We start from the raw sequence: 56521 nt of genomic DNA, 5'->3' as shown, positions 1-56521 counted from the left end.
GCGCCTCCTGGTCGATGTCATCGGCCTGGAGTGGGAGCACGTCCACAACGAAGCCTGCCGCTGGGAACACGTGATGAGCGAGGCCGTCGAGCGCAAGCTGGTCAAGCTGCTCGACCACCCCACCACCTCGCCCTACGGCAACCCGATCCCGGGGCTGGACAAGCTCGGCGACGGTGATCCCGCCCCGCCCGCCGAAGCCGATCTCGTGCGGCTCGACGAGTTCGCCCGCATGGGTGGCGGCGAGGTCGAGATCCGCCGTATCGCCGAGCACGTCCAGCTGGACGAGAGGCTGATGACGGAGCTCAAGTCCGTCGGCATCGTGCCCGGCAGCCGGGTCAAGGTCGGCAAGGCGGCGCCCGGCGGGACCATAGAGGTCACCGGCGGGAGCAGCACCGCACTGGTTCCCGTGTCGGCGCTGCACGCCGTGCTGGCGCAGGCCAGGTGAGCGCCGCGTCCGACGCCGCGGAGACCTTCCAGGCCCTCCACGGCCGGGCCCCGGCGGGAGTCTGGTCCGCGCCCGGCCGGGTGAACCTGATCGGTGAGCACACCGACTACAACGACGGTTTCGTGCTGCCCTTCGCCCTCCCGCACCGGCTCGCCGCCGCCGCGGCCCCGCGCGAGGACGGTGTGCTGACCGTGGCCACCCTCGGCTCGGACGGCAAGGTTCAGGAATCCGGCCCGCTCACCATCGCCGATCTGCTGCCCGGCTCGGTCGAAGGGTGGGCCGCGTACCCGGCGGGGGTCGCGTGGGTCCTGCGTGACCAGGGCCTCGGCGGCGGCGCGGACGTGGCGATCGCGGGAAACGTGCCCTCGGGGGCCGGCCTGTCCTCCTCCCACGCGCTCGAATGCGCGGTCGCGCTCGCCCTCCTGGGGCTGGCGGACATCACTCCCGGGGCCGGCGCGGGTTCGCCGGGCCTGCACGAGGTCGCCCGCTGGGTGCAGCGTTCGGAGAACGACTTCGTCGGTGCCCCGACCGGTCTGCTCGACCAGACCGCTTCCCTGTGCTGCACGGAATCGAACGTGCTGTTCCTCGACGTCCGCTCCGGCGAACTGGAGCAGGTGCCGTTCCCGCTGGAGGAATCCGGCGTCCGGATCCTGATCATGGACACCCGCACGAAGCACTCGCACGCCGAGGGCGGCTACGGCGAACGCCGGGCGGGCTGCGAGCGCGCCGCGGAGCTGCTCGAGGTGAAGGCGCTGAGGGACATCGACGTCGACGGGCTGGACGCCGCCCTCGACAGGCTGCCGTCCGAACTCGTACCACTGGTGCGCCACGTGGTGACGGAGAACCAGCGCGTCCTCGATACCGTGGACCTGCTGCGGGCGGGCCGGATCACCGAGATCGGCCCCCACTTGGACGCCTCGCACGTCAGCATGCGCGACGACTACCGGATCTCCACCCGGGAACTCGACCTCGCCGTCGATTCGGCCCGCGAAGCCGGGGCGCTCGGCGCGCGGATGACCGGCGGCGGCTTCGGCGGTTCGGCGATCGCACTGGTCCGCGAGTCCGATGTGGACACTGTGGGCCGGGCGGTGAAGGCCGCGTACGAAGCGGCGGATCTGCGCCACCCCAGGCTGTTCACCGCGGTGCCGTCGCGCGGCGCCGGCCGCGACGAGCTCTAGCCCGGGGTCGGCCCCGTGACGCCCAGGCGTGCCGCGAAGGCCACTTTGGCGTGATTCGCGTGTCCAGGCGCGGGACACGCGTGCTTGGGGACGGAACACGCGTGTTCGAAGGGCGAACACGCCGAGGCCGGATTCCGCGGACCACACCCGCACCCCCGGGCGTGCCCTGTGCCCGGGGGCGAGGACACTGGGCCGCGACCGCATCCGCAGCAGAAAGGCGCGAACGTGACCGACGAACCGACCAAGACCCTGAAGCTGATGGTGACGGGCGGAGCCGGTTATGTGGGCAGTGTCTGCGCGGCCCGCCTCATCGAGGCCGGGCACGACGTCACCGTGGTCGACGACCTCTCCACCGGGCACGCCGACGCGGTGCACCCGGACGCCACCTTCGTCGAGGGTGACGCCGCCGAGGTCGCTCAGCGCCTTCTCGGCGACGGCTTCGACGGTGTCCTCCACTTCGCCGCCAAGTCGCTGGTCGGCGAGTCGATGACGGATCCGGCGAAGTACTGGGAAGGCAACGTTCTGACCTCGCTTCGCCTGCTGGAAGCGATGCGCGACCATGGTACGAAGCGGCTGGTGTTCTCTTCGACCGCGGCCACCTACGGCGAACCGGAGTCCTCCCCCATCCCGGAGACGGCGCCGACGCGGCCGACCAACACCTACGGCGCGACGAAGCTGGCCATCGACCACGCGATCACGTCGTTCTCGCGCGCCCACGGCATCGCCGCCGTCAGCCTGCGCTACTTCAACGTCGCCGGTGCCTACGGCTCCTTCGGCGAGCGGCACGCCACCGAAACCCATCTGATTCCCCTCGTGCTCCAGGTCGCCACCGGGGACCGCGAACGGATCCAGATCTTCGGTGACGACTATCCGACCGCCGACGGCACAGCCATCCGCGACTACATCCACGTGGTCGACCTCGCCGACGCGCACCTGCTGGCACTGCGCCACGCTGCCGACGGCGAGCACCGCGTCTACAACCTCGGCAGCGGCACCGGGTTCTCCGTGCTCGAGGTGATCGAGGCGTGCCGCCGCACCACCGGTCACGAGATCCCCGCCGTGGTCGCGCCGCGCCGGGCGGGCGACCCGTCGGTGCTGGTGGCCTCCAGCGAGCGGGCGGGTGACGAACTCGGCTGGAAGCCCGAGCGCACCGAACTCGACGGCATCGTGGCCGACGCTTGGGCGTTCACCCGGTCCCGCCAGACCGCTTGAGGCGGATCTCGGGAGTTTCTTCGGCCCGCTGCCGCAGGACCACCCGGGCCACTTCGGACGGCTCCACCATCGTGTTCAGAGCCCTGGTCAGCAACTTGGCCAGCCCGTGTTCGGGGTCGGTTTCGCCGGCCCTGACCAGGGCGATCCCGGCGGTCGCCAGGTCGCCGCGGACGTAGGCGGCGTGTGCCTTCAGCGCCAGCGCCTCGGCCGCTTCCGGCGCCGGGAGTTCCCGGGCCAGCGTGAGCCAAAGCTCCTCCGCCGTGCGGGCGAGTGGTGAATCCGCGGGCGCGGCGGTGAGCATGCAGGCGCCCCGGACCTCGACCAGGGAAAGTGCCCAGGCCAGCCGGACGGCCTGATCGTCGGTGACCGTCAGGTCGCCGGCGTCGGCGCGGGCGAGCGCGGCGTTCACCTCGTCGATTCCCGCCCCGACGAGATCTCCGCCTCGCCACGGCGGATCGGCCATCCTGGTGAGGAGATCGGCACGTCTGGCGAGCGTCTCCGGCGCGACGGGGTCGAAGAGATGCTCGAGCTCGTCCCGGCTCGCGTGCGTGACCTGCCCGGCGCCGGTGACGACCGCGGCGGCCACCGAGTCGCGCGGGTCCGGCAGAAGACCGCCACAGGTCCTTTCCCGGTAGCAGCCCCAGCAAACGTCGGCGGCGATACGCGGCGCCCACACCGAATGCTTCAGCGAGATGTCGTACTCGGCCAGCGAAGCTTCCAGGCGCCGGATGAACCGGCGTCGCGGTGGCCGTCCCGCCTTGTTCGCGACGCCGCCGCCGACCACCGCCACGGTGGCACCGGTGTGCCCGGTCACGGCGAGCCTGACCGCCAGGTCACGCGCCTGGTCGTGTTCCAGGCCCGGCGGTGGCAGGTCCACGCGCATGACGAGACCCTGCTGCTTGCGTCCCGGGCCGCGCAGGCCGAAGACGACGACGGAGTCCTCGGGGTGGAAGCCGAGGAGGTACGGGATCACGGCGAGCAGGTCCGCCGGATCCGTCAGATCGACCGTGGTCCTGCCGGTCGGGGTGGATGTGGTCATGCCCCCACCCTGCGGCGGGAATGGGGCCGCTGGGTGGGGGCGGGACACATCTGTGGACAGCCGGGACCGTTGTGGACAACCGCCGCGGGACGGGGGCGCGGGGACGCTGATCCTGTCGGCGGGGTGGTCTACAGTGCCCGGCCCCGCGGGGTTCAGCCGCAGTGTTCGAACGGGCTCTCGTAGGCGTTCGGCCCGACCGAGCCGCCCCACTTGACGCAGGTCGCGTCGGCCGTCTTCTTCACCGGTCCGGCGTAGTAGGTGAAGCTGCCGGAGTCGGTCACGCGAGCGGAACCCTGGACTTCGAGGAACGCCGACACCGGCGACGCGGTGCCGAGCGAGACCGCCTTCAGCGTGGTGACGCAGTTGGCCTTGGTCGAGGCGTTGTAGAGCAGGTAGGCCGTTCCCGCACCGTTCGCGAGCCCCTGCGAATCGACGACCGAGAATCCGCTGCCGCACACCTCGGTGGCCTCGTACGGGTTGCCGCCGCACGAGTTCTTGCTGGTGAAGTTGGTGTGGCCGTAGTACGGCACCGCGACACCGTTCAGCTTCGCCTTCTGCGCGACCCCGTTGAGCCGCTCTTCGAAGTGCAGGTGGGGGCCGGTCACGCCGCCGGTCGCCCCGGCCGTGCCGAGCTGCTTGCCGAGGCTGACGGACTGGCCGACCGAGACCGACTGGGTCGAGAGGTGGGCGTAACGGGTGGTCCAGCCACTGCCGTGGTCGATCTCGACCCAGCGCCCGTAGCTCGTGCTGCCTTCGTTGGCGACCCGGGTGACCTTGCCGCCCGCCGACGCCAGCACCGGCATCCCGGTGATCCCCGACTTCTGGAAGTCGACCGAGTTCGCCGGGCTGTGCCCGCTGAACGTCGCCGCCGTGACCGTGACGCCGCATTTGAAGGGGACCTGGAAGTTCGGGGCGGCCGACGCCTGCGTCGTACCGGCGAGGGTCAGGCCGAGCGCGGGCAGAACGGCGGCCGCGGCGAGCACAGCGAAACGGCGCAACCTGGACATGGAGACCTCCATCAGGTGGGGAAGCCGGACAGGTCGAAGCAAAGCCGGGAGAAATACATTTTCCGTACAAGTCCGAGGCCGGGTGGGTGTTTTTCCACCCGGAAACGCCGGATGCCACGTCCCGCGCGGGACGTGGCATCCGGAAGGGGGCTCGCTCAGCCGAAAGCGGCGCGCAGCGCGGGCTTGCCACCTGCCACCGGCAGCACCAGCGAGGTCCGGTTCAACTCCACCGAGACACCGGCTCCGGGCTTCGGCCGGAGCGTGTAGTCGTGGTCGCTGGAGGCCACCAGGAACTCGATCTTGTGCCCGGCCGCGAGCAGGTAGTCCTTCGCGACCAGCTCGACCTCGACCTTGTAGTTCTCACCGGGGGTGATCGGGTCGGTGCGGGCGGGGTCGCGCCGGTTCTGCGGGTCGGTCCAGCCGCGGGTGATCACCTTCGCCGTCCCGTCCGGAGCACGGTCGAGGAGCACCGCGGTCACGTTCGCGGCCGGCTTGTCGAAGGACAGCGACAGGTCGGTCTTCACGGTTCCGGAAAGGCGCACGGGCTGTTTCGCCGCGGTGGTCGAATACAGCAGCCGGTTGCCCGACGACGTCGCGGCGGCGAGCTGTTCGATCGTCTTGCTCGCGTCGTCGGCCAGCTTCTCGACGGCGGCCTTGCCCGGAACGGCGTTGCGCGTGTCGAGCTTGCCCTTCGAGGAGCCACCGGGCCACGGGTAGAGCTTCACGTCCTGGGTGCCGGGCAGTGGCCACTCCGGCTCGTCCACCCACGACTTGTCCTCACGCTGGATGGTGGCCTTCGGCTCGCGCTCGACGCCGTTGTCCACGTCGTAGAGGTAGTGCGACATCCACTTGTTCAGGGTGGCGAGCCAGACGTCGCGGCGGAGGCTGTACGGGTCGGCGTGCCCGGCCTGGTGCAGCCAGATCTTGTGCTCGACACCGTGCCGCTTGAGCAGTTCATACCAGCGGGTGCCCTGGTCGGTCTTGACGTTCCAGTCACCGAGGCCGTGCACCACGAGCACCGAAGCGCGCACCTTGTTCACGTCGTTGCGGTAGTTGCGCACGTCCCAGAACCGGCTGTAGTCACCGGTCACCCGGTCCTGGTCGACGGCGATGCTGTCGATCAGCGGGCGGCAGACGGCGCGGTCCTGGCGCGTGTAGACGTAATCCGCGAGCACGTCCGCGTCCTCGCCCTGAAAACCGCCGGCCGCGACGACGGCGCCGTCGTTGCGGTAGTAGTCGTACCAGCTGGAGATCGCCGCGATCGGGACGATCGTCTCCAGCCCTTCGACGCCCGTGCTCGCCACGGCGTTGGGCAGCGTCCCGTTGTAGGAGACGCCCATCATGCCGGTCTTGCCGGTGCTCCAGTCCGCGACGGCGGCCTTGCCCGCCGCGTCACGAGCCGTCGCGCGGCCGTTCAGCCAGTCCACGATGGACTTCGCGCCGATGGTCTCGTTGACGTCACCGGTACTCGGGCAGCCGGTGGACTGGCCGCTGCCGAGCGACTCCCCGTACACCACGGCGAAACCGCGGGCGGTGAAGTAATCCTGGTAGCGCCAGCCGATCGGCGCCGCGCTCGGGCCGACGGTCTTGGTCGCGATCCGCGGGCCCGCGGGGGCGCGCTTCGCGCCGGGCACGTACAGCTCGACGTCGACATTGTGGTTCGCGACGTCGTTGCCGCCCGCGTAATACGGGCTGGCCTGGTAGACGACCGGGACCTTCATGCCCTGCTGTGTCGCGCGGGGCCGCACCACCTCGGCGTGCACGAGGTCGTCCTTGCCATCGCCGTCGCTGTCGACCGGCGCGGTGACCCAGACGTTCTCCCGGATGACGTCCGCCGGGTCGAACACCGGCTGCGCCTGGCCGCCGGAGAAGACCGGCGTCGGTGGCGCGTCGGCCTGAGCCGGCAGGGCGGTCGCTGGAAGAACCAGGACGGCGGTGAACAAGGCGGCGAGCCTGGCGACTCTCACGTGACCCCCAAGGGCGGGCGGGCAAGACGCAGCTGAGGTTTCCGGCCACCCGAACAGGTGTCAAGAGACTAACGTCGGGGGCATGCCGAGCACCCTGGAAGCACCGATCGTCGCCGTCACCGTCTATCCGCACCACGCCCGGATCACGAGGCGGGCTTCGGCGGGCCTGGACGGGGAAACGCGCTTCGCCTTCGTGGGACTGCCGTGGAACCTGGACACCGATTCGGTCCGCGTCACCGGGACCGGCCCGGCGGTCATCGCCGGGGTCGACGTCGCCGTCGAGCGTCATCCCGCGCCCGCGGACGCTTCCCTGCGCGCGCTGACCGAACGGCGGCGGGCCGATCAGGCGGTGATCGACGAGGTCGCGGACGCTGTCGCCGCGGAGACCACGAAGGTCGATCTACTGACCGGAGTGGCGAAGCGGAGCGACGGCAGTTTCGCGAAGGCGCTCGCGGCGGGTACGGCGGAGCCGCACCGGGTCGCCGAAGTCACCGACGCGCTCGGCGCGCAGCTGGCCGAGGCGCTGGGGAAGCGCCGCGAACTCGGCATCCGCCTCGCCCGGCTCCGTGACGACCTCAAGGCGCTGGACCGGGAGATCGAGGCGAAACAAGGCATGTCCGAAGTGGACAGCGCGAAGGTCACGATCGAACTGGAGAGCCGGGAGAACGGCGCGGAGATCGGCCTCGAACTGTCCTATGTGGTCGCGAACGCGAGCTGGGAACCCGGCTACGACGTCCGCGTCCGCGGCGAAGACGTCGCGGTGACCTGGTACGGGCGGATCACCCAGCACACCGGTGAGGACTGGCCGGAATGCGAGCTGGCCCTGTCCACCGCGCGGCCGGCGAACACGGTGGAGGTACCGGAACTCGAACCGTGGTTCCTCGACCGCGTCCGGCCGGTCCAGCCGTTGATGACGCGCGCCCCGTACGGCAGCGCCTCGCCCGCGGGCGGTGGGATCCCCGAGTCGGTGGGCATGTCGGCACCCGCGCCGGCGATGGCGATGCGGACCGCGTCCGTCGAACAGGGCACCACCGCGGTCACCTACCGGCCGGGACGTCCGGTGGCGGTGCCGTCGGGGGCCCAGGGCCACCGCACGACGCTCGCGCAACTGGAGCTGACGGCGAAGCTGGGCTACGTCACCGCTCCGGCGGTGTCCCCGGAGGCGTACCTGCGGGCGACCGTGGTCAACACCTCGGAGCACACGCTGCGGCCGGGTAAGGCGTCGGTGTTCCACGAGACGGAGTTCGTCGGCACCACACGGTTGGACGTCTGGGCGCCGGGTGAGGAACTCGAACTCGCCCTCGGCGTGGACGACCGGATCCGGGTCGACCGGGAACTCACGCACCGCTCGGCGAGCAAGGCGACGCTGTCCGGCGTCCGCAAACGAGAGGCCGCCTACACCACGACGATCGTCAACCACAGCCCGCGCGAAGCCGTCGTGACCGTGCTGGATCAGGCGCCGGTCTCCCGGGACGACGCGATCACCGTCCGCGACCTGCGCACCGTGCCGGAGCCGGTGGAGCGGACCGAGCTGGGCGAGTTCACCTGGCGGCTGACGCTCGCTCCGGGCGCGAAAGGGGTCGTGACGCTCGGGTACCGGGTGGACGTCGCGAAGGGTGTCGAGCTGTCGGGGTGGCGAGAGTAGCCGCCCGGGAACGCCATGAACGGTCCGTTCCTTGCGAAATTTGCAAGGAACGGACCGTTCATGGCTCGTGCCGGACCGAGATCAGCCCTGCGAGATGTACGCCTCCAGCTGTTCCTGGCTCTTCTCCAGCTGTTCCATCCGGGTCTTCACGACGTCGCCGATGCTCACGATCCCCGCCAGCCTGCCGTCCACCACGACCGGGACGTGCCGGATGCGGCGTTCGGTCATCAGGACCGACAGCTGGTCGACCGAGTCTTCGGGGGTGCAGCTGGCGACCATCTTCGTCATGATCGCGGCCACCGATCCGTCGAGCAGCTGGGGTCCGCGCTCGTTGAGCCGCCGCACCACGTCCCGTTCGGAGACGATCCCGACGATCCCGCCCTCGTCGTCGACGACCACCAGGGCGCCGACGTTGTGCTCCGCGAGTCTCTCGAGCAGTTCGGTGACGTTCGTCTCCGGCGAGACGGTCGCGACGGCCGCCCCCTTGTTCCGCAACAGATCGGAAATCCGCATACGCGCTCCTCCCGGATGGGTGACCTGAGTCACTCCAGGTTATGGCTTCACCGCCCCGCGCGAAAGTCCGGAGCGTCCGGTTCCATCCCCAATCTGGTCGCGAGCGCGTCGTACGCCTGGATGATCCCGGTGCCGTACGGGTCGTCGCCGAGCGCGCCGAGGGTGCCCCGCCCGAGCTCCCACTGGGCCTTCGCGGACTCGTGATCACCGAGTTTGCGGTAATCCTCGGCGAGGTTCAGGTGCAGCGACGGGTAGAAGCCGCGCACCGCCAGCGTCGCGTGGTACTCCTTGGCGCGTTCGTCGGTGAGCGAATCGGCCGCCGCGAGCGCGCGAAGATCCCAGGCGAGTTCGTCGGCCGGGTCGTCGCAGACGTCGGCCATGTAGTGCGCGAGCGCGCACCGGTGCAACGGGTCGCCCTCCTCGCCGATCCGCTCCCACAGCGCCGCGAACCTCTCGCGCGCGCCGTCGCGATCACCGGAGATGTGCAACTGGAGGCCGGTGTTGATCTCGGCCATCACGTCGTCGGTCATTTGACGTCCGAGGCCGGGGCCGCCCAGGTGTTGCACGCCGACGTCGTCTTCCCGGAGAAGCCGGCCTTCGCCCATTTCAGCTGGTTACGGTGGCTGCCGTGGGTGTCGCTGTCGTCGGTGCGGCCGTAGTCGTCGAGGGCCGCGTTGGCCAGCGACCTGCTGATCGATCCGCGTCCGGCGGCGGCCGAAAGGGCGAGCGCGCCGAAGCAGTTCGCCTGCAGTTCGATGCGGCGGACCAGTTCCTTGTCGGCGGGCGAGTTCTCCTCCGGCGACGACATCTTCTCCGCGGCCGCCGACAGGATCCCGCTGGACCGCTGGACGTGGTGCCCGTATTCGTGGGCCATCGTCGCGAGGTGACGAGACCGTTCGAGGCCCGCGTCGCCCAGCATCCACTCGGTCGGCGCGTAGATCGTGGTGTCGCCGCCGCAGTAGTAGGCGACGGCCTCGTTCTCGCCCGGCGCCTTCCCGCAGGCGCTGGTCTCGGGCAGCGTCACCTGCACGGTCACCGTCAGCGCGGGCTCGTTCGCCTGGTCCAAGGCGGGCTTCCAGGCTTCGGCCAAGCACGTCACGAACGTCTTGTAGTAGGTCTCCAGCTTCGCGGGCTCGCGGCTGATCGCGGGCAGACGGCAGGTGACCGCGCCGAGCACGACCCCATCGGCCAGCAACGGGTTCGTCTCCAGTTCCCGCACCTCCGCGGGCGCGGGTTTCGCGTTCCCGGCCGGAGCCCTGGCCACTTCCGAGGCATACCCGCCGGACGCCGGGAGGGCCTGGCCGTCGATCTTCCGCGGCCCGCCCGCCATCGCCATCCCGGTGGTGGTCAATGCGGCGGCGACGAGCAGACCGACCACGGCGGTCCCTGTGTTGCGGGGGCTTTCGGGACGACTCGGCGAGGGCGCGAACGGTCTGGATATCTCGTCGGTGCCGGTCATGGTCGTCCCCCAAACGTGTGAGCCCACAGCATACGGAGTACCGGCAGGTCAGCGAAAACACCGCACCTGGTGGCGCCGGGACCGGGGCCACGGCGAGACTGTCGGCATGAGTGACGAGGACCCGTACCTGTGGCTGGAAGACGTGACCGGCGAAGAAGCGCTGGACTGGGTGCGAGCCCGCAACGCCGAAGCTCTGGAGGAGCTGGCGGGCGGCGAGCGGTTCGCCGGGATCCGTGACGAGGTCCGCGAGGTCCTCGACGCCGACGACCGGATTCCCTACATCCGGCGCCGCGGCGAGTACCTGTACAACTTCTGGCAGGACTCGGCCAACCCCCGCGGTCTCTGGCGCCGCACCACCCTGGAGCAGTACCGGCTCGACACGCCGGAGTGGGAGCTCCTGCTCGATGTCGACGCGCTGGCCGAAACCGACGGTGAGAACTGGGTGTGGCAGGGCGCGGCCGTCCTCCGGCCGGGTTATCAGCGCGCGCTGGTCGAACTGTCGCGGGGCGGCGCCGACGCGACCGTGGTCCGCGAGTTCGACGTCGACGAGCGCCGCTTCGTCGAAGACGGGTTCTTCGTGCCCGAGGCCAAGACCCGGATCGGCTGGATCGACCGCGACCGCGTCTACATCGGCACCGACTTCGGGGCCGGGTCGCTGACCAGTTCGGGTTATCCGAGGCTGGCGAAGGAATGGCGGCGCGGCACCCCGCTCGAAGAGGCGACGGTGGTCTTCGAGGGCAAGTCCGACGACGTTTCGGTGTCCGCCCACCACGACCCGACCGAGGGCTGGGAACGCGACTTCGTCTACCGCTCGATCGACTTCTACCGCACGGAACGGTATCTCCGGACGCCCGGCGGACTCGAACGCATCGAAGTCCCCGAAGACGCGCAGACGTCCTCGCACCGCGAGTGGTTGCTGATCCGGCTTCGCTCGGACTGGACCGTCGAAGGCACGACCTACCCCTCCGGAACCCTGCTCGCCTCCGGATTCGACGCTTTCATGGCGGGTGAGCGCACCTTCACGACCCTCTTCACCCCGGACGCGCACACGTCGCTGGAGTACTGGGCCTGGACGCACAACCACCTGTTGCTCTCCACGCTGTCCGACGTCCGGACGGAACTGCGAGTGCTCACGCCTTCCGACGGCTGGAGCTCCCAGCCGCTCGCCGGCGCCCCGGAACTGGGTTCCGCACAGATCACCGGCACGGACCCCGATGTCAGCGACGAATACCTGCTCGACTCCAGCGGCTACACCCAGCCGTCGACATTGAGCTACGGGCACGTCGGCGGCGAGGTCGAGGTCCTCAAACGCGCCCCCTCGTTCTTCGACAGCGAGGGCATGACGGTCTCGCAGTACTTCGCGACCTCCGAAGACGGCACGAAGATCCCGTACTTCGTCGTACGCCCCTCCGGCGCTGAAGACGGCCCGACGCTGCTGACCGGCTACGGCGGCTTCGAAGTCTCGCTGACCCCCGGCTACAGCGGCGTCATCGGCCGCGGCTGGCTCTCGCGCGGCGGCACCTACATCGTCGCGAACATCCGCGGCGGCGGCGAGTACGGGCCGGACTGGCACACCTCGGTGACCAAAGCCAAGCGGTACAAGGTGTACGAGGACTTTTCGGCCGTCGCCGCCGACCTCGTCGAACGCGGCATCAGCGAACCCGCCCGCCTCGGCATCCAGGGCGGCAGCAACGGCGGGCTGCTGATGGGTGTCATGCTGACGCGCTACCCGCATCTCTTCGGCGCGATCGTGAGCCAGGTGCCGCTACTGGACATGAAGCGGTATCACAAACTCCTCGCGGGCGCGTCGTGGATGGCCGAGTACGGCGACCCCGACGACCGGTGCGAATGGGACTTCATCGGGAAGTACTCGCCGTACCAGAACGTCCACGGTGACGGCGAGTACCCGCCGGTCCTGTTCCTCACCTCCACCCGGGACGACCGGGTGCATCCCGCCCACGCGCGCAAGATGGTCGCGCGGATGCGGGAGCAAGGACACGACGTGCGGTACCACGAGAACATCGAGGGCGGGCACGGCGCGGCGGCCGACAACGAGCAACTGGCGTTCAAATGGGCGCTGCTGCTCGAATTCCTGTGGGAGAAGCTCGCCTGACGTGTCAGGAAAGGGTCGTTCAGGACAGCTTTCGTCCTGAACGACCCTTTCCTGACACTCGGCTCACCCCGCCACCTTCGCCAGCACCACCCCTCCGACGATCAGCGCCATCGCCGCGAACCGCCCGAAGCTGAGCGGGTCCTTGTGGATCACGATGCCGAACACGATCGCGCCCACCGCGCCGATCCCGGTGAACACGGCGTACGCGGTCCCCACCGGAAGCGAGTCCATCGCCTTCGACAGCAGGTAGACCGCGGCGACGCCGAGCACGAAGCACAACACTGTCGGCCAGAGCCGGGTGAAGTTTTCCGTCGGCTTGATGCTCTGCGACCAGGCGACTTCGACGACTCCCGCCAGGAGCAGAATTCCCCAGCCCATTAGGCTTCCTTCGCGGCCGAGGCCAGTTTTTCGGCGTCCAGGAGCGCCTGTTCCCGCGAAGCGATCCGGTCGGGATCACGAGGGCTCAGCCGCGGGTCGACGAGAGCGTTCGTGAGTTCGGAATGCAGGAACGTGACGTCGTGGACGTCGTAGTGCCCGGCGAAGAAGTCACGCAGGTAGCGCTCGTGATGGTCGACCGGCTCCCGCGGCGTGCCCGGCAGGTACGTGCCACCACGCGCTCCCACGACTACGAAAGCCTTGCCCGCCAAGGACATCTTCGGGAACGTCACCTGGTCGATCCACAGTTTGAGCGTCGCGGGGATCGAGAAGTTGTACATCGGGGCCCCGATCAGCACGACGTCGGCGGCGAGCAGTTCGGCCAGCAGCGGCTCGATGATCGCCCACGCCTCGCGCTGCCCCGGCGTCTTCACCACCGAGGCGTAGCCGGCCGGGTCGGTGATCCCGTTCCGGAGGAGGGCGTCGCAGATCTCGGTCCAGGCCCGGCCGATCGGCGGCACCGGATCGGCGGCCACGTCGCGGTAGGTGTAGCCCGCGCCCGGGTTCGCGGCACGCCAGACTTCGGCGAAACGAGCACTCAGCTCGCGGGAGAACGACGCGCCGCGGGCACTGGAGTCGAGGTGGAGAAGGTGGCTCATCGGGGCCTCCCGGATCAGGAAGTGGACACGGCGTCCACTTGCTTCGCCAGGTACAAGTGGACGCCGTGTCCGGATATTCCCTAGGCTGCGGACATGCCGACGGAAGACCTGCTCGCGGACAACTCGGGACGGGAACGCTCGGACGCCGCCCGCAACCGCGCGAAGATCCTGACGGCCGCCGAAGAGCTCTTCGCGGCGCGCCCGGCCGCGGACGTCACCATGGAGGACATCGCCAAGGCGGCCGGGGTCGGCCGCGCCACGTTGTACCGCCGCTACCCGGACCGCTCGGCGATCGCCGTCGCCCTGCTGGACGAACACGAACGGGAACTCCAAGAGCGACTGCTCACCGGCCCTCCCCCGCTAGGCCCCGGCGCGCCGCCTGCCGACCGCCTGGCCGCCTTCTACGCGGCGATGATCGAGCTGCTCGCCCGGCACTCGCATCTCGTCCTCGGCACCGAGGTCGGGCACTCGCGGTTCACCACCGGCCCGTACCGGCTGTGGCACACCCACGTCCGTCTCCTCGCCGAGCAGGCGAACGCGAAGGATCCGGACGTGCTCGCCGACATCCTGCTGGCACCGCTGGCCGCGGACGTGTTCCTCTACCAAACGCGCGAGCTCGGCCTGAGCACCGAACGAATCACCGCCGCGCTGGCCGAGCAGGCACGGCGAGCGCTGACCTGATCAGCCGGCGAGCCGCTCCTGAGGGAAGACCACGACCGTCTTTGCCGCCCGCTGACCGCTCCCTGACCGACATCCGGCTCACCATCGCCGCTGGTGCTCGATGGAGCGCTACGGCAACCGCGCCTACCGCACGCGGACCGAGACCGCCTGATCGCTAGGATCCCCGGCGATGCAAGGTGAGGCGAAACTCGAACAGCGTGTCGTGGAGACGGCGGAGAAGCTGCTGTCCAAACGGAAATCGGTGACCGCGCTCGACATCCTGGGCGGTATCGGCTGGCTGCCGGAAAACGTCCTCAAAAGCTGGCAGCAGGGCCGGATCCCCGATCTGTGCGCGGCCTTGCCGGTGAGCGCGGAGAAACTGAACTTCGCCCTCGGCGCACTTCAAGGATGGGCGAAGGGAAAAGCCCTCGAAAGCTCGGAGATCGAGCATGTCGGCGCGACCCGCGACCGTGCGGTCCTCCGGGTGACCTCGGGCGAGCTGGCCGGCCTCGAACCGCTGTTCCGGACGCAGTGGCTCATGCCGGGACTGTCCGAAGCCAAGCGGGCGCAAGTCCTCGCCAGGCAACAAAAAGCACCGGATCTCGTCGTCTCCGTGGCGCTGAAGGACTGGACGTGCGCCGACTGTGACGGCACCGGCGATCTGCTGTTCATGGAGAACGAGAAGCCGCACTGCCTCGACTGCGCCGACCTCGGCCACCTGGTCTTCCTGCCCTCGGGCGACACCGCGCTGACCCGCCGGGCCAAGAAGGCGAGCCGGCTGTCCGCCGTCGTCGTCCGCTTCAACCGCTCGAGGAAACGCAGCGAGCGGCAAGGACTCCTGGTCGAGGACGCGGCGTTGCGCGCCGCCGAAGAACAGTGCCTCGCGGACGAGGACGTCCGGGAGCGACGCCGCGGACGGGACCGTGAGCGGCGTGCCGAGGAAGACGTCGAGTTCACCGCCCGATTCCACACGGCGATCACGGAGATGTTCCCCGGTTGCCCGCCGGAACGAGCACGCGCCATCGCCGAACACGCCGGCCGGCGCGGCAGCGGCCGGGTGGGCCGCTCCGCCGCCGGCCGGGAACTGGCCGAACGAGCGGTGCTCCTCGCCGTCGTCGCCTCGATCCGGCACCTGGACACCGAGTACGACGACCTCCTCATGGCAGGCGTGGAACGGCAGGCCGCCCGCGACCGCATCCACGCCACCATCGAAGCCGTGCTGGAGCGCTGGCGCGCCTGATCGCTGTCACGTTCCGGGCGCGGGGCTCGTCCAGTGGGCATGTTCACCGCATATCTCACTTCGGCCATCGTGACGATCGTGATCAACGCCGGGATCGCCGTCGCCGACTTCGCGCGGATCCCGTTCGTTCTCGAGAATTCCGCCGAGGTCAAGGTGCCTCAGTCCTGGATCCCGCCACTGGCCTCGCTGAAGGCCGCGGGCGCGGGCGGGCTGCTGCTCGGCCTCCTCGGGGTGCCGTACATCGGGACCGCGGCGGCCGCCGGACTCGTGCTGTTCTACGTCGGCGCCGTCATCACCCACGTGCGCGCCCGCGTCCTCTACAACATCGCCTTCCCCGGCGGATTCCTCGCGCTGGCGGTGGCGACCTTCGTTCTCGATCTCGCTCAGGCCGGGTAGGGACCGATAGTGTTTCGGCGACGACGTCCGTGACCACCGATCGCCTACTCCGCTCGTGCACGACCAGGTCTCGCGCGGTGGCGGCCATCGCGGACGGACCCCCGCACAACCGGGTTCGCCGGCGCCTGCTTCGGCGAACGACGTCAGCCATCCACCGAAGCAGGCATCGGGATCAGCTACAGCCGGATGTCGCTCCGCACCCTTCACAGGCGTAGCAGGAACCGGCGGGCCGCATCTTGGTGCCGCAGGTCATGCAGAGCGGCGCGTCGGAGGCGGTGCCGAGATTCAACTCCACCAGTTCCGCGGTCGAATGCGCCACCTTGGCGGGAGGCGCGGTCGATGAGTCCACAGTGGACCGAAGCGCGTCTAGGTCGACGTTCTCCGGTTCCGCGGCGGGAGTGGCGCCGTAGTTCGCCTCGACCTGCGCCGAACGCTCGTCGGCGGTGAAGATGCCGAGCTGCGAACGCTTCTCGTACGGCAGGTAGTCCAGCGCCAGCCTGCGGAACAGATAGTCCAGGACACTGGTGGCGATCCGGATGTCCGGGTCGTCGGTCATGCCGGCGGGCTCGAAGCGCAGGTTGGAGAACTTCGAAACGTAGAACTCCAGCGGGATCCCGTGCTGCAGGCCGACCGAAATCGACATCGAGAACGCGTCCATCACGCCCGAAAGGGTCGAGCCCTGCTTGCCGAGTTTCACGAAGATCTCGCCGAGCCCGTCGTCCGGGTACGAACCGGCGTGCAGGTAGCCTTCGGCGCCACCGACGGTGAACGACACCGTCTGGCTCGGGCGCTTCTTCGGCAGGCGCTTGCGGACCGGCCGGTATTCGACAACCTTTTCGGCCTCGGGGGCGGCCTTCTCCTTCTTGCCGGTGGACAACGGCTGGCCGACCTTGCAGTTGTCACGGTAGATCGCGAGCGCTTTGAGGCCGTACTTCCAGCCCTGGAAGTAGATCTCTTCGACCTCTTCGACGGTCGCCGACTCCGGCATGTTGACCGTCTTGGAGATCGCACCGGACAGGAACGGCTGCACCGCGGCCATCATCCGGACGTGCCCCATCGGCGCGATCGATCGCTCCCCCACCGCGCAGTCGAACACCTCGTAGTGCTCTTGGCGCAGGCCGGGGGCGTCGACGACGTGGCCGTGCTGGGCGATGTACTCGACGATCGCTTCGACCTGTTCGGCCTGGTAGCCGAGCGCGGACAAGGCGCGCGGAACGGTCTGGTTGACGATCTGCATCGAACCGCCGCCGACCAGCTTCTTGAACTTGACCAGCGAGAAGTCCGGCTCGATGCCGGTCGTGTCGCAGTCCATCATGAAGCCGATGGTGCCGGTGGGGGCGAGCACCGAGGCCTGCGCGTTGCGCCAGCCGCTGGTCTCGCCCAGTTCGATGCCGCGCTTCCATTCCTGGGTCGCGAGCGCGCGGACCGCGGCGTCGTTCGCGTGGTAGGTCCGCACCAGTTCGCTGGCGGCGGCGTGCTTGCGCATGACCCGCTGGTGCGCCTCGGCGTTGCGCGCGTAGCCCTCGTACGGCCCGACGACGGCGGCGAGTTCGGCGGAACGCCGGTACGAAACGCCTGTCATCAGCGAGGTGATCGCGGCGGCGAGCGCGCGGCCGCCGTCGGAGTCGTACGCGTGCCCGAGCGCCATCAGCAGCGCGCCGAGGTTCGCGTAGCCGATGCCCAGCTGACGGAACTTACGGGTGGTGTCGCCGATCGCCTCGGTCGGGAAGTCGGCGAAGCAGATCGAGATGTCCATGGCGGTGATGACCAGCTCGACGGCCTTCGCGAACAGCGGCGCGTCGAAACCGCCGTCCTCGGTGGCGAACTTGAGCAGGTTCAGCGACGCCAGGTTACAGCTGGAGTTGTCCAGGTGCATGTACTCCGAACACGGGTTGGACGCGGTGATCCGGCCCGATTCGGGGCAGGTGTGCCAGTCGTTGATCGTGTCGTCGTACTGCAGCCCCGGATCGGCGCACTCCCAGGCGGCCCGCGCGATGGTGCGGAACAGCTTCTTGGCGTCGACGCGGTCGATGACCTCACCGCTCGTCCGGGACCGCAGTCCGAAGTCGCCCTGGGTCTCGACGGCTTGCATGAACTCGTCCGAGACACGGACCGAGTTGTTCGCGTTCTGGTACTGCACAGAAGTAATGTCCGAACCGGAAAGGTCCATGTCGAACCCGGCGTCGCGGAGGACCTTGATCTTCTCCTCTTCGCGGGCCTTGGTCCGCACGAAATCCTCGACGTCCGGGTGGTCGACGTCGAGCACGACCATCTTCGCCGCGCGACGGGTGGCGCCACCGGATTTGATCGTGCCCGCGGAGGCGTCGGCGCCGCGCATGAAGGAAACCGGACCGGACGCGGTGCCGCCGGAGGACAGCAGCTCACGCGAAGAACGGATGCGGGAGAGGTTCAGCCCGGCACCGGAGCCGCCCTTGAAGATCAGGCCCTCTTCGCGGTACCAGTTGAGGATCGACTCCATGGTGTCGTCGACCGAAAGGATGAAGCAATTGTGGACCCGGAGGTTGCCGGACAGGTACTCCCCGGACTCCGTCTGGATGTCGTACACCGGCATCTCGCCGCGGCTTTCGATGTCGGCGATCTGCAACCACTTCGTCTCCAGTGCGGGACGACCTGGCTTTTCGAACGACGCTTCGAGCTTGGCGGCCTTGATCGGGTCGAGAAAACCGATGGCGTCGGCGAAGATCCGGCGGTCTCCCGCGTTCTGGATGCGGATCCCCCACAGGTCGTGCCGGTTGTCCCGCATCTCCGCCTTGCGACCGACTCGCGCGAAGATTCCGAACCTGGACAACAGGTGCTGGATTCCGCGGATCAGCTCTTCGCTGATCATGTCGAGTCCCACCAGCGTCGACCGCTCGCGTTCGGATACGTAGCCCTCGGCTTGGAAAATGCTGCGGAGGTACGCGGCGACCACGGGTAGCGGCGCGGTGTTCAGATCCTCAGGGACCGTCATGTCCCGGCCGCGAGCACGCAGGCCCCAGTCGCTGACGAAGGCTTCCAACTTGGTCCCGTAGAGGCGGGTGCGGCGACAGTCCAGTGCCGGGTCCTGCGTCTCGACCTTCCGCTCGTGCCGGTGGACATCGGGAAAGACCCGGTCGAGAGCACGCTGGACCCACGCGAGTTCGGCATCGGTGACCGTCATGGCCTCGATCGTCAGCGAACGGTTGGTCCCTTCGTACTGGCCGACGAAGCCATCCGTTTGCAACCAGCCCGCGAGCGCGGCTTCGGCCACATCCCGCTCGTTGATCTCGCTCTCGCCGAAGGCTTCGCGCCGGTGCCATTCGAGCGTGTCACCGGCCCGGAGTTGCCCGGCGGGCACGAAGGAACCGCCGTTCCCGGTCGAGCGCCAGACGAGGTGATCGGCGGTCACGTCGAGACGGTGACCGGACTTGGTCGTGAGGCGGAGAACCTCCTTGACTCCGTTCGCTTTGGTGGCGATCACCTTGGTGAGGCCGTGCGCGTCGTAGACTTTGGCGCCCACCGCGTTCAGTTCGACGATGCGCCCGATGGGGACCGCGCCGCCGGGAGTGTTGACCAGCGAGTCGTAGGGTTGACACGCCGAGACCTGCTGCTTCGACGTCGTGCCGACGTTGAACCACACCGGCGAGTTGAAGCTGAACACCTGGTGCAGCAGCATCCAGGTCAGCTCGTGCTCGAAGACCTCGGCGTCGGCGGGGCTCGCGAAGTAACCGTGTTCGCGGCCCGCGTCGACGTAGGAGCGGACGACGCGGTCGATCAGCTGCTTGAGGCTCTGCTCGCGCTGGGCCGAGCCGACGGCGCCCCGGAAGTACTTGCTGGTGACGATGTTCGTCGCGTTGACCGACCAGAAGTCGGGGAACTCGACACCGCGTTGCTCGAAGTTGACCGTGCCGTCGCGCCAGTTCGTCATCACGACGTCCCGGTTCTCCCAGATGACCTGGTCGTACGGGTGGACGCCCTCGGTGGTGAACACCCGGCGCACGGTGAGCCCGCCCGCCTGCTTCTTCCCACTCGTCCGCGCTGTGGCCGGGTTGCCTGTTCCCACGGTCTCGGTCATGGGTCTTTCCCTCACTCCCACGCGGGAGGCGGCTTCAGCCGTCTTTCGCGTCTTGATCGCTCTCGTCCGGTGTGGCAGCCATGGCCTCACGGAGGTCCGAGATCTCCTTCTCGAAGTCCTCGACCGAGGAGAAGGAGCGGTAGACACTGGCGAACCGCAGATAGGCGACGCCGTCGAGTTCGCGCAGGGGGCCCAGGATCGCCAGGCCGACCTCGTGACTCGGGATCTCCGCCAGCCCCGCCGACCGGATCGACTCCTCGACCCGCTGCGCGAGCTGCTGCAGGGCGTCGTCGTCGACCGGCCTGCCCTGACAGGCGCGGCGCACCCCCCGGACCACCTTGTCCCGGCTGAACTGCTCGGTGACCCCGGATCGTTTGACAACGGCGAGCACCATCGTCTCCGAGGTGGTGAAACGCCGGCCGCAAGCGGCGCACGAGCGTCTCCGCCGGATCGCTTGACCCTCATCCACCTCTCGGGAGTCGACGACCCGAGAGTCCGCATGCCGGCAGAACGGGCACCTCATCCGCCGATCACCTTCCCCTCCGCGCCGGCCGGTCCCGAGTGGACGTCCGCCCCCGCCGCCACGCAACGACGGAAAAGATCGACATGTGGATCGATCTGTGGACATCCGGTGGGTGGACACCGGCCAGCTGTGGACAACTGGTGCCGAGTCTACCCCAAGCTATGGACCAACTACAGCCATGTAACTACTACATATAGCGGTGGAGACTAGATCGCAGGTCGGACGCACGCAAGCGCGCCGGCCAGGTCGATCAGACACGAATGGGGAGTCCACCCACCACGGGTGAGAGGGGCGCTCAGGTTCACCTCCCACCCTCCGCGACCTCGGCCGCGACGGGGACCGTGAGGGGCAGCCCGGGAACGAGAACGGCGTTTTCCAGGGAGTTGAGCTCCTTGATCTTGGCCACGACCGCGCCGGTGTCGCTGCCTGGCGCGAAGCGCGCCGCGAGATCCGACAGTGTCTCCCCCGACGAAACGGACACCGTCGTGGTCCGTTCGGGCACCGCGGCACCCGGAACACCGGACACGAACAGACCCAATCCGGTGATGACCCCGGCGACGAGCAAGGCCATCCCGATGAGCGACGGCCACCTGAGCGGAAGGCGCCTCGGCACCGGGCAGGCCGGAGCGACGGTGGCGACACCGGGGCGGCGGCCGGCCACGACCCGCGCCCTGGTCGGCGGACGCAAAGGTTCGGCACGCCCGCCCCGAACCACCCGTACGGGCCTGGTCAACCCTGCCGGAACGGGCCCGGGGGAACTGGGCCGCACCAGTCCGCGATCGGCCAGAATCGACATAGGAACCTCCTCGCAAGTCCTGCTGCGCTCGGCGCCGGGCCGCGACCCGGCGATCAAGATCGAACAGACGTTCTATCGAACGCCCGTGCGAATGTGTACCACCTCCCACCGACAAAAATCGAGCGACACGGCGTGTCCATCGAACAGATGTTTGAAATCGTCGTCCCGGCGGGCTAACGTCGTTGACCAGGGCGTCTGCTGCGCGGACGCCGCCGGTGCCGTGGGCGGGAAGATCGTCCGCCACCGGCGAAGACACGCGAAGTCGGTCCGGGCAACCGGACGTACTGGGAGGCGACGCAGGAGATGAAGGAGCGAGACGGTGGCTAAGGAGAGCAAGGCGGGGAACGCGCCTAGGCGCTCGGGTAAGGTGCGCGCCTTGCCCGAGGTCTACGAGGTGGACGAGACCCTGACCGTGCGGCAGCAGCAGGTGCTCGACGTGATCAAGCTGTGGGTGAGCCGATTCGGCTACCCGCCGAGTGTGCGTGAGATCGGCGAGGCGGTCGGGCTGACCTCCACTTCGTCGGTGTCGCACCAGTTGCAGGCCCTGCAGCGCAAGGGTTATCTGCGACGCGACCCCAACCGTCCGCGTGCGGTGGGTGTGCTCGCCGCGACGGACGACAACCCGATGGGCATCGAGGTCGAGCAGCCGCAATCGGCCGCGAAGGCCGCGTACGTGCCGCTCGTCGGCCGGATTGCCGCCGGTGGGCCGGTGCTGGCGGAGCAGGCGATCGAAGACGTCTTCCCGTTGCCGCGGGAGATCGTCGGTGAGGGTGAGCTCTTCCTGCTCAGCGTCACCGGTGACTCGATGGTCGACGCCGCCATCACCGACGGCGACTGGGTCGTCGTGCGCCAGCAGCCCACGGCCGACCCCGGCGAGATCGTGGCCGCGATGATCGACGGCGAGGCGACGGTCAAGACGTTCAAGCGCAAGGACGGCCACATCTGGCTGATGCCGCACAACGAGGCGTACGAACCCATCCCGGGTGACGACGCCACGATCCTCGGCAAGGTCGTCGCCGTTCTTCGCCGGCTGTAGTCCAGAGCCGGAGCAAGCCGGGATCCCGGGTCCCAGAGACCCGGGTCAGGCTCGGCAGGCTTCGGTCAGGCTCGCCGTTTGCGAAGCCTGCCGACCAGGAGGAAGCCGCCGATCACGACGATCGCGGCGATCCCGACCTGCACGTAGGGGAAGTCGGACCCCTGGCCCGTGCCACCGGCCGCGGCCGTCCCACCCGATGTGCTGCCCTCGGATTCGGCCGCGTCCACGGCGAGTGCCGCCGCGCCCTTCACCGTACGGATCTGCTCTCCGACGCCCTCTCCGCCGGACAGCAGGGTTCCGTCCGGATCGAAGGCGAGCGCCTCCCCCTGTTTCTCGTTCGGCAGCGGCACCCGCACGGGCTCGCGCTGCAACGCGCTCTTGAGGTCGCCGTCAGAGACGGCGTAGAGATAAGCGTCGGTGTAGGTGCGCAACGCGACCACCGAGCCGTCGGCCATCGACGCCGCGCCGGTCACCGTCATCGAACCGATCGATCCGGCCGGCCCGCCCGGGGTCGAGGTCTCCTTGATCTGCAGCGAGCCCACGTTCTCCAGTGGAGTCGGACCGGGACTGGCGAGCGGCCCGGTCGGCCGGTACACCTTGGAGCCGCCGAAGAGGTCCTTGGTGATCAGGTACGGCGTGCCCGAACGGTCCATGATCAGCGCTTCGACGTCGTGCTGCCCGTCGGGATAGGTGAGCCGGTGCAGCGTCGCCTTGCCCTGCGGGGTCAGCGAGATCAACGCGACCGTGTCCCGCCGCTTGCGGTTGTCACCGGTGTCGGAAAGCCAGAAGGTGCCGTCGGCGGTACGGGCGAGATCCTCGGGGTCGTACGGGTCCGTCGCGGCCGAGATGACCTTCTGGACCTTGCAGTCGCGGCCGAGGACGAAGACCTGCGTCTTGGTGCCGCCGTCGTTGAGGGCGTACAGGTGCTCACCGTCGGAAACGAGGCCGGAAAGCTCGCTGAGCCGGGAATCGCTGTTCTTGCACACCGGCTGCGGAGCCGGGACTTCCCGTGCCACGGCGGGAGTCGTCCCGCCGATGAACGCCGCCAGCACGGCCATGGCCGCGACAATCCCCCGCACATCCACCTCCGTACCGTGAAACCCCTGAAGCCCCACACTACGGAGACGTCCGGGACGGCGCGCAGTTCGGCCGGAACGCCGAGAAGGGGTGGAATGTCGTGAAGACTACTTTCAGCGGCGCACCTTTGCGCACGCGGGAATACGTGAAGGCCCCCTTCAGTGCGTTGAACGCACTGAAGGGGGCCTTCACGTACTTTGGTTACAGAGCCGAGCCGTTCGTCTGGAAGTCGCTCAGCGCCGCGGCCAGTTCGGGCCTGCCGCGGACGACCAGGCGCGTACCGGTCTCGACGTGCTCTTCCTCCAGCACCTCGCCGTCGGCGTGGGCGCGGGAGACGAGTTCGCCTCGCGAGTACGGGATCAGCACCTCGACCACGAGCTCCGGCCTCGGCAGCCGCTCCGCGATCACGTCGGCCAGCTCCGTGATCCCAGTGCCGGTCCGCGCCGACACCTGCACCGAGCCCGCCATCTGGTGCCGCAACCGGGCCAACGACACCTCGTCGGCGGCGTCGGCCTTGTTGATCACCAGCAGCTCCGGCGGGAGCGGCTCGGAACGACGCTTCGTGATCTCGGCGAGCACTTCGCGCACCGCGTTGACCTGCTCTTCCGGCGTCGGGTCGGAACCGTCGACGACGTGGACGAGCAGGTCGGCGCTAGCCGCCTCCTCCAGCGTCGACCGGAACGCGTCCACCAGCTGGTGCGGCAGGTGCCGGACGAAACCGACGGTGTCGGTCAGCGTGTAGGTACGGCCGTCGGGGGTCTGTGCCCGCCGGGTCGTCGGATCCAGCGTGGCGAACAGCGCGTCCTCGACCAGCACTCCGGCGCCGGTCAGCGCGTTGAGCAGGCTCGACTTACCGGCGTTGGTGTAGCCGACGATCGCGACGCTCGGCACCTCGTTGGCCACCCGGCGACCGCGTTTGGTCTCACGGATGGTGTCCATCGCGGCGATCTCGCGGCGCAGCTTCGACACGCGCTTGCTGATCCGCCGCCGGTCGGTTTCGAGCTTCGTCTCACCGGGACCACGCAGACCGACACCACCGTTGGCGCCGCCCGCCCGGCCACCGGCCTGCCGGGACAGCGCCGCACCCCATCCGCGAAGCCGCGGGATCAGGTACTGCAGCTGGGCCAGCTCGACCTGCGCCTTGCCCTCCTTGGAGCGGGCGTGCTGCGCGAAGATGTCGAGGATCAGGGCGGTGCGGTCGATGACCTTCACCTTGACCTTCTCCTCCAGCTGGCGCAGCTGACCGGGCGAAAGCTCACCGTCGCAGATCACCGTGTCGGCACCGGTGGCCGCCACGATCTCGCGCAGTTCCTTGACCTTGCCCGAGCCGATGTAGGTGGCGGGATCCGGGCGGATCCGCCGCTGCACCAGGCCTTCCAGCACTTCGGATCCCGCCGTTTCGGCCAGCCGGGCGAGTTCGGCGAGCGAGGCCTCGGACTGGAGGGCGCTGCCCTCGGTCCACACACCGACCAGAACAACGCGCTCGAGGCGCAGCTGCCGGTATTCGACCTCGGTGACATCCGCGAGTTCGGTGGACAGGCCCGCTACCCGGCGGAGCGAGGCGCGGTCCTCGAGCTCCAGTTCGCCGGTCGAAGGGTCCCTGTCGTTCAGGTCCCGGTTTTCCAGATCTCTGTGTGTCAGTTCCGTCATCGTGCCTCCATGGTCCCACGTTTCGGCGTCGGGACCGAATTCATTACCTGCTGGGATACTTCGACAGGTAGATGGCCGTGCGTTTCGCGTCCGGGTCGACCGGCCGGGTGATGAAGTCGTCGACAAGCTCCATGAGCCGTGTTTCGAACTCCGCGATCTGCTCGTCCGGTACCTGGACGACCATGCGCGTCTGCTGCACCTCGTCGAATCCCACGTCGGCGATCTCGGCCAGGTAGGCCTCGAAGATCGCCTGATCGATCCCCCTGTCGCGGGAATCAAGATGCCAGGACAACCCGGTCGAGCGATAGGGAATTTCTTTCGCGCCGCGCGTGCCGCGTCTCGGCGGGAGCGCTTCGAGAAACCCCGTGTCAACGAGCTTGCGCACGTGGTGCAGCATCGTCGCCGGGTCGCGATCGAGCCGTTCGGCGAGTTCCTTGTTGGTCAGCGCCTCCGAGTACGTCAACCGGATGATGCGCAGCCTTATTCCGGAGGCCATGGCGGCGATCTCGGCCTCGGTGGCGGCACGTCGTGGAGTGGACACGGAGACAGCCTAGAGCCGAAAGTGATTGACAGTTTCCAATCACTCGGGCCAGGGTGGCGTCGTGCGCAGAGACTCCCTCTTCTTCCACGCGGACTTCCGCCGGCTCTGGGCGGGCGACACGGCCAGCCAGGTGGGCGCCTTCGCCGGTCACACCGTGATTCCCCTCCTCGCGGCCACCGTGCTGGCCGCGACGCCGCTCCAGATGGGCTTGCTGACCGCGGCCGAGACGATCGCGTTCCTGATCATCGGGCTGCCCGCGGGGGTGTGGGTGGACCGGATGCGGCGGCGGGCGCTGATGCTGCGGGCAGACTTCGTCCGCGCCGCACTGCTGCTCACCATTCCGCTCGCCTGGTGGGCGGGGGTCCTGTCGCTGACGCAGCTGATCGTGGTCGCCACGCTCGTCGGCGTCGCGACGGTGTTCTTCGACGTCGCTTACCAGTCGTATCTGCCGTCACTGGTCGGCCGGGAGCATCTGCTCGAAGGCAACGCGAAACTCCAGGCCAGCCAGTCGGTGGCGTTCCTGACCGGACCCGGCATCGGCGGCGGGCTGGTACAGCTCGCCGGCGCGGCCAACGCCGTGCTGATGACCGGGGTGGGCTTCCTGACCTCCGCGCTGTGCCTGCTGCGGATCCGCACGCCGGACCCGGTTCCGGAGCGGCACCAGGACGCGAAGCTGCTTCCCCAGATCGCCGAGGGATTGCGGTTCGTGTTCACCGATACCACGCTGCGTTCGATCGTCGCCTGCACGGCGACGGCCAACCTGTTCAACGGCGTCTTCGTCGCGGTGGAGATCCTGTTCCTGAACCGGGAACTGGGCCTGTCCCCCGCGGCCGTCGGTCTCGTGCTCGCGACCGGCGGGGTCGGCGGGATCACGGGCGCGATCTTCGCCAACGCCATCACCCGGCGGATCGGGCAGGCCCGGTCGATCTGGCTCGTGCCACTGGTGACGTGGCCGTTCTACCTGCTGTTGCCGCTGGCCGCGCCGGGCTGGCGGATCATCCTGTTCCCGGTGGCCACGATGGTCGCCGGGTTCGGGATCATCGTCTACAACGTCGCGCAGGTCTCGTACCGGCAGGCCGTCTGCCCGGACCGGTTGCTCGGCCGGATGAACGCGAGTGTGCGGTTCGTCGTCTGGGGGATGCTGCCCCTTGGCGGGCTGCTCGGCGGTGTCCTGGGTGAGGCGATCGGGATCCGGGCGACGCTGTGGGTCGCCGTGGCAGGAGAGACCACGGCGCTCCTGTGGGTGGTCTTCTCTCCGCTTCGGAAGCTCCGCGACCTTCCCAAAGAACCGATCGCGGTCGGCTAGGCGCCGAGGCCCGCCCACCAGTTTTCGTCGAGTTCGCCGCGGGCGACGATCTCCGCCGGTCCGGTCAGCGTGGATCCGCCGCGGCGGATCTCGACGACCACCTGGCCACCGGGGATGTCGACGCTGGCTTCACCGGTGTCGGTGCCCGCGAGGTGCAGGGCGGCGGCGACCGCGGCGACCGTGCCGGTGCCGCAGGACCGCGTCTCGCCGACGCCGCGCTCGTGGACGCGCATCTTCAGCGCGTCTTCGCCCAGCAGGTTGATGAACTCGAGGTTCACGCCGTCGGGGAACACGTCGGAATCGAAGTCGGGCTGGTCGCGCAGGTCGAGCACGTCGACGTCGTCCTCGACGACCGACACCAGGTGCGGGTTGCCGACGTTCACCGCGACGCCGGAGAACGGCTGCCCGGCGACCACCGTGACCGAGGTGCCGGTGATGGTCGCCGGTCCCATCTGCACGGTCACCGAGCCGTCCGCGTGCATCCGCACCGGCCGGTCGCCGGCGCGGGTGCCGATGACGAAATCGCGCTCGGTCACCAGCCCGGAATCGACCAGGTGGCGGACGAAGACCCGGACGCCGTTGCCGCACATCTCCGCGATGGACCCGTCGGCGTTGCGGTAATCCATGAACCATTCGCCACCGGACTCGACATCCAGCGCGGACGACCGCACGATCCGGAGCACACCGTCGGCGCCGAGACCGCGTTGACGGTCGCACAGCGCCGCCACTCGCGCCTTTGTCAGCTCGAGGCGGCCTTCGGGGTCGGGAAGCAGCACGAAATCGTTCTGTGTGCCGTGTCCCTTAAGGAATTCGATGCCGCCCATGGCTCCAAGGCTACTGGGCCGTCACCTCGAGGACGCGCTCGGCCAGCCGCTCCGAACCGCCGTCGAACCACTGGATGCGCTTGTCCCGCCGGAACCAGGAACGTTGCCTGCGCACGAACCTCCGGGTGGCCCGCGCGGTGGCCTCGGCGGCGGCCGCGAAGTCGCCGTCGCCGTCGATCGCGGCGATCACCTGCTGGTAGCCCAGCGCCCTCGAAGCGGTGAGCCCGTCACGAAGTCCCCGGCCCAGCAACGTCCGGACTTCGCCGACGAGCCCGGCTTCGAACATGATCTCCACGCGGCGGTCGACGCGGGCGTCGAGTTCGGCGGGTTCGCGGTCGACGCCGATCAGAACGGTGTCGTAGCGGGCGGGTCCGGGTTTCGGCAGGTTCGCCGAGAACGGTTCGCCGGTGATCTCGATGACCTCCAGCGCGCGCACGATCCGGCGGGTGTTGGTCGGCAGGATGGCCGCGGCGGCGACGGGGTCGAGTCCGGTGAGCCGGGCGTGCATCGCGGCGACCCCGATTTCGTCGGCTTCGGCGGTCAACCGCGCGCGCGCGTCCGGATCGGTGCCCGGGAACTTGAGGTCGTCGAGCACGGCTTGGACATAGAGGCCGGACCCGCCGGCGAGGATCGGCACGCGTCCGGCGACGAGCAGTTCTTCGACTCGGGCGCGCGCGTCGCGCTGGTACGCGGCGACGGACGCCGTCTCGGTGACGTCGAGGACGTCCAGCAGGTGGTGCGGCACGCCTCGCCGCTCCTCGATGCTCGCCTTGGCCGTCCCGATGTCCATCCCGCGGTACAGCTGCAGCGCGTCGGCGTTGACCACCTCACCCCCGAGGGTGAGGGCGAGTTCGACCGCCAGCGCGGTCTTCCCGGTCGCCGTGGGCCCGACGACCGCGACCGGCCGGATCACGCGTGCTCCCAGACCGCGACGTGGTAGGCGACGCCGAACGGCGCGGCCGAATAGAGGACCTCGGCGGTCCAGCCCTCGTCCGCCGCCAGCCCGGCGAGGACCTGCCAGGGCGCGCGGCCGCCCGCCCCGAGTTCGGCGGCGCGGGCCGGGTCGAGTGCGGCCAACGCGCCCGTGTCGGCCTTGGCCAGCGCGTCGCGGATGCCGTCGTCGAAACCTTCCGCCCGCTCGTCCTCGCCGCCGGGGGAACGCGAGCCGTGCCGGCTCGATCCGTCGCCGAGGACGAGCACCGCGGCGTGCTCCCCCAGCTCACGGGCCAGCTGTTCGCACTGGCCGGACGGGGCGGCGGGATCGACGAGGTGGACCCGGACGGACGACGCGCCGCCCCGCTCGCGCAGCCAGCCGGCCACGAGCGCGGGCAAGGGCAGTTCGGTTTCGAGCGCTGTCACCCGGCTGAGTGAGACTCCGAGGTCGACGCCGAATCCTCGGAAGGTGCCACTCGCGTGTTCCGGCACTTCGGGCGCGCCCGCGGCCGCGCCGATGACGACCCAGTCCGGCGAAGCACTGGTCAGCCGCCTCGCGGCTTCAAGGCAAGCTTCGCGCAGCTCGGCGCATTCGTCCGCCGCTCCGGCGGCCAGTTCGGGAATGAGCAGTGGGGGTTGCGGGAGGACGGCGACACGGCGGATCACGGCCGCCGACGTTACCTTCCCCGCCTGCGAGGACCGGCAACCGTCCGGCAACCGACCGACACGGAGGGTCCTCCGGAAGTAGGATCACTGCCCTCTGGTGGTTCATCCGGTTCCACGGTGGACGCTGAGCTGCTTGAATGCCGCAAGGGGTTGACGCCCCCGAAGCAAGACGGCAACGCATTACCCGGCCCCGCCGCTAGGCGGGGCGCCCGCGCCAGCGGGCGTACAGGCGATAAGGAGCCTGCGATGGCCCAGGAGAACACGTCCACCGGTACCCCGGCACCGCACCCGGTACCGCACGCGCTCGGTGGCGGGCATCCCGCACCCCCCGTGCCGCCCGCCGAGCCCAGCCCGTCCGCTTGGGGCAGGGTCGACGACGAAGGAACCGTGTACGTCAACACGCCCGACGGCGAACGGGCGGTCGGTGTCTGGCAGGCCGGGAGCCCGGACGAGGGTCTGCTCCACTACGCGCGCCGCTTCGACGACCTGCGCACCGAGGTCGAGCTGCTGGAGACGCGACTGGAGTCCGGCGCGGGCGACCCGAAGCACGCGCTGTCCACGGCCACGCAGCTGCGCGATGGTCTCGCCGAAGCCGCCGTCGTCGGCGACCTCGCCGCGCTGGGCGGCCGCATCGAGCAGGTCATCGCCCACGCCGAGAAGGCGCTGGCCGCGGCCAAGCAGGAACGTGAAGAGGCCCGCGCGGCCGCCGTACTCCGCAAGCAGGCCCTCGCCGACGAAGCCGAGAAGCTCGCCGCCGAGTCGACCCAGTGGAAGGCCGCCGGCGACCGGCTGCGCGCCATCCTGGACGAGTGGAAGACCGTCAAGGGCGTCGACCGCAAGACCGACGACGAGCTGTGGAAGCGGTTCTCCAAGGCCCGTGAGGCGTTCAACCGCCGCCGTGGCTCGCACTTCGCCGAGCTCGACAAGCAGCGCGCGGGAGCCAAGAACCGCAAGGAGGAGCTGATCGCCGAGGCCGAGTCGCTCTCGGAGTCCTCGGACTGGGGCGAGACGGCGGGTCGCTACAAGGACCTGATGACCGAGTGGAAGGCCGCCGGCCGCGCGCCCAAGGACAGCGACGAGGCGCTCTGGCAGCGTTTCCGCGCGGCGCAGGACAAGTTCTTCGCACGGCGGTCCGCGGTGTTCTCCGAGCGGGACGCCGAATTCGCGACCAACGCGCAGCGGAAGGAAGAGCTGCTCGTCGAGGCCGAGAAGATCGACCCCGCGGCGAACCTCGAAGCGGCGAAGCAGCACATGCGGCGCATCCAGGACCAGTGGGACGAGCTCGGCAAGGTCCCGCGCGAGCGCATCCGCGAGCTGGACGGCCGCCTGAAGGCCGTGCAGGACGCGATCAAGTCGGCCGAGGACAGCAAATGGCGGCGGACCGACCCCGAGGCGCAGGCCAGGGTGGCGCAGTTCCGCGAGCGGGTCGAGCAGTTCGAGTCGCAGGCGGCGAAGGCGCGTGCGGCCGGCGACGAGAGGCGCGCGAAGAAGGCGGACGACCAGGCCGCGCAGTGGCGTGAGTGGCTCGAGGCGGCGGAAGCGGCCATCGCGGACAGGTAGGTCTTCGGGGCTTTCGCGTGCAATGAACGGTCCGTTCCTTGCAAATTTCGCAAGGAACGGACCGTTCATTGCGTTCGCGGGCGGGACTCGCCTCACTCCACTGTGGAGGGGTGTATCGCTCGTCGGTGCGTATTCGAGCGCTCTCCGCGTCTTACCGTGCTCCACTTCGATCATGAACCAGACACTGATTTCCCCAGTACGCCGGGCGCTCGCCGTCCTGGCGATCAGTTGTGCTCTGGTGGCCGGACTCACCCCGGCCGCGGCGGCGACCGGTTCCCCGGCTCCGGTCCCCGCCTCTTCCGAAGCAGGCAAGAAGAAGGTCAAGCTCGACGCGTCGCTCAGCAAGAAACAGGTCAAGGTCAACAAAAGGTGACCCTCAAGGGGAACCTGCAAGTCGAGGGCGGCGCCCGTGCCGACGGGACCGACAGCCTCGAGGCGATCATCGTCCAGCAGCTTCAAGGAAGTGTCTGGGTGAACATCGCCGACACGACCTGCCGGCCCAATTCGACGTTCTCCCTGAAGCTGAGTTTCTCCTTCAGCGCGGTCATCACGCTACGGGCCTACCACCCCGAAACGACGCTCTACGCGAGCGCGTACACGTCCAGCAACCTCACCTTGCGCGTCGGCTAGGCGCTAGACCGCGAACATGACTTACAGGGCAGCGGCTAGCTCCGCGAGAAGGCCGCCCGCATCCAGTAGAGGGCCAGCGCGACGGTGGCGATCCAGGCAACGATCAACCCGAAGCCCGGACCGCCACCGGCCGCGCCGGTCGCGTGCGAGGACTGCTGGGACCAGATCGCGAGCATCCCGTCGACGGAGGCGAACCAGCCACCCGCGGCGCAGACCCAGGCCAGCCACCAGCGCCGGGTCACCAGCGCGACGGCGGAGGCGAACACCCCGATCCCGGTGGAGGTCGCGGCGAACAGCTGCGGGATCCCGCCGCCGTGGCCGAGCAGCACCTCCCAGCCGGCGTGCTCGCCGACCCAGGGCAGCAGCTGGGCGATCAGCAGCACGAACGCCAGCACGGCGATGGAGAATCCGCGCCTGCCCAGTTCGATCGTCTTGGCGGCGCGTTCGCCCACTTCGTCGATCTCGGCGGCGAGTTCGTCGATCTTCGGTTCGGTCACAGTGCACACCCGCTCACCGGTTCCGGCGTGACGGCCGGGGCGCCGAAGCCCGGCAGTCCCAGCGTCACGCCGTTGGTCTTCGGCCGGAGCCCGGCCTCGGAGTTGTCGCCCGCCTTGGTGCGGCGGTGCGACAGCAGATCGCCGTCGGCGACGAGGTGGTGCGGAGCGCCGTAGGTCACCACGGTCTCGACGACGTCGCCGGGACGCACGGAGCGGTCCATCAACGGTCCCGTCGGCGCGAAGTGGACGAGCCTGCCGTCACGGGCACGGCCGCTCATCCGATGTGTCTCGGAGTCCTTGCGTCCCTCGCCGGAGGCGACCAGCAACTCGACGCGGCGTCCGACGATCTTCTTGTTCTCTTCCCAGGAAATGTCGTTCTGCAGCTTCACGAGCCGTTCGTAGCGCTCCTGCACGACCTCCTTCGGCAGCTGACCGTCCATCTGGGCGGCGGGCGTACCCGGCCGGATCGAGTACTGGAAGGTGAACGCGCTGGAGAACCGCGCCTGCGTGACGACGTCGAGCGTGGCCTGGAAGTCTTCCTCGGTCTCGCCGGGGAAACCGACGATGATGTCGGTGGTGATCGCGGCGCCGGGCATCGATTCGCGCACGCGGTCGAGGATCTTGAGGTAGCGCGCCGAACGGTAGGACCGCTTCATTTCGCGCAGCACCTTGTCCGAACCGGACTGGAGCGGCATGTGCAGCTGGTGGCACACGTTCGGCGTCTCGGCCATCGCGTCGATGACGTCCTCGGTGAACGCCGCGGGATGCGGCGAGGTGAAGCGGACGCGCTCCAGGCCTTCCACCGAACCGCAGGCACGCAACAGTTTCCCGAACGCGAGCCGGTCGCCGAATTCGACGCCGTAGGAGTTCACGTTCTGGCCGAGGAGGGTCACTTCGAGCACGCCTTCGGCGACGAGCGCCTCGACCTCGGCCAGGATCTCGCCGGGACGGCGGTCGCGTTCCTTGCCGCGTAGTGCCGGGACGATACAGAAGGTGCAGGTGTTGTTGCAGCCGACCGAAATCGACACCCACCCCGCGTACGCCGAATCGCGCTTCGCCGGGAGCGTCGAAGGGAAGGTCTCGAGCGATTCGAGGATCTCGACCTCGGCCTCGGCGTTGTGCCGCGCGCGTTCCAGCAGCGTCGGCAGCGCGCCGATGTTGTGCGTGCCGAAGACGACGTCGACCCAGGGCGCGCGTTTGACGATCTCGCCGCGGTCCTTCTGCGCGAGGCAGCCGCCGACGGCGATCTGCATGTCCGGCTTCGCGGTCTTCTGCGGCCGCAGATGGCCGAGGGTGCCGTACAGCTTGTTGTCCGCGTTCTCCCGCACCGCGCAGGTGTTGAACACGATCAGGTCGGGTGTGGCCCCGCCGTCACCCGGAACGTAGCCGGCGTCCTCGAGCTGCCCGGCAAGACGTTCGGAATCGTGCACGTTCATCTGGCAGCCGAAGGTGCGGATCTGGTAAGTGCGCGCGCTCATCTCGCCTTCGAGGGTACGCGGGCGGGGTTCCATGGCACGATCGACCCTCATGAGGAGACCAAGGGTGCTGGCGGCGGTGATCGTCGTGGTCTGTGCCCTGGTCGCCGGGTGCGAGCCCGGTTTCGGCCCGCTGCACCTGCGCATCGCCGCCGGCAACCCCGGCGGCGTTTATCTCCCGTTGTCCCGGCCGCTCGCCGCGGCGTGGGCGGCCGATCTGGAGATCGCGCTCCCCGAGGTCCAGGAGACCCAGGGATCGCTGGACAATGTCAGCCGTCTCCGGTCCGGGCACGCCGACATCGCGTTCGCCGCCGCCGACGTGGCCGCCGATCACGCCGCGGGGTTCTCGGCCCTCGCCCGGATCCACGACGACTACCTTCACGTCGTCGTCCGTGCCGGCTCGTCGATCACTTCGATCGAGCAGCTGAAGGATCACCGGGTGGCGATCGGCGCACCCGACTCCGGTGTCGAGTACATCGCGAAACGCCTGCTGACCGTCGCCGGGTTGAACGGGCGGGTGGTGACTCGGCAACTCAACTTCGAGGAATCGTTCGCCGCCCTCAGCCGTGGCGAGGTCGATGCCTTCTTCTGGTCCGGCGGCCTGCCCACCGTCCGCCTCGCCGAAGCGACGGGCACCCGAGTGAGGCTGGTCGACCTCGAAACGCTACTCCCCCGGATGCGCGAGGTCAGCCCCGTCTACGGCACCGCCACCATCCCGGCCAGCACCTATCACCAGGAAAAGCCGGTGACCACCCTGCTGGTCCCGAACTTCGTGCTCGTACGGTCCTCGATGCCCGATGATCTCGCCGAAGCGCTGACGGCGAGCCTGTTCGGTGCCCGCCCCCGGCTGGCGGAGGCCAATCCGGCGGCCCTGTCGATCGACGTGCACCCCGGGATCGAAACCAGCCCTCTGCCGCTGCATCCGGGAGCGCTCCGCCACTACCGCGAAGTCAAGCCCTGAGCCGAAGCCCCTGACGTGACCGGAAGGGCGGGAAAGGTCACCGTGGCTTCCAGCCCCTCGCCTTCCGGTGATTCGAGGACCAGTTCACCATCGGCCCTGGTGACGATCTCCCGCACGATCGCGAGCCCCAGCCCGGAGCCCGGTACGTTCTGGTGCCGGGCGCCGCGCCAGAACCGGTCCGTCGCGCGTCCCAGGTCCTCGGGCCGCAGGCCGGGTCCGTGGTCCCGCACGGCGATCCGCACCCGGTCCCCGGCGAGCCGCGCCGAAACCTTCACCTCGGTGTCCGGTCCGCTGAACTTCAAGGCGTTGTCCAGCAGCGAGTCGAGCACCACGGTCAACCCGTCCGGCGGGACCAGCACCCGCATCACCTCGTCGGTCCGCTCCGCCGACAGCACGACGTCGCGCGAAGCGAATACGACCGACCAGTCTTCGATCCGCTGATCGATCAGCTCTCCGACGACGACCGGGACCAGCTCGTCCCCGGACGCCTCGGCCTTCGCCATCGACAGCAGGTCGTCGACGAGCCGGTACACGCGGTCGGCGTCGACCATGGCCGCCGCCAGCTCCGCCGCGGGCTCACCCTCGACCTGCGCCTTGACATTGCCGAGCCGGATCTTCAGCGCGGTGAGCGGGTTGCGCAGCTGATGTGAGGCGTCCGCGACGAAGGCCCGCTGCGCCGCCAGCGCCGCGGACACCCGGCCCGTCATCCGGTCGAACGAACGAGCCAGCTGACGCAGCTCGGGTGGTCCGCCGCTTTCCCCGACCGGATCGGCCGTGCGCCCGCTCAGGACGGCGGTCACCAGATGCTCGGTCGCGTCGTCCAACCGGCGCACCGGGCGCAGGATCCACCGGATGAGCGGTGTGGTCAACAAGAGCGCGAGCACGAAGGCGAGCACTCCGCCGACGGCCAGCAGCACCCACTGCCACAGCACTTCGGTGCGGGCACGAGAGGTTTCCGAGACCGTCAGCACCGCGCCCCGTACGTCACCGTCCACGAGGACGGGCTCGGTGAGGACCAGCGTGGCCGTGCTCCACGGGGTCAGCCGCTCCCCCGGCCCTTGATGACGGCCCGCCAGCGCGTCACGGATGGCGTCGGCGACCCGGGATTCCGTGAGCAGATCACCGGAGGTACCGACCACCTGCCGGAAGTCGCGGTCCACCACCGCCACCTCCACGCCGTAGACCTCCGCGTACCGGCGTATCTGCTGATCGAGCTCGGCGAACCGGTTGTCCAGCAACGGCCGCTCGGCGAGGGAGGCGAACCGGGACGTGTCCGTGAGCCGGTCGAGGAACAAGCGCTGCCGCTCACCGTCGGCCAGGCTCAGCCCCAGCGGGACACCGAGCCCGAACACCACCAGCGAGACCAGGATGAGCACGATTCCCTGCAGCCGTACTCGCACCGTTTCAGTTCCCTCCATCGCGGAGCCGGTAACCGACTCCGCGGACGGTCTCGATCAAGGCGGGACGGCCCAGTTTGGTCCGCAGCGTGGCGACGTGGACGTCGAGTGACCGGCTCTCCGCCGCCCCGCTGTGACCCCAGACCTTGATCAGTACCTGTTCCCGTGAGCACACCGCCCCGCGCGCGCGGACCAAGAGGGAGAACACCTGGAATTCCTTGCGGGAAAGGGCGGCCGGTTCGCCCGCCACGAGCACTTCGTGACGGGCGAGATCCATCGTGACGTCGCCGAGCCGGATGACCTCGGCGCCGGCGGCGGCTTCCCGCTCGCCGCGTCTGCGGCTCACCGCGTCGACCCTGGCCAGCAGTTCGTCGACGTCGTACGGTTTGACCAGATAGTCGTCGGCCCCGGCGCGCAGGCCGAGGATGCGGTCCCCGACCTCGCCACGAGCCGACACCACGATCACCGCGACGTCACTCTCGGCCCGGATGCGGCGGCACAGCTCCACCCCGTCGATATCGGGCAGGCCGAGATCGAGCAGGACCACGTCGAACCGGGCCACCCGTTCGAGCACTCCCGCTCCGGACGCGAGCCGGGTCAGCGTCAGCCCGCGGGACGCCAGTGCCGGAACGAGAGCGTCCGCGACCCGGTCGTCATCCTCGACAAGCAGCACCCGCACGTCGGCCACCCTTCATCTCATCCGGACCCGTCGATGGTCCCGGACCTCACCTCCGGCCGCGAGGTCACGACGCGGCGAAGCTCACGCTGAGCCACTGACCGCCCGGCGACGGACGGGTCGTTTGCCCCATTCGTGCGGTTCGCACCCGAACATCCGGGCGGCCTCGGTTTCACCGCGTGACGAACATCGATATCTACTTGAAACCCTAAGTGTTGCTCAAAGCTCGGGACCCCGGCCGCGCACCGGGGTAGGTTTCCCCGACATACGCAGGACACTCGCCCACTCCCCGGCGAGCGGATTTTGGAGGCCAGATGACCGCGGACGTGGCGCCACTGATGATCAAGGCAGCCGCCGTGAACAAGTACTTCGGCGACCTCCACGTGCTCAAGGAGATCAACCTCGAGGTGCCGAAGGGGCAGGTCGTCGTGGTGCTCGGGCCGTCGGGATCCGGTAAGTCGACGCTGTGCCGGGCGATCAACCGCCTCGAACCGATCAACTCCGGCGAGATCGCCGTCGACGGTGTGCCGCTGCCCGCCGAGGGGAAGGCGCTGGCGGCGCTGCGTGCCGATGTCGGCATGGTGTTCCAGTCGTTCAACCTGTTCGCGCACAAGACGATCGTCGAGAACGTCATGCTGGCCCCGATGAAGGTCCGCAAGTCCTCGGAGGCGGAGGCCCGCAAGGCGGCGATGGAGCTGCTCACCAGGGTCGGCATCGCCAATCAGGCGGACAAGTACCCGGCACAGCTCTCCGGCGGCCAGCAGCAGCGCGTGGCGATCGCCCGCGCGCTGGCCATGCGCCCCAAGGTGATGTTGTTCGACGAGCCGACGTCCGCGCTCGACCCGGAAATGGTCCAGGAGGTCCTGGACGTCATGACCGGCCTCGCGAAGGACGGGATGACGATGCTCGTCGTCACGCACGAGATGGGCTTCGCCCGGCGGGCGGCGAACCGGGTGATCTTCATGGCGGACGGCGAGATCGTCGAGGACTCGACCCCGGACGACTTCTTCACCCACCCCAAATCCGACCGGGCGAAGGACTTCCTCGGCAAGATCTTGACCCACTGAAATGATTTCAGGAAGCATCGACCACAGGAGATCCGCATGAAAATCCGCGCCCTGGTGACCGGGCTGCTCGTCGGCAGCCTCGCCTTGACCGCGTGCGGCAAAGAAGGAGCCCCGGCGGAGGGCGACGGCGCCGCGGGAACGAACGCCGCCTCGCTCCCCACTTATGCCGTGGCACAGAACGTCGACATCGCGGGCTCACCGACCTTCGCCAAGTTCAAGGCCCGCGGCGGCCTGGTCATCGGAGTCAAGGACGACCAGCCCGGACTCGGCCAGAAGGACCCGACGACCGGAAAGTTCTCGGGTTTCGACATCGAGATCGCCCGGCTGATCGCGGCCAACCTCGGTTATCCCGAGGACAAGCTCACCTTCAAGCCGGTGCAGTCCCTCGGCCGGGAGCAGGCGATCGCCAACGGTGACATCGACTACTACGTCGGCACCTACACGATCTCCGACAAGCGCAAGCAGCTCGTCTCCTTCGCGGGCCCGTACTTCGTGGCCGGGCAGGATCTCTTGGTCCGTAAGGACGACAGCTCCATCACGGGTCCGGAAACGTTGAAGGGTAAGAAGGTCTGCTCGGCGACGGGGTCGACTCCGGTCCAGCGGGTCCGGGAGCAGAACCTCACCGAGGGCGGCAACATCGTCGAGTTCCAGGGCTACTCGCAGTGCGTCGAAAAGGTGATCTCCAAGGAGGTCGACGCCCTCACCACCGACGACGCCATCCTGAAGGGCTACGCGGCGCAGGAGCCGGATCAGCTCAAGGTCGTCGGCAAGACCTTCTCCAAGGAGCCCTACGGCGTCGGGATGAACAAGGACGACAAGGCGCTCCGCGACAAGGTCAACGAGTTCCTGCAGACCGCGCTCGACGACGGCACGTGGCAGAAGATCTACGACGCCACCCTCGGGAAGTCCGGTTCCCCGGCGCAGAAGCCGATTCTCGAACGGTACTGACCCACGATGACCGAATCGCCGGTGGTCCCGACAAGGAACCACCGGCGATCCTTATCACCACTCCGGCGGCGGGGAAAGTTGCATGGACGTCCTACTCGATAACCTGGACCTCTTCGGTCCGTTCTTCCTGAACACGATCTACCTGTTCCTCCTGGCCGCTGCCGCCAGCCTTGTTCTCGGCACTTTTCTCGCCATGCTGCGGGTGAGTCCGGTACCGGTCTTCCGTGCCACGGGGACGACCTACGTCACGCTCGTGCGAAACACCCCGCTGACCCTGGTGTTCCTGTTCTTCGCCTTCGCTTATCCGCTGCTGAACATCATCGGCCTGTCGTACTTCGTGGCCGCGGCCGTCGCCTTGACCCTGTACACGGCGGCCTTCATCTGCGAGGTGGTCCGCTCCGGGATCAACACCGTCCCGGTGGGCCAGGCCGAGGCGGCCCGCGCGCTCGGCCTGTCGTTCGGCCAGATCATCGGCTCGATCGTGCTTCCGCAGGCGATCCGTTCGGTGGTGCCGCCGATCATGAGCACGCTGATCGCCCTGCTCAAGAACACCACGATCGCCGCCGGGTTCTCGGTGACCGAAGCGGGAGCGATCCGGCAGTACTTGTCCGAGCGCGGTGAGGACCAGCTCATCGGCTTGCTGTGGGTGACACTCGGCTTCCTCATCCTGGTCGCGGTCCTCTCCTATGTTCAGCGGTCCCTCGAAAAGCGGTGGAGCATCAGCCGATGAGCAACGTCCTGTTCGACCTTCCCGGCCCGAAGGCCCGTGTCCGGCACCGGGTGCTGGCCGTTGTCGGCATCGTCGCGGTGCTCGCACTGGTCGCCTACGTGGTGTACCGCTTCTACGACAGCGGGCAGTTCACCGCCCGCAAGTGGGAGTGGCTCCAGTACAAGCAGGTCCAGGCAGATCTGCTCGAGGCCGTCTTGGCCACGTTGAAGGCTTTCGCGGCGGGCGCGGTGCTCGCTCTCGTCTTCGGCGCGGTCTTCGCGGCAGGACGGCTTTCCGACCACGCGTGGATACGCGGTATCTCGACAGGCGTCGTCGAATTGTTCCGCGCCATACCGCTGCTGATCCTGATGTTCCTCTTCTACTACGGCCTGCCGGTCATCGACGTGCGGATGACGCCCTTCGCCGCCGTCGTGCTGGGACTCACCCTCTACAACGGCTCCGTGCTCGCCGAGGTCTTCCGCGCGGGGATCCTCTCGTTGCCGAAGGGACAGTCCGAAGCCGCGTACGCACTGGGAATGCGCAAGACCCAGGTGATGTTCTTCGTCCTTCTCCCCCAAGCCGTCAGGGCGATGCTGCCGACCATCGTCAGCCAGTTGGTCGTCCTGCTGAAGGACACCGCGCTCGGCTTCCTGATCACCTTCGAGGAGTTGCTCTACTACGCCCGCTTCGTCGGCTCACAGGGGGCGTTCAGCCGCCCGATCGTACCGACGACGATCGTCATCGCGGCGATCTACATCACCCTGTGCCTGCTCCTCACTTCCCTGGCCAAATATCTCGAGAAGCGTAACCGCCGTAACAAGAAGATCATCCACACCAAGGACGACGGCGATCTCGCGACGCTCACCGCGGTCCAGCCGGGCGCCAGCGGGGGTCTCGGCGGCGTGGGAGCCCAGTAGGAGTTTCCCGCCTGCCCTCGTCCGGGGCTCATGAGACGGACGCACAGCCGCCGGTACCGTGGCAGATCACGCCACACCGGCGGCTGTTCGCGTCCGGTTACGAATTCCGCATCGGCGACCCGGTCCGCGCACCCATTCTGATTTCACCGCGGCGCCTTCCGCGACGGAATTCGAATATTCGACCGCTCGCGCATCGTCTTCGGGGCATTCTCCCCCAGGTCAAATGTTTTTTTCCCACCGTGGCTCATCGTCGTCAGAACCTCCATTTGGCGGTACCTCGCCCCCAGCCCGGGTAACGATGATGTCAATGAGCACGCAGAATTCCGCTTCTCGGAACTGCCACTGGGGGTTTGCATGAGCGATCAAAGCGAACAATGAGCTCTTGGCTCGATATCCGGCCATAAACGCGTCGGCGGAATTCCGCGGAACCGCGAAAAGTATTGCCGACAGGTGCGTCCAGGTTGCGCATTTCACCCGGGCGGCCTGCTTCAGGACGCCTTGAAGCCGATAACCGCGTGAAATGAACAAGGAGACGAATGTCCGCACTGTCCATAGTTCCCGGGAAAGCGGTCAAGAAGATTATCGACGACTCCCGGAACACCGTGATCGACCTGATCGAAAAGACATACCTTCTGCACCATTCCGGACAAAGCGTAAATCCGGACAGCTATTTTCTCCGCTTCCCGGACAAACCGGATTCGCGGGTCATCGCCTTGCCGAGCTACCTGGGTGGTGACGTCGACAGGATCGGCATGAAATGGATCGCCAGCTTCCCCGGCAATGTCGCGGCCGGCAGACCGCGAGCTTCCGCGGTGCTCCTGATCAACGACTACGAGACCGGCTACCCCATCGCTTGTGTGGAGGCCGCCGGGATCAGCGCCGCACGAACCGCGGCTTCCGCGGCTTTGGCCGCCCGCGAGCTCCCGCGGGGCACCGGCACCGAGCGCGTCTCCCTCGTCGGTGCCGGGGTCATCGCCCGCACCATCACCGACTATCTGGTCGAAGTGCTGCCGAAACTCAGTGAGGTCCTGGTCTATGACCGCGACCCCGGCAGCGCCGACCGGTTGGTGGAACACGCACGACGGGTTCACGGCTTGACCGCGCGCAGAGCCGAGACGTTGACCGAGACGTTCGACCCGCAACTCGTCGTCTTCGCCACCACCGCGGCGGCTCCCTACGTACCGGCGGAAACCGTGTTCCGGGACGATCAGTTGCTGCTCAACATCTCGCTGCGGGATCTCCCACCGGAACTGCTGCTGCGCTCGAACAATGTTCTCGACGACGTCGAACACTGCTTGAAGGCCGACACCTCACCTCATCTCGCCGAACGCCTGTCCGGTGGCCGGGAATTCATCAACGGCACCATCGGCGACGTCCTGCGCCACGACATAACCCTCTCGCCCGACCGGGCGACCGTCTTCTCACCGTTCGGACTCGGCGTGCTCGACCTGGCGGTCGGCAACCACATCCTCGAGCGGGCCCGCCTCGACGGTTCGCTGATCGAGATCGACGACTTCATCGGCGAGACCAGCCGCTGGTGACGAAGCCGGCCGCCGCGACACCCGATCCACCATCACCGAGGAGAGACCTCCCCATGGACACCCCGGAGAACATCCATCTGGTCGTCGGCCCTCCCCGCTGCGCGTCGACGGCGTTCGCGCGAGTGCTGTGGAACAACCCGGAGATCCGCTACTACTCGCACGAGCCGTACGAATCGACGCACTACCGGTCCTTGGACCCCGCGCACGCCGACGCCGCTCTGGCCGATCCGCTCGATCTCAAAACGGTCATCCCGCCCAAGAGCGGCGAGAAGCTTCTCGTGAAGGAGATGACCTTCCAGGTCGGTGCCCACTTTCCGCGACTGCTCGACCGGACGGCCCATCCGGTGGTCTTCCTCATCCGGGACCCTCGGCTGACGGTCAGTTCCCGCCGGCGGATCAAAGCGTCGCACGATCTGCCCACGGATTTCCCGCTCCGGGAGACCGGCTGGCAGGACCTGGTCGAGCAGGTCGCCCACTGCCGCGAACGCGGGGTCGAGTACCTGATCGTCGACAGTCACGACTACCGGTCGGCGCCGGAACCGATCTTCGAGCGGATCCTCTCCGCGTGGGATCTGCGATTCGAAGAAGACCAGCTGCGCTGGCGAGCGCAACCGGACCTGCCCTTGAGCAATCACGGTGCCAACTATTTCTACAGCCGGGTGTTGAACAGTACGGGAATCGAACCGCCGACCGAGCGGATTCCCTCCGTCACGGATTTCCCGGCCGACGACGGCCTGCGTGAGCATATCGAGTGGGCGGTCTCCCACTATACGCGGATGCGCGAGGACGGCCACTTCGTGCACCTGCCCGAGCGCAGTCCGTCCACGCTTTGAGCGACTAGTCAAGCTTCTGCGGCAAGTATCGGGGGTCTCTTTGTCATGCCCATCGTCCGCGCACCAGAAGACCTGATCATCGAAGACATCTATATCGACCTGCATTCGTTCTTCGGAAAATCCGTGTATCTGAAATGTGAGAGTTTCAATCTCGCTGGCTCGATCAAGCTGAAAGCGGCACGTTCGATGGTGGACGCCGCCGAAAAGGCGGAACTACTCGGCGAAGATTCGGTCATCGTCGAATCGTCGTCGGGAAACCTCGGAATCGCGCTGGCCATCATCGCCGCCAGCCGGGGATACCGGTTCATCTGTGTCACCGACCCACGCGCCAATCCCGGTGTCCGCCGGTTGATCGAGAGCATGGGCGGCGAGGTCGTCGTCGTCACCCAGCTCGACGAGACCGGCGGCTACCTCGGCACCCGGATCCGCGTCGTGCAGGAGTTGTGCGCGACCGATCCACGGCATGTCTGGCTGAACCAGTACGCGAACGCGGAGAACTGGCGGGCGCATTACCGGCATACCGCGCCGGCGGTGTTCGCCCAGTTCCCTTCGGTCGATTACGTGTTCATCGGCGCGGGCACCACCGGGACGTTGATGGGCTGCGCCCGGTATCTCCGCGACCGCGGTCACCGAGCGAAGATCATCGCGGTGGACAGCGCCGGGTCCGTGACCTTCGGTGGCCGGCCGGGACCGCGTTTCCTCCCCGGGCTCGGCACGAGCCGGAAGCCCGAACTGGTCGATCCCTCCCTCGTCGACGACGTGATCATGCAGGACGAACGGGAAGCGGTGCAGATGTGCCATCGCCTCGCGGCGAGGGGCTACCTCCTGGGCGGCTCGTCCGGCACGGTGCTCAGCGCGGTGGAGCACTACCTCAAGGATCTTCCCGACCACGTGACCGCGGTGGCGCTCTCCCCCGATCTCGGCGATCGCTACCTGGACACGCTCTACGACCGTGACTGGGTCGAGGAGCGATTCCCCGGCTGCCTGTCTCCTCAGCGGCGGAACGAACGCAGCGAACTGCAGAAGAACTTCGTCTGAGCGTCACCCGGCTTCGACCTTCTTGGAGAGTCTCGTGAACAGCTATGTCGATTCGATTTCCGCCACGCGGGTGCAGAACGCACCGCCGGCCGTCGCGGGCAACGGCACCATCCCCGCCAGGGAACGCGGGGCGACCATCTGGTTCACCGGCCTGCCCAGCTCCGGCAAATCGACGATCGCCAGGGAATTGGCGGCCGACCTCCGCGGTGACGGGCACAAGGTCGAAGTGCTCGACGGCGACGAATTCCGGGCGAAACTGTCGAACGGTCTCGGTTTCTCCCGCGAGGACCGGGACATCAACGTCTTCCGCGTCGGATGGGTGGCCCAGCTGCTGGCCAGGAACGGGGTCAAGGTCCTGGTCCCGGTGATCGCCCCGTACGCCACCACCAGGACGGCCATCCGCGAGCAGCACGTCCACGCCGGAACGACGTACCGGGAAGTCCACGTGGCGACACCGCTGGACATCTGTGCCGACCGTGATGTGAAGGGGCTTTACGCGAAACAGCGGTCCGGGAAACTCACCGGGCTCACCGGGGTCGATGACCCCTACGAGGTGCCGGCGCAACCGGATCTGCGGCTGGACACCCAGGCCGAGACCGTCGAACTGACCGTGGGACGGCTACGCGCCGCGCTGAACGAATGGGAACTGCTGTGACTCTGTCCACCATCGACCAACCGGCGGGCCGGTCCGGTTCCGGCGTCTCGCCGGAACACGCTCAGCTGGAAACCCTGGAGAGCGAGGCGGCGCACATCATCAGGGAGGCCGTCGCCGAGTCGCAGCGGCCCGTGCTGTTGTTCTCAGGCGGCAAAGACTCGGCGGTACTCCTGCATCTCGCGCTGCGCTCCTTCGCACCGGCGAAGCTGCCCTTCGGTCTCCTGCACATCGACACCGGTCACAACTTCCCCGAGGTGCTGGCCTTCCGGGACGAGATCGTCGAGCGGCACGGACTGGACCTCACCGTGGCGAGTGTCCAAGCCTGGATCGACACGGGAAGACTCAGCGAACGACCGGACGGGCTGCGTAATCCTCAGCAGACCCGCCTGTTGCTGGACGCGATCCGGACCGGCAACTTCGACGCGCTGTTCGGCGGTGCCCGGCGCGACGAAGATCGGGCGAGAGCCAAGGAGCGCGTCTTCTCGGTGCGCGACCCGTTGGGCGGCTGGGAACCCCGGCGCCAGCGGCCGGAGCTGTGGCAGCTCTACAACGGCCGGATCCGGCCCACCGAGCATCTGCGGATCTTCCCGCTGTCCAACTGGACCGAAGCCGATGTATGGAGCTACATCGTCCGGTACGACGTGCCGCTCCCGCCCATCTACTTCACCCATCCACGGGAGGTTTTCCGGCGCGACGGCATGCTCCTCGCGCCCGGGGCCTGGGGTGGCCCCCGTCCCGGTGAAGTGGTCACCACGCTGCCGGTGCGTTACCGGACGGTGGGCGACATGTCGTGCACCGGCGCGGTCGAATCGGAGGCGAAGACGGCCGAGGACGTGCTGCGCGAAGTCATGGAGTCCCGGGTGAGTGAACGCGGCGCCACTCGTGCCGACGACCGTTTGTCCACCACGGCCATGGAGGACCGCAAGCGGGAGGGGTACTTCTGATGACCATCGACAAGGCCACGACCGGCGGCCTGCTGCGGCTGGCCACCGCCGGAAGCGTCGACGACGGGAAATCGACCCTCGTCGGCAGGCTCCTGATCGACTCGGATTCGGTGTACACCGACCAGTTCGACGCACTGGAAGGCACCTCGGACGACGGTCTCGAGGTGGACCTCGCCCTGCTCACCGACGGTTTGCGGGCCGAACGGGAACAAGGCATCACCATCGATGTCGCCTTCCGGTACTTCTCGACGGCCAAACGCCGGTTCGTCCTGGCCGACACGCCAGGTCATGTGCAGTACAACCGCAACACCGTCAGTGGGATGTCACTGGTGGACGCCGTGGTCGTCCTCGTGGACGCCCAGACGAGCCTGCGGGACCAGGCCCGCCGTCATCTCGCGGCGGCCTCCCTCCTGCGGGTCCCCCACGTGATCGTGGCCGTGAACAAGATGGACGCGGTCGGCTTCGACGAAGCTCGCTTCACCCGGTTGCGGGACGAGGTCCTGGACTGCACCCGCCGCCTCGGCATCGAAGACGTGGTCGTGATCCCGCTTTCCGCCCTTCGCGGTGACAACGTGGTGACCCGATCGGAAAGAACCCCGTGGTACGACGGGCCGGCGTTGCTGGAGCACCTCGAGGAGGTCCCCACCGAGCCCGCACGGGCGGGCGGCGCGGCGCGGCTGCCCGTGCAATACGTCCTGCGCGGCGGCGAGGAACCGGCACGGTCCTACACCGGACGGATGGGCTCGGGCTCGCTGTCACCCGGCGACGAGGTCCTGATCCTGCCTTCCGGGGTGTGGTCACGGGTGCTTCGCGTGCGCCGGCTCGGTGAGCCGGTCGAGCAGGCCCGCCCCGGCCAATCGGTGGAGATCCAGCTGGCCGACGAGGTGGACGTCTCGCGGGGGGACCTCATCGCGGGTGTCCCCGCCCCCGGGCTCACCACCGAGTTCACCGCGGTGATCTGCTGCGTATCCGATCACCGGCTACGGGAAGGCGAGCCGCTACTGGTCAAGCACGGCACCCGGACGGCGCGAGGGGTGCTGCGCGAGATCCTGTCCAGCCTCGACCTCACCACGATGTCGTACACCCCGTCCGGTGACGCCGTCGGAGGCAACGACATCGCGGTGGTTTCGATTCTGACGGCGGAACCACTGCCGATAGAGCCGTATCGCCACGACCGGATCACCGGGAGTTTCCTCCTGCTCGATCCGGAGGACGGGAGCACGACGGCAGCGGGGATGGCGGGAAGTCCGGCAGGCGCGGGCTCGACGGCCGATCTCGCCGAGGAGAGCCTGACGTGTTGATCGACCCCGCTCTGGTGGCGACATCGTTGCTGCTCGGCGGAGTGATCGGGCTGACCGGAATGGGCGGCGGCGCCCTGCTGACCCCGCTGCTGGTCGGCGTGTTCAACGTCCCGCCCGCGGCGGCGATCACGTCCGACCTCGTGGCATCGGCGATCATGAAACCCTTCGGTGCCGCCGTCCACCTGCGGTCCAGAACGGCGGATCTACACGTCGTCCGCTGCCTGCTTGTCGGGTCGGTCCCCTGTGCGTTCGCCGCACCGGTCCTGGCGCACGTCTTGATCGACGGCGGGATCCCGGACGGCTTTCTTCGCGTCCTGCTCGGCGTGATGGTCGTCGTCAGCGCCCTGCTGGGCGTGGCACGGGCGTTCCTGAAGTCGTCGAGACCGGCCGGCGCGGAACCGGACCGACGGCGGAACCGGGTGACGCTGGGTGTGCTCGGGGCCGTCGTCGGGACGTTGGTCGGGCTGACCTCGGTCGGTTCCGGTTCGCTCGTGGCGGCGGGTCTGGTCGTGCTCTTCCCCGCGATGACCGGGACACGGTTGACCGCGACCGACCTCGTCCAGGCGGTACCCTTGGTCTGGGCCGCGGCGCTGGGCCATCTCCTGGTGGGCGAGTTCACCCTGGGCATCACCGCGTCGGTGGTGCTGGGCGGAATCCCGGGTGTCGTGTTCGGCAGTCTGTGGGCGACCCGGGTACGCGGCCGATGGCTCAAGACGTTCGTGCTCGGCCTTCTGATGTTCAGTGGTCTGTCCATGCTCTCGCTTCCGCTCTGGGCCGCCGCGCCGATCGCCGTCACCGCCGGGACGGTGCACTGGTTCCTGCGCGATAAACCACCGCGAGAACCCGTTTCTCCGGTTTCAGCCACGCCACCGACCAGCCGGAGTAACGATGTCCCTCTCTGACACCGCACTGGCGGTCGCGCTGGCCGAACGGGCGGGACGGTCGCTGAGCCGGTTCCGGACGAAGCACGCCGATCTGTCACCTCGCCGACTGGGCGAGGCCGCGGACGCGCATTCGGAAAGCTTTCTCGCCAGGGCCCTCACGCACCTCCGGCCCGGAGACAGTGTGCTATCGGAGGAGGCCGCCGACGACGGTGTCCGGCTCGGCCGTGACCGGGTGTGGATCGTCGACCCCCTCGACGGCACGCGCGAATACGGGGACGGGCGAGACGCGAACTGGGCAGTGCATGTCGCCTTGTGGGAAGCGGGTGCGGGCGTGACCGCGGCCGCCGTCGCGATTCCGGATCTGGAGCTGGTGCACTCGACGGAGTTCCCCCGGCCCGCCGGGACGGGTTCGCCGGTGATGCTCGTGAGTGCCGGACGGCCGCCCGAGTTCGCCGCACCCGTGGCCGAAGCGCTGGGACTGGACCTGGTGGGCATGGGATCGGCCGGAGCGAAGGCGATGGCGGTCGTCCGCGGTGAAGCCGACGTGTACCTGCACGCCGGCGGCCAGTGGGAATGGGATTCCGCGGCTCCGGTCGGCGTCGCCATGGCCGCCGGGCTGCACGCGTCCCGGATCGACGGGTCACCCCTGCACTACAACAAACCGAACCCCTACCAGCCCGACTTGCTGATCTGCCGTCGAGAACTGGCCGGGCGAGTGCTCGAATCGGTGGCATCGTTCAGCGACTGAACAGGAGCCGAGATTCCGGAGGAGTTGTTCGCATGTCGCATCACGTCACGGGCGTCGCGTGCTGACCCCGCTCGACTGGGCGGGTTTCGGCTCGGTAAGCCTCGTCGCCCTGCTTTTCCTCTGTCTGGCCGCGTTCACCGCGGGTGCGGTGGACGCGATGGTCGGCGGTGGCGGGCTGATCCAGCTTCCCGCCCTGCTCTTGGTCATGCCGGGCGGCGCACCCGTGTACGCGCTGGCGACCAACAAGATTTCGAGCCTGGTGGGGACATCGGCGGCGCTTCCCACCTACGCCAGGCGCACGTCCTTGGACTGGCCGTCCGCGCTTCTGATGGCCGTGACCGCGCTCGGCGGCGCCGTCGCCGGAGCCATGTCGGCCACCCTGCTGCCATCCAAAGTGCTCACCATCATCGTTCTGGCCGCCTTGGTCGGGGTAGGGCTCTACACCCTGCGCCAACCGGACCTCGGCACGTCTGAGCTGGTCCGGTTCGGCAAACGAGGCGAAGTGCTGACGATGACCGGCACCGGTGCGGTGCTCGGTTTCTGGGACGGGCTCGCCGGGCCCGGCACGGGATCCTTTCTCATCTTCGTCCTCGTAGGTCTGATCGGATACTCCTTCCTCCGCGCGTCGGCGACCACGAAACTGGTCAACGCCGCCACGAACCTCGGCGCGCTCCTGTTCTTCATCCCGACCGGGAAAGTACTGTGGGGGCTCGGATCGGTCATGGCGTGCTGCAATCTGGCGGGCTCGATACTCGGCGCGTCCGTGGCGGCTCGCCGCGGCTCGAGATTCATGCGGCGGGTCTTCCTGTCCGTGGTCCTCGCGCTCGTGTGCAGCCTCACCTGGAAACTGGTCATGGGCGGCTGAACGTCCGGACCTGTCGTCACCGTGGGGAAATCGGCTCTCCCGGGTCGCCCTACCAGGGAGGTACGACCTGATGGGCGGACCCGGACATGACCGCGGAAGTGCTGTCGGCCTTGCCGGGTCTGGCGGGCGGATCGGTTCTTGTCATCGGCTGCGGCGAGGGCCGGAATCCGCACGGCGGCTTTTACAGTGCTCGCAAACCTGAAGGTTGCGGTCGTCCCGGCCGGGAACTCGAGTGGTTTCGCGACACTCGCGTCCCCGGCCGGAGCCGGACTTACTTGTCCCGCCGGAACAGCTTGTTCCCCAGCCACACGATGGGGTCGTACTTCCGGTCCGCGACGCGTTCTTTCATCGGGATCAGCGCGTTGTCGGTGATGTGGATGCCTTCCGGGCACACGTCACCGCAGCACTTGGTGATGTTGCAATAGCCCAGCCCGTGCTCCTCCTGCGCCGCGTCACGCCGGTCGGCGACGTCGAGGGGGTGCATTTCGAGTTCGGCGATGCGCATGAGGTATCGGGGGCCGGCGAAGGCCTCCTTGTTCTCCTCGTGGTCACGCACCACGTGGCAGGTGTTCTGGCACAGGAAGCACTCGATGCACTTGCGGAACTCCTGCGAGCGCTCCACGTCGACCTGCTGCATCCGGTACTCCCCCGGCTTCAGCTCCGGAGGCGGGGTGAACGACGGGATCTCGCGGGCCTTGGCGTAGTTGAACGACACGTCGGTCACCAGGTCCCGGATCACCGGGAACGTCCGCATCGGCGTCACGGTGATGACCTCGTCCTCGGTGAAGGTCGACATCCGGGTCATGCACAGCAACCGCGGCTTGCCGTTGATCTCCGCCGAGCAGGAACCGCATTTGCCCGCCTTGCAGTTCCACCGCACCGCCAGATCCGAGGCCTGGGTGGCCTGCAAGCGGTGGATGATGTCGAGGACGACCTCGCCCTCGTTGACCTCGACGCGGTAGTCCTGCAGCTCACCCGAATCGGCGTCGCCGCGCCAGACCCGGAAACTCGCCTGGTAGCTCATGCCGGACTCCCGGGGTGCGAGGCCAGTTCTTCGTCGGTGTAGTACTTCCCCAGCTCGGACAGTTCGAAAAGCTCCAGCAGGTCCTGCCGCAGCGGGGTCTGTTCCTTGGCCTCGATGCCGATCTCCGGCACCACCGGATTGTCGCCCGGCGTGGCCGAGCAGACCAGGAGTTTGTTGCGCCACCGGGCGTCCAGGCCCGGGTGGTCGTCGCGGGTGTGCCCGCCCCGGCTCTCGGTCCGCATCAGCGCGGCCCGCGCCACGCATTCGCTGACCATCAGCATGTTGCGCAGGTCGACGGCGAGATGCCAGCCGGGGTTGAACTGCCGGTGTCCTTCGACGGTGACCCGCTTGATCCGCTCGCGCAGTTCCCCGAGTTTCTCCAGCGCCCGCTCGATCTCCTCCGCTTTCCGGATGATGCCGACGAGGTCGTTCATCGACTGCTGCAGTTCGGTGTGCAGGCTGTACGGGTTCTCCTCGACGCCGTCGCCCGACGGCTCGAACGGCGCGAGCGCCATCGCCGCGGCGGCGTCCACATCGGACTGATCGACCTTGGGGCGATCCTTCAGTTCCGACACGTAGGACGCGGCACCGAGGCCCGCGCGGCGGCCGAAGACGAGCAGATCCGAAAGCGAGTTGCCGCCCAGCCGGTTCGAGCCGTGCATCCCGCCCGAGCACTCGCCCGCGGCGAACAACCCCGGCACACTCGAAGACGCGGTGTCCGGGTCGACCTCGATCCCGCCCATCACGTAGTGACAGGTGGGGCCGACCTCCATCGGCTCCTTGGTGATGTCGACGTCGGCGAGTTCCTTGAACTGGTGGTACATCGACGGCAGCCGTTTGCGGATCTCCTCCGCGGGCAGCCTGCTGGCGATGTCGAGGAAGACCCCGCCGTGCGGCGACCCCCGGCCCTCCTTGACCTCGGTGTTGATCGCGCGCGCGACCTCGTCCCGCGGCAGCAGGTCCGGGGTGCGGCGGTTGTTGTCGGCGTCGGCGTACCAGCGGTCGGCTTCTTCCTCGCTGTCCGCGTACTGCCCCTTGAACACGTCGGGGACGTAGGAGAACATGAACCGCTTGTCCTCGGTGTTCTTGAGGACCCCGCCGTCACCGCGGACGCCTTCGGTGACCAGGATCCCCTTCACACTCGGCGGCCAGACCATGCCGGTCGGGTGGAACTGGACGAACTCCATGTTGATGAGCGTCGCCCCGGCCCGCAGCGCCAGCGCGTGCCCGTCGCCGGTGTACTCCCACGAGTTCGAGGTGACCTTGAACGACTTCCCGATCCCGCCCGTGGCCAGCACGACCGCCGGTGTCTCGAACAGGATGAACCGGCCGCTCTCCCGCCAGTATCCGAAGGCGCCCGAGATTCGCCCGTTGTCGGTCAGCAGTTCGGTGATCGTGCATTCGGCGAAGACCTTGATCCTCGCTTCGTAGTCTCCGGTCTCCTTGAAGTCCTCTTGTTGCAGCGAAACGATTTTCTGCTGCATCGTGCGGATCAGTTCGAGTCCGGTGCGGTCACCGACGTGTGCCAGCCGGGGATACGTGTGCCCGCCGAAGTTGCGCTGACTGATCCGGCCGTCGGCGGTGCGATCGAACAGCGCGCCGTAGGTCTCCAGTTCCCAGACCCGGTCCGGCGCCTCCTTGGCGTGGAGTTCGGCCATCCGCCAGTTGTTGAGGAACTTCCCGCCGCGCATGGTGTCGCGGAAGTGCACCTGCCAGTTGTCGTTCGAGTTCGCGTTGCCCATCGACGCCGCGCAGCCGCCTTCGGCCATCACCGTATGCGCCTTGCCGAACAGCGATTTGCACACCACCGCGACGCTGAAGCCGCGCTCACGGGCCTCGATGACCGCGCGGAGACCGGCGCCGCCTGCCCCGATCACCACCACGTCGTAGTTGAGCCGTTCGACCTCGGTCATAGAAAGAGCCACCTCAAAGCTTGTCGCCGGGGACGGGAGATTCCCGCGCCGCTAGTTGATGAACCGCAGATCCGAAATCGCGCCGCTGGCCACGAGCATCACGTAGAGATCGGTCAGCACGAGCGTGCCGAGCGTCGTCCACGCCAGCGCCATGTGCCGGGTGTTGAGCTTCGTGATCTGCGTCCAGATCCAGTAGCGGACCGGATGTTTCGAGAAGTGCTTGAGCCTGCCGCCGGTCACGTGGCGGCACGAGTGACAGGACAACGTGTAGGCCCACAACAGGATCACGTTGCCGAGCAGCACGATGTTGCCGAGCCCGAAACCGAATCCGCCGGTCTTGCCGTGGAACGCGGTGATCGCGTCGTAGGTGTTGACCAGCGAGACGACCACGGCCACGTAGAAGAAGTAGCGGTGGACGTTCTGCAGGATCAACGGCAAGCGGGTCTCACCGGTGTACTTCGCGTGCGGTTCGGCGACCGCGCACGCGGGCGGCGAGAACCAGACGGCGCGGTAGTACGCCTTACGGTAGTAGTAGCAGGTCAGCCGGAAGCCCAGCAGGAACGGCAGGACGAGGAAGCCGAGCGGGACGAAACCCGGCAGTTCGCCGATCCAGGCCCCGAAATGCCGGGAGCCTTCGACGCAGGATTCCGAGACACAGGGTGAATAGAACGGCGTCAGGTAGTGGTACTCGGGCACCCAGTACGCGGTGCGCACGAAGGACCTGATCGTCGCGTAGACGATGAAGGCGGAGAGGCCGAGGACGGTCAGTAGCGGGGACAGCCACCACCGGTCGGTGCGCAGCGTTTTCTCGGCGATCCGGGCCCGCGACGGTGCACGGACCCCCGTACCCCGTCCGGCCTCATCGCCGGCGGGGGCGCTCACCGCTGATCGCGCTTGTAGCCGCCGACGCCTTCGTCATCGGCGCCGTGCCACAGCGCCGGGTCGTAGGGCGTATCGGGAATCTGGACACGATCGGCGGCCTGCGCCTGCGCGGGCACCGCGTTCGGAGTCGTGTCGAGATCGGTCGCGTCGATGTCGAGCCGCTCGACGTCGTTCGCCAGGCGTCGTACCGCCGAAGCGTCGCCGTATCGGGATCGCAGCGCGCCGACGCACTGCCTCAACTGACCGATGGCTCGCCGAAGCTCGGCGATCTCTGTGGTGGACATCGGTACCTCCCGATGGTCGGTTCGGTTGGCCGCTCGAGCCTTCGAAGGCAAGCGATCCTCGCCGTCTCGACTCTGCCGCGCGTTGTGCAATGTGACAAGTAGCACAGTGGAACCTAATGACGTGACGGAGGTCACGCGAGTCGATCTTCTGTATCGATTTTGATTCGAGCTTTCCCCCGAGGTACTGTGGCCACTGTCACGACCCAGCGGCGTCAGCGTTGCCGTCCCGCGGACCACCACGACCAGTGATCCGGAGCCGGACATGAGCACCGCCCCGAACGTCCACCCCATCATCGCCGAAGTCACCGAACGCATCGCCGCCCGCAGCGCCGGAACCCGCGCCGCGTACCTCGAGCGGGTCGCCGCCTCCCACGGAGAAGGACCGGTGCGGCGCGGCCTCGACTGCAGCAACCTCGCCCACGGCTTCGCCGCGATGGAAGGTGTCGACAAAGCGGCACTGCGCGCCGTGCGGGCGCCGGGCGTCGCGATCGTCTCCTCCTACAACGACATGCTTTCGGCGCACCAGCCGATGCAGGAGTACCCCGCGATGCTCAAGGGCTCGGTCCGTCAGGCGGGCGGGGTGGCGCAGTTCGCCGGTGGCGTGCCCGCGATGTGCGACGGTGTCACCCAGGGCCGCCCCGGGATGGAGCTGTCGCTGTTCAGCCGCGAGGTGATCGCGATGTCGACCGCGATCGCGCTGTCCCACGACATGTTCGACGCGGCACTGCTGCTCGGCGTCTGCGACAAGATCGTGCCGGGCCTGCTGATCGGGGCACTGTCCTTCGGGCACCTCCCGGCGATCCTGGTGCCCGCCGGGCCGATGAACTCCGGTCTGCCGAACAAGGAGAAGGCACGCGTGCGCCAGCTGTACGCGGAGGGCAAGGCGACCCGCGAAGACCTGTTGGACGCGGAAGCGGCTTCGTACCACTCGGCGGGAACGTGCACCTTCTACGGCACGGCCAACTCGAACCAGATGGTCGTCGAGGTGATGGGCCTGCACCTGCCGGGCGCCAGCTTCGTGCAGCCGAACTCGCCGCTGCGGAAGGCGCTCACCGAAGAGGCCGGACGTCGCGTGGTGAAGCTTTCGCGAGGCGAGGAGTACACGCCGATCTCGCGCGTGATCGACGAGAAGGCCGTCGTCAACGGCGTCATCGCACTGCTCGCCACGGGCGGTTCGACCAACCACACGATGCACCTCGTCGCGATCGCCGGGGCCGCGGGCATCCAGCTGACCTGGGACGACTTCTCCGACCTGTCGGCGGTGATCCCCCTGCTGGCGCGTGTGTACCCGAACGGCAGCGCCGACATCAACCACTTCCACGCCGCCGGGGGCATCCAGTTCCTGGTCGGCACGCTGCTCGACGCGGGCCTGCTGCACGAGGAGGTCCAGACCGTCGCCGGGCCGGGTCTGCACCGCTACCGGCAGGAGCCGATCCTCTCCGAGGGCGAACTGGTCTGGCGTGACGTCCCGGCGCGCAGCCTCGACGAGGACGTCCTGCGCCCCGTGTGGCGGCCGTTCGCCGCCGACGGCGGGCTGCGGATGGTCGCGGGCAACCTCGGCCGCGCGGTGATCAAGGTGTCGGCCGTCGCGCCGGAGCGCCGGATCGTCCAGGCCCCGGCTCGGGTATTCACCGATCAGAAGTCCTTCAAGGACGCTTTCGAGGCCGGCGAGCTGAACCGCGACGTCGTCGTGGTCATCCGGCAGCAGGGCCCTCAGGCCAACGGGATGCCGGAACTGCACGGCCTCACCCCGGCACTGGGGGTGCTGATGGACCGCGGGCACCAGGTGGCGTTGCTCACCGACGGCCGGATGTCGGGCGCGTCCGGGAAGATCCCGGCGGCGATCCAGGTGACCCCGGAAGCCGCCGCGGGCGGCCCGATCGCGCGGATCGCCGACGGCGACGTCATCCGTCTCGACGCCAAGGCCGGGACGCTCGACGTCTTCGTGGGTGACGAAGAACTCGCCCGCCGTGAACTGGTGGACTCCCCGCCTTCGGAGGCATCCTGGACCGGCACCGGCCGGGAGCTGTTCGCGGCGCTGCGCCGCGCGGTGGGCCCCGCCGATCAAGGCGCGAGCGTGTTCGGACCGCTCACGCCGGAACACTTCGGCGCTCCGGCGCACACGTTGACCCCTGTGGAGGTAACCCAGTGACCACCGGCGCCGACCTGCTCGGCCTGTCCCCCGTGATGCCCGTCGTCGTGCTCGACGACGCCGGCGACGCCGTGCCCACCGCGCGGGCCCTGCTCGCGGGCGGGATCGGCGTGATCGAGCTGACCCTGCGCACCCCGGCGGCACTCGCCTCCATCGAGCGGATCGCCGCGGAGGTCCCGGAGATCGTCATCGGCGCCGGGACGGTCACCGCACCGGAACACGCCAAGCAGGCCGCCGACGCCGGCGCGAAGTTCCTGGTGACCCCGGGCTGCACGGACTCGGTCTTGGACGCGGCGTTCGACACCGGGCTGCCGTTCCTGCCGGGCGCGAGCACAGTCTCGGAGGCGATGCGGCTGGCCGAGCGCGGGCTGACGGCGTTGAAGTTCTTCCCCGCCGAGGCCAGTGGTGGCGTGGCGTACCTGAAGTCGATCGGCGGGCCGCTGCCCGGCCTGCGGTTCTGCCCCACCGGCGGGATTACCGTGAAGACCGCGCCGGACTACCTCGCACTGTCCAATGTGGGCTGCATCGGTGGTTCGTGGCTGACGCCGAAGGACGCATTGGCGGCCAAGGACTTCGGGAAGATCGAGGCTTTCGCGGCGGAGGCGTCGAAGCTCTGATCCGTGCTGTGAAGGCCACCTTCGCGGAGGTGGCCTTCACTGCTTTCAGAGCGGGAGCTGGTACTGGATGAAACCGCGGTTGACCGCGACCTGGTCGTACAGGCGACGCGCGGTCGTGTTGGATTCCCTGGTGTGCCAGTACACCCTGTCGCAATCGCGGTCGCGCGCCCAGTCCGCGACGGCCTCGATCAGCGCCCGCGCGACACCCTTGCCCCGGGCTTCCGGCGCGGTGAAGAGGTCTTGCAGGTAACAGACGTCGGTGAGCGCGGAAGTGCTGGGGTGCACCAGGAAATGCGTGATCCCGACGAGCTCGCCGCCCACGCGGGCGCCGCGCGCGTGCATCCGCTCTCCCGTCCGGAATTCGCGCCAGGCGCGGTGGTAAACCTCTTGAGGCGCAACACGTTCGTAGAAGGCGATGTACGCGCGGAACAGGTTTTCCCAGGCTTCGCGGTCTTCTGGCTCTAATGGAGCGATGGTGATCATGTGGTCCTCCCGGTGATCACCCGAGCCTAGGTGTTCGCCGCCGCCCGGCGAGTGGCCAATCGCGCGGTAAAACGCATTGCCACTCGCGAGCCGTCGACCCCGGTGTGGCCTGGCGGGAAGGTTGTTGGGGGGGGGGGGGGGGGGGGGGGGGGGGGGGGGGGGGGGGGGGGGGGGGGGGGGGGGTCCGGGGGGGGGGGGGGGAGGGG

55 protein-coding genes (1 of these 55 running past the window's edge) are annotated in these 56521 nt (G+C 68.4%); 29 read left to right on the top strand and 26 right to left on the bottom strand.

The features are described from left to right. The 3 genes from ACZ6DT_RS30095 to galE all read left to right on the top strand — a co-directional run. A protein-coding gene (locus ACZ6DT_RS30095) for a metal-dependent transcriptional regulator (protein WP_465601617.1) crosses the window boundary here: on the top strand, positions 1-445 show its 3' portion. The gene continues 275 nt to the left of window position 1, outside the view; 445 of the gene's 720 nt are visible here — the last part of the coding sequence; its start codon lies off the left edge, out of view; the stop codon is at positions 443-445. After that, positions 442-1623 carry a galactokinase gene (galK, locus tag ACZ6DT_RS30090; protein WP_465601615.1) on the top strand — a complete coding sequence of 394 codons (1182 nt, stop codon included), beginning with the start codon at positions 442-444 and terminating at the stop codon, positions 1621-1623. The genes ACZ6DT_RS30095 and galK overlap by 4 nt, the downstream gene beginning before the upstream one ends. Positions 1624-1881: 258 nt before the next feature. Continuing rightward, complete coding sequence (galE, locus tag ACZ6DT_RS30085; RefSeq protein ID WP_465601728.1) at positions 1882-2835, top strand: UDP-glucose 4-epimerase GalE; 954 nt, start codon at positions 1882-1884, stop codon at positions 2833-2835. Here galE and ACZ6DT_RS30080 read toward each other — a convergent pair. From ACZ6DT_RS30080 to ACZ6DT_RS30070, 3 genes are all read right to left on the bottom strand, one after another. Further along, complete coding sequence (locus tag ACZ6DT_RS30080; protein WP_465601612.1) at positions 2810-3874, bottom strand: DUF4192 domain-containing protein; 1065 nt, start codon at positions 3872-3874, stop codon at positions 2810-2812. The genes galE and ACZ6DT_RS30080 overlap by 26 nt on opposite strands. 152 nt (positions 3875-4026) lie before the next feature. Beyond that, positions 4027-4881, bottom strand: coding sequence for a M23 family metallopeptidase (locus tag ACZ6DT_RS30075; protein WP_465601609.1), 855 nt, complete (start codon positions 4879-4881; stop codon positions 4027-4029). Between the two features lie 155 nt (positions 4882-5036). Further along, a complete protein-coding gene (locus ACZ6DT_RS30070; protein ID WP_465601606.1) occupies positions 5037-6848 on the bottom strand; it encodes a Xaa-Pro dipeptidyl-peptidase in 1812 nt (603 codons plus the stop codon). An 82-nt stretch (positions 6849-6930) separates the two neighbouring features. Here ACZ6DT_RS30070 and ACZ6DT_RS30065 point away from each other — a divergent pair, with 82 nt between their 5' ends. Then, complete coding sequence (locus ACZ6DT_RS30065) at positions 6931-8493, top strand: DUF4139 domain-containing protein (RefSeq protein ID WP_465601603.1); 1563 nt, start codon at positions 6931-6933, stop codon at positions 8491-8493. A gap of 81 nt (positions 8494-8574) precedes the next feature. Here the strand turns inward: ACZ6DT_RS30065 and ACZ6DT_RS30060 are convergent, their stop codons facing one another. Genes ACZ6DT_RS30060 through ACZ6DT_RS30050 form a run of 3 tightly spaced genes read right to left on the bottom strand, consistent with a single transcriptional unit; the run spans position 8575 to position 10465 of the window. After that, positions 8575-9006, bottom strand: a complete 432-nt coding sequence (locus ACZ6DT_RS30060; protein ID WP_465463504.1) for a CBS domain-containing protein — start codon at positions 9004-9006, stop codon at positions 8575-8577. Positions 9007-9053: 47 nt separating this feature from the next. Then, positions 9054-9536, bottom strand: coding sequence for a hypothetical protein (locus ACZ6DT_RS30055; RefSeq protein WP_465601601.1), 483 nt, complete (start codon positions 9534-9536; stop codon positions 9054-9056). After that, positions 9533-10465, bottom strand: a complete 933-nt coding sequence (locus tag ACZ6DT_RS30050; RefSeq protein WP_465601598.1) for a neutral zinc metallopeptidase — start codon at positions 10463-10465, stop codon at positions 9533-9535. Before ACZ6DT_RS30050 ends, ACZ6DT_RS30055 begins: the two co-directional genes overlap by 4 nt. A 106-nt stretch (positions 10466-10571) precedes the next feature. Between ACZ6DT_RS30050 and ACZ6DT_RS30045 the strand changes: the two genes are divergently transcribed. Then, on the top strand, positions 10572-12578 hold the full coding sequence (locus tag ACZ6DT_RS30045) for a prolyl oligopeptidase family serine peptidase (RefSeq protein ID WP_465601596.1): 2007 nt from the start codon (positions 10572-10574) through the stop codon (positions 12576-12578). Positions 12579-12641: 63 nt separating this feature from the next. Here the strand turns inward: ACZ6DT_RS30045 and ACZ6DT_RS30040 are convergent, their stop codons facing one another. Together ACZ6DT_RS30040 and ACZ6DT_RS30035 are read right to left on the bottom strand one after the other, a co-directional pair. Next, positions 12642-12956 carry a DMT family transporter gene (locus tag ACZ6DT_RS30040; RefSeq protein WP_465601593.1) on the bottom strand — a complete coding sequence of 105 codons (315 nt, stop codon included), beginning with the start codon at positions 12954-12956 and terminating at the stop codon, positions 12642-12644. Next, complete coding sequence (locus ACZ6DT_RS30035) at positions 12956-13612, bottom strand: FMN-dependent NADH-azoreductase (RefSeq protein ID WP_465601590.1); 657 nt, start codon at positions 13610-13612, stop codon at positions 12956-12958. The genes ACZ6DT_RS30040 and ACZ6DT_RS30035 overlap by 1 nt, the downstream gene beginning before the upstream one ends. 93 nt (positions 13613-13705) lie before the next feature. Here ACZ6DT_RS30035 and ACZ6DT_RS30030 point away from each other — a divergent pair, with 93 nt between their 5' ends. The 3 genes from ACZ6DT_RS30030 to ACZ6DT_RS30020 all read left to right on the top strand — a co-directional run bounded on the left by ACZ6DT_RS30030 (position 13706) and on the right by ACZ6DT_RS30020 (position 15908). Continuing rightward, positions 13706-14293: a TetR/AcrR family transcriptional regulator gene (locus tag ACZ6DT_RS30030; protein WP_465601587.1), complete on the top strand. Its 588-nt coding sequence runs from the start codon at positions 13706-13708 to the stop codon at positions 14291-14293. Between the two features lie 169 nt (positions 14294-14462). Continuing rightward, complete coding sequence (locus ACZ6DT_RS30025) at positions 14463-15512, top strand: DUF2293 domain-containing protein (RefSeq protein WP_465601584.1); 1050 nt, start codon at positions 14463-14465, stop codon at positions 15510-15512. Positions 15513-15551: 39 nt separating this feature from the next. Beyond that, complete coding sequence (locus ACZ6DT_RS30020) at positions 15552-15908, top strand: DoxX family protein (RefSeq protein ID WP_465601581.1); 357 nt, start codon at positions 15552-15554, stop codon at positions 15906-15908. A 172-nt stretch (positions 15909-16080) separates the two neighbouring features. Here the strand turns inward: ACZ6DT_RS30020 and ACZ6DT_RS30015 are convergent, their stop codons facing one another. From ACZ6DT_RS30015 to ACZ6DT_RS30005, 3 genes are all read right to left on the bottom strand, one after another. Next, positions 16081-19962 (bottom strand): vitamin B12-dependent ribonucleotide reductase, encoded by a 3882-nt coding sequence (locus ACZ6DT_RS30015; protein WP_465601578.1) that lies wholly within the window; start codon positions 19960-19962, stop codon positions 16081-16083. A gap of 34 nt (positions 19963-19996) precedes the next feature. Further along, positions 19997-20485 (bottom strand): transcriptional regulator NrdR, encoded by a 489-nt coding sequence (nrdR, locus tag ACZ6DT_RS30010; RefSeq protein WP_034311932.1) that lies wholly within the window; start codon positions 20483-20485, stop codon positions 19997-19999. A 301-nt stretch (positions 20486-20786) separates the two neighbouring features. After that, positions 20787-21146, bottom strand: a complete 360-nt coding sequence (locus ACZ6DT_RS30005; protein WP_465601576.1) for a LysM peptidoglycan-binding domain-containing protein — start codon at positions 21144-21146, stop codon at positions 20787-20789. Positions 21147-21600: 454 nt separating this feature from the next. Between ACZ6DT_RS30005 and lexA the strand changes: the two genes are divergently transcribed. After that, on the top strand, positions 21601-22317 hold the full coding sequence (lexA, locus tag ACZ6DT_RS30000) for a transcriptional repressor LexA (protein ID WP_465601573.1): 717 nt from the start codon (positions 21601-21603) through the stop codon (positions 22315-22317). Positions 22318-22382: 65 nt separating this feature from the next. Here the strand turns inward: lexA and ACZ6DT_RS29995 are convergent, their stop codons facing one another. The 3 genes from ACZ6DT_RS29995 to ACZ6DT_RS29985 form a co-directional block, all read right to left on the bottom strand. After that, positions 22383-23396, bottom strand: coding sequence for a hypothetical protein (locus tag ACZ6DT_RS29995; RefSeq protein WP_465601570.1), 1014 nt, complete (start codon positions 23394-23396; stop codon positions 22383-22385). Positions 23397-23595: 199 nt separating this feature from the next. Continuing rightward, positions 23596-25044, bottom strand: a complete 1449-nt coding sequence (hflX, locus tag ACZ6DT_RS29990; RefSeq protein WP_465601568.1) for a GTPase HflX — start codon at positions 25042-25044, stop codon at positions 23596-23598. A 43-nt stretch (positions 25045-25087) separates the two neighbouring features. Then, a complete protein-coding gene (locus ACZ6DT_RS29985; protein WP_465601565.1) occupies positions 25088-25585 on the bottom strand; it encodes an ArsR/SmtB family transcription factor in 498 nt (165 codons plus the stop codon). A gap of 61 nt (positions 25586-25646) precedes the next feature. Between ACZ6DT_RS29985 and ACZ6DT_RS29980 the strand changes: the two genes are divergently transcribed. Next, positions 25647-26891: an MFS transporter gene (locus ACZ6DT_RS29980; RefSeq protein WP_465601563.1), complete on the top strand. Its 1245-nt coding sequence runs from the start codon at positions 25647-25649 to the stop codon at positions 26889-26891. On the opposite strand, the gene dapF is transcribed toward ACZ6DT_RS29980, so the two are convergent. From dapF to ACZ6DT_RS29965, 3 genes are read right to left on the bottom strand one after another with little or no spacing between them, the layout of a single operon-like run. Beyond that, complete coding sequence (dapF, locus tag ACZ6DT_RS29975; RefSeq protein ID WP_465601560.1) at positions 26888-27715, bottom strand: diaminopimelate epimerase; 828 nt, start codon at positions 27713-27715, stop codon at positions 26888-26890. The genes ACZ6DT_RS29980 and dapF overlap by 4 nt on opposite strands. Before the next feature lie 10 nt (positions 27716-27725). Then, entirely contained in the window at positions 27726-28628 is a 903-nt protein-coding gene (miaA, locus tag ACZ6DT_RS29970; RefSeq protein WP_465601557.1) for a tRNA (adenosine(37)-N6)-dimethylallyltransferase MiaA, read from the bottom strand. Beyond that, a complete protein-coding gene (locus ACZ6DT_RS29965) occupies positions 28625-29314 on the bottom strand; it encodes a class III extradiol dioxygenase subunit B-like domain-containing protein (protein ID WP_465601555.1) in 690 nt (229 codons plus the stop codon). Before ACZ6DT_RS29965 ends, miaA begins: the two co-directional genes overlap by 4 nt. 246 nt (positions 29315-29560) lie before the next feature. Between ACZ6DT_RS29965 and ACZ6DT_RS29960 the strand changes: the two genes are divergently transcribed. The 3 genes from ACZ6DT_RS29960 to ACZ6DT_RS29950 all read left to right on the top strand — a co-directional run bounded on the left by ACZ6DT_RS29960 (position 29561) and on the right by ACZ6DT_RS29950 (position 31504). Continuing rightward, the gene (locus ACZ6DT_RS29960) at positions 29561-30874 is read left to right on the top strand and encodes a DUF349 domain-containing protein (RefSeq protein WP_465601552.1); all 1314 of its coding nucleotides are present in this window, start codon (positions 29561-29563) and stop codon (positions 30872-30874) included. Positions 30875-31046: 172 nt separating this feature from the next. Beyond that, on the top strand, positions 31047-31247 hold the full coding sequence (locus tag ACZ6DT_RS29955) for a hypothetical protein (protein ID WP_465601550.1): 201 nt from the start codon (positions 31047-31049) through the stop codon (positions 31245-31247). Continuing rightward, positions 31244-31504, top strand: coding sequence for a hypothetical protein (locus ACZ6DT_RS29950; RefSeq protein ID WP_465601547.1), 261 nt, complete (start codon positions 31244-31246; stop codon positions 31502-31504). Before ACZ6DT_RS29955 ends, ACZ6DT_RS29950 begins: the two co-directional genes overlap by 4 nt. A 35-nt stretch (positions 31505-31539) precedes the next feature. On the opposite strand, the gene ACZ6DT_RS29945 is transcribed toward ACZ6DT_RS29950, so the two are convergent. Next, complete coding sequence (locus ACZ6DT_RS29945) at positions 31540-32001, bottom strand: Rv2732c family membrane protein (protein WP_465601545.1); 462 nt, start codon at positions 31999-32001, stop codon at positions 31540-31542. Then, on the bottom strand, positions 31998-33512 hold the full coding sequence (gene miaB, locus ACZ6DT_RS29940) for a tRNA (N6-isopentenyl adenosine(37)-C2)-methylthiotransferase MiaB (protein ID WP_465601725.1): 1515 nt from the start codon (positions 33510-33512) through the stop codon (positions 31998-32000). Before miaB ends, ACZ6DT_RS29945 begins: the two co-directional genes overlap by 4 nt. 16 nt (positions 33513-33528) lie before the next feature. Between miaB and ACZ6DT_RS29935 the strand changes: the two genes are divergently transcribed. Beyond that, on the top strand, positions 33529-34437 hold the full coding sequence (locus ACZ6DT_RS29935; RefSeq protein ID WP_465601542.1) for a TAXI family TRAP transporter solute-binding subunit: 909 nt from the start codon (positions 33529-33531) through the stop codon (positions 34435-34437). On the opposite strand, the gene ACZ6DT_RS29930 is transcribed toward ACZ6DT_RS29935, so the two are convergent. Continuing rightward, a complete protein-coding gene (locus ACZ6DT_RS29930; protein WP_465601723.1) occupies positions 34416-35837 on the bottom strand; it encodes a sensor histidine kinase in 1422 nt (473 codons plus the stop codon). The genes ACZ6DT_RS29935 and ACZ6DT_RS29930 overlap by 22 nt on opposite strands. Before the next feature lie 4 nt (positions 35838-35841). Further along, positions 35842-36513: a response regulator transcription factor gene (locus tag ACZ6DT_RS29925; protein ID WP_465601539.1), complete on the bottom strand. Its 672-nt coding sequence runs from the start codon at positions 36511-36513 to the stop codon at positions 35842-35844. Positions 36514-36848: 335 nt separating this feature from the next. On the opposite strand from ACZ6DT_RS29925, the gene ACZ6DT_RS29920 reads away from it, so the two are divergent. From ACZ6DT_RS29920 to ACZ6DT_RS29860, 13 genes are all read left to right on the top strand, one after another. After that, a complete protein-coding gene (locus ACZ6DT_RS29920) occupies positions 36849-37577 on the top strand; it encodes an amino acid ABC transporter ATP-binding protein (RefSeq protein ID WP_465601720.1) in 729 nt (242 codons plus the stop codon). Between the two features lie 36 nt (positions 37578-37613). Next, positions 37614-38525 carry a glutamate ABC transporter substrate-binding protein gene (locus ACZ6DT_RS29915; protein WP_465601537.1) on the top strand — a complete coding sequence of 304 codons (912 nt, stop codon included), beginning with the start codon at positions 37614-37616 and terminating at the stop codon, positions 38523-38525. A gap of 82 nt (positions 38526-38607) precedes the next feature. Next, on the top strand, positions 38608-39255 hold the full coding sequence (locus tag ACZ6DT_RS29910; protein WP_465601534.1) for an amino acid ABC transporter permease: 648 nt from the start codon (positions 38608-38610) through the stop codon (positions 39253-39255). Further along, entirely contained in the window at positions 39252-40151 is a 900-nt protein-coding gene (locus ACZ6DT_RS29905; RefSeq protein ID WP_465601532.1) for an amino acid ABC transporter permease, read from the top strand. The genes ACZ6DT_RS29910 and ACZ6DT_RS29905 overlap by 4 nt, the downstream gene beginning before the upstream one ends. A gap of 536 nt (positions 40152-40687) precedes the next feature. Continuing rightward, on the top strand, positions 40688-41692 hold the full coding sequence (gene sbnB / locus ACZ6DT_RS29900) for a 2,3-diaminopropionate biosynthesis protein SbnB (RefSeq protein ID WP_465601529.1): 1005 nt from the start codon (positions 40688-40690) through the stop codon (positions 41690-41692). 53 nt (positions 41693-41745) lie between these two features. Further along, positions 41746-42525, top strand: coding sequence for a sulfotransferase-like domain-containing protein (locus ACZ6DT_RS29895; protein ID WP_465601527.1), 780 nt, complete (start codon positions 41746-41748; stop codon positions 42523-42525). 45 nt (positions 42526-42570) lie between these two features. Beyond that, the gene (gene sbnA, locus ACZ6DT_RS29890) at positions 42571-43563 is read left to right on the top strand and encodes a 2,3-diaminopropionate biosynthesis protein SbnA (protein WP_465601524.1); all 993 of its coding nucleotides are present in this window, start codon (positions 42571-42573) and stop codon (positions 43561-43563) included. Between the two features lie 34 nt (positions 43564-43597). Then, positions 43598-44218: an adenylyl-sulfate kinase gene (gene cysC / locus ACZ6DT_RS29885; protein WP_465601522.1), complete on the top strand. Its 621-nt coding sequence runs from the start codon at positions 43598-43600 to the stop codon at positions 44216-44218. Continuing rightward, positions 44215-45162, top strand: coding sequence for a sulfate adenylyltransferase subunit CysD (gene cysD / locus ACZ6DT_RS29880; protein ID WP_465601520.1), 948 nt, complete (start codon positions 44215-44217; stop codon positions 45160-45162). The genes cysC and cysD overlap by 4 nt, the downstream gene beginning before the upstream one ends. After that, positions 45162-46463 (top strand): sulfate adenylyltransferase subunit 1, encoded by a 1302-nt coding sequence (locus tag ACZ6DT_RS29875; protein WP_465601517.1) that lies wholly within the window; start codon positions 45162-45164, stop codon positions 46461-46463. Before cysD ends, ACZ6DT_RS29875 begins: the two co-directional genes overlap by 1 nt. Further along, on the top strand, positions 46457-47365 hold the full coding sequence (locus ACZ6DT_RS29870; RefSeq protein WP_465601515.1) for a sulfite exporter TauE/SafE family protein: 909 nt from the start codon (positions 46457-46459) through the stop codon (positions 47363-47365). Before ACZ6DT_RS29875 ends, ACZ6DT_RS29870 begins: the two co-directional genes overlap by 7 nt. After that, entirely contained in the window at positions 47352-48095 is a 744-nt protein-coding gene (locus ACZ6DT_RS29865; protein ID WP_465601513.1) for a 3'(2'),5'-bisphosphate nucleotidase CysQ, read from the top strand. Before ACZ6DT_RS29870 ends, ACZ6DT_RS29865 begins: the two co-directional genes overlap by 14 nt. 58 nt (positions 48096-48153) lie before the next feature. After that, complete coding sequence (locus ACZ6DT_RS29860) at positions 48154-48960, top strand: sulfite exporter TauE/SafE family protein (protein WP_465601510.1); 807 nt, start codon at positions 48154-48156, stop codon at positions 48958-48960. 271 nt (positions 48961-49231) lie between these two features. Here ACZ6DT_RS29860 and ACZ6DT_RS29855 read toward each other — a convergent pair whose 3' ends face one another. The 4 genes from ACZ6DT_RS29855 to ACZ6DT_RS29840 are packed head-to-tail and all read right to left on the bottom strand — an operon-like array spanning position 49232 to position 53063. Then, positions 49232-49984 carry a succinate dehydrogenase/fumarate reductase iron-sulfur subunit gene (locus ACZ6DT_RS29855; protein ID WP_465601507.1) on the bottom strand — a complete coding sequence of 251 codons (753 nt, stop codon included), beginning with the start codon at positions 49982-49984 and terminating at the stop codon, positions 49232-49234. Beyond that, positions 49981-51897: a fumarate reductase/succinate dehydrogenase flavoprotein subunit gene (locus tag ACZ6DT_RS29850; RefSeq protein WP_465601504.1), complete on the bottom strand. Its 1917-nt coding sequence runs from the start codon at positions 51895-51897 to the stop codon at positions 49981-49983. The genes ACZ6DT_RS29855 and ACZ6DT_RS29850 overlap by 4 nt, the downstream gene beginning before the upstream one ends. A 51-nt stretch (positions 51898-51948) precedes the next feature. Next, a complete protein-coding gene (locus tag ACZ6DT_RS29845) occupies positions 51949-52779 on the bottom strand; it encodes a hypothetical protein (RefSeq protein WP_465601501.1) in 831 nt (276 codons plus the stop codon). Then, entirely contained in the window at positions 52776-53063 is a 288-nt protein-coding gene (locus tag ACZ6DT_RS29840) for a hypothetical protein (RefSeq protein WP_465601498.1), read from the bottom strand. Before ACZ6DT_RS29840 ends, ACZ6DT_RS29845 begins: the two co-directional genes overlap by 4 nt. 262 nt (positions 53064-53325) lie before the next feature. Here ACZ6DT_RS29840 and edd point away from each other — a divergent pair, with 262 nt between their 5' ends. Next, on the top strand, positions 53326-55215 hold the full coding sequence (edd, locus tag ACZ6DT_RS29835) for a phosphogluconate dehydratase (RefSeq protein WP_465601496.1): 1890 nt from the start codon (positions 53326-53328) through the stop codon (positions 55213-55215). Beyond that, positions 55212-55832: a bifunctional 4-hydroxy-2-oxoglutarate aldolase/2-dehydro-3-deoxy-phosphogluconate aldolase gene (gene eda / locus ACZ6DT_RS29830; RefSeq protein ID WP_465601494.1), complete on the top strand. Its 621-nt coding sequence runs from the start codon at positions 55212-55214 to the stop codon at positions 55830-55832. Before edd ends, eda begins: the two co-directional genes overlap by 4 nt. Positions 55833-55877: 45 nt before the next feature. Here eda and ACZ6DT_RS29825 read toward each other — a convergent pair whose 3' ends face one another. Beyond that, positions 55878-56315, bottom strand: coding sequence for a GNAT family N-acetyltransferase (locus tag ACZ6DT_RS29825; RefSeq protein ID WP_465601491.1), 438 nt, complete (start codon positions 56313-56315; stop codon positions 55878-55880). Positions 56316-56521: the final 206 nt, after the last annotated feature.

It is taken from the genome of Amycolatopsis sp. NPDC041971 (assembly GCF_055588925.1).
The sequence above is the reverse complement of the archived record's forward strand: the minus strand, read 5'-3'. Positions and strand labels throughout refer to the sequence as shown.

Bases quoted from the DNA above. Each gene is read 5' to 3' on its own strand.
- ACZ6DT_RS29895 (WP_465601527.1), top strand. From the start codon at position 41,746: ATGGACACCCCGGAGAACATCCATCTGGTCGTCGGCCCTCCCCGCTGC.
- ACZ6DT_RS30030 (WP_465601587.1), top strand. From the start codon at position 13,706: ATGCCGACGGAAGACCTGCTCGCGGACAACTCGGGACGGGAACGCTCG.
- ACZ6DT_RS29915 (WP_465601537.1), top strand. From the start codon at position 37,614: ATGAAAATCCGCGCCCTGGTGACCGGGCTGCTCGTCGGCAGCCTCGCC.
- ACZ6DT_RS30015 (WP_465601578.1), bottom strand. From the start codon at position 19,962: ATGACCGAGACCGTGGGAACAGGCAACCCGGCCACAGCGCGGACGAGT.
- sbnA (WP_465601524.1), top strand. From the start codon at position 42,571: ATGCCCATCGTCCGCGCACCAGAAGACCTGATCATCGAAGACATCTAT.
- ACZ6DT_RS30080 (WP_465601612.1), bottom strand. From the start codon at position 3,874: ATGACCACATCCACCCCGACCGGCAGGACCACGGTCGATCTGACGGAT.
- edd (WP_465601496.1), top strand. From the start codon at position 53,326: ATGAGCACCGCCCCGAACGTCCACCCCATCATCGCCGAAGTCACCGAA.
- ACZ6DT_RS29960 (WP_465601552.1), top strand. From the start codon at position 29,561: ATGGCCCAGGAGAACACGTCCACCGGTACCCCGGCACCGCACCCGGTA.
- sbnB (WP_465601529.1), top strand. From the start codon at position 40,688: ATGTCCGCACTGTCCATAGTTCCCGGGAAAGCGGTCAAGAAGATTATC.
- ACZ6DT_RS29935 (WP_465601542.1), top strand. From the start codon at position 33,529: ATGAGGAGACCAAGGGTGCTGGCGGCGGTGATCGTCGTGGTCTGTGCC.
- ACZ6DT_RS29825 (WP_465601491.1), bottom strand. From the start codon at position 56,315: ATGATCACCATCGCTCCATTAGAGCCAGAAGACCGCGAAGCCTGGGAA.
- ACZ6DT_RS30035 (WP_465601590.1), bottom strand. From the start codon at position 13,612: ATGAGCCACCTTCTCCACCTCGACTCCAGTGCCCGCGGCGCGTCGTTC.
- ACZ6DT_RS29955 (WP_465601550.1), top strand. From the start codon at position 31,047: ATGAACCAGACACTGATTTCCCCAGTACGCCGGGCGCTCGCCGTCCTG.
- ACZ6DT_RS30045 (WP_465601596.1), top strand. From the start codon at position 10,572: ATGAGTGACGAGGACCCGTACCTGTGGCTGGAAGACGTGACCGGCGAA.
- galE (WP_465601728.1), top strand. From the start codon at position 1,882: ATGGTGACGGGCGGAGCCGGTTATGTGGGCAGTGTCTGCGCGGCCCGC.
- ACZ6DT_RS29865 (WP_465601513.1), top strand. From the start codon at position 47,352: ATGTCCCTCTCTGACACCGCACTGGCGGTCGCGCTGGCCGAACGGGCG.
- ACZ6DT_RS30020 (WP_465601581.1), top strand. From the start codon at position 15,552: ATGTTCACCGCATATCTCACTTCGGCCATCGTGACGATCGTGATCAAC.
- miaB (WP_465601725.1), bottom strand. From the start codon at position 33,512: ATGGAACCCCGCCCGCGTACCCTCGAAGGCGAGATGAGCGCGCGCACT.
- ACZ6DT_RS30025 (WP_465601584.1), top strand. From the start codon at position 14,463: ATGCAAGGTGAGGCGAAACTCGAACAGCGTGTCGTGGAGACGGCGGAG.
- hflX (WP_465601568.1), bottom strand. From the start codon at position 25,044: ATGACGGAACTGACACACAGAGATCTGGAAAACCGGGACCTGAACGAC.
- ACZ6DT_RS29850 (WP_465601504.1), bottom strand. From the start codon at position 51,897: ATGACCGAGGTCGAACGGCTCAACTACGACGTGGTGGTGATCGGGGCA.
- ACZ6DT_RS29875 (WP_465601517.1), top strand. From the start codon at position 45,162: ATGACCATCGACAAGGCCACGACCGGCGGCCTGCTGCGGCTGGCCACC.
- nrdR (WP_034311932.1), bottom strand. From the start codon at position 20,485: ATGAGGTGCCCGTTCTGCCGGCATGCGGACTCTCGGGTCGTCGACTCC.
- ACZ6DT_RS30060 (WP_465463504.1), bottom strand. From the start codon at position 9,006: ATGCGGATTTCCGATCTGTTGCGGAACAAGGGGGCGGCCGTCGCGACC.
- dapF (WP_465601560.1), bottom strand. From the start codon at position 27,715: ATGGGCGGCATCGAATTCCTTAAGGGACACGGCACACAGAACGATTTC.
- ACZ6DT_RS29840 (WP_465601498.1), bottom strand. From the start codon at position 53,063: ATGTCCACCACAGAGATCGCCGAGCTTCGGCGAGCCATCGGTCAGTTG.
- ACZ6DT_RS30065 (WP_465601603.1), top strand. From the start codon at position 6,931: ATGCCGAGCACCCTGGAAGCACCGATCGTCGCCGTCACCGTCTATCCG.
- ACZ6DT_RS29905 (WP_465601532.1), top strand. From the start codon at position 39,252: ATGAGCAACGTCCTGTTCGACCTTCCCGGCCCGAAGGCCCGTGTCCGG.
- ACZ6DT_RS29855 (WP_465601507.1), bottom strand. From the start codon at position 49,984: ATGAGCTACCAGGCGAGTTTCCGGGTCTGGCGCGGCGACGCCGATTCG.
- ACZ6DT_RS30075 (WP_465601609.1), bottom strand. From the start codon at position 4,881: ATGTCCAGGTTGCGCCGTTTCGCTGTGCTCGCCGCGGCCGCCGTTCTG.
- ACZ6DT_RS29910 (WP_465601534.1), top strand. From the start codon at position 38,608: ATGGACGTCCTACTCGATAACCTGGACCTCTTCGGTCCGTTCTTCCTG.
- ACZ6DT_RS30055 (WP_465601601.1), bottom strand. From the start codon at position 9,536: ATGACCGACGACGTGATGGCCGAGATCAACACCGGCCTCCAGTTGCAC.
- ACZ6DT_RS29920 (WP_465601720.1), top strand. From the start codon at position 36,849: ATGATCAAGGCAGCCGCCGTGAACAAGTACTTCGGCGACCTCCACGTG.
- ACZ6DT_RS30050 (WP_465601598.1), bottom strand. From the start codon at position 10,465: ATGACCGGCACCGACGAGATATCCAGACCGTTCGCGCCCTCGCCGAGT.
- ACZ6DT_RS30040 (WP_465601593.1), bottom strand. From the start codon at position 12,956: ATGGGCTGGGGAATTCTGCTCCTGGCGGGAGTCGTCGAAGTCGCCTGG.